Source organism: Arthrobacter sp. AL12 (assembly GCF_029960645.1).
Lineage (GTDB): Bacteria > Actinomycetota > Actinomycetes > Actinomycetales > Micrococcaceae > Arthrobacter.
In genome coordinates, this window is sequence record NZ_JASBQY010000016.1 from 57,334 (window position 1) to 103,439 (window position 46,106).

General features: G+C 67.0%; 44 protein-coding genes, 1 pseudogene and 1 riboswitch (1 of these 46 running past the window's edge). Of the genes and pseudogenes, 17 read left to right on the forward strand and 28 right to left on the reverse strand.

The features are described from left to right. From QK291_RS15450 to QK291_RS15465, 4 genes are all read left to right on the forward strand, one after another. A protein-coding gene (locus tag QK291_RS15450) for a glutamine amidotransferase (protein WP_282383521.1) crosses the window boundary here: on the forward strand, positions 1-442 show its 3' portion. It extends 374 nt beyond the left edge of the window; 442 of the gene's 816 nt are visible here — the last part of the coding sequence; its start codon lies off the left edge, out of view; it ends in the stop codon at positions 440-442. Positions 443-735: 293 nt separating this feature from the next. Continuing rightward, positions 736-3,183 carry a hypothetical protein gene (locus QK291_RS15455; protein WP_282383523.1) on the forward strand — a complete coding sequence of 816 codons (2,448 nt, stop codon included), beginning with the start codon at positions 736-738 and terminating at the stop codon, positions 3,181-3,183. 297 nt (positions 3,184-3,480) lie between these two features. After that, positions 3,481-4,581: a glycosyltransferase family 4 protein gene (locus QK291_RS15460; RefSeq protein ID WP_282383524.1), complete on the forward strand. Its 1,101-nt coding sequence runs from the start codon at positions 3,481-3,483 to the stop codon at positions 4,579-4,581. Beyond that, positions 4,578-5,423, forward strand: coding sequence for a class I SAM-dependent methyltransferase (locus QK291_RS15465; protein WP_282383527.1), 846 nt, complete (start codon positions 4,578-4,580; stop codon positions 5,421-5,423). Before QK291_RS15460 ends, QK291_RS15465 begins: the two co-directional genes overlap by 4 nt. A 96-nt stretch (positions 5,424-5,519) precedes the next feature. Here QK291_RS15465 and QK291_RS15470 read toward each other — a convergent pair whose 3' ends face one another. Next, on the reverse strand, positions 5,520-6,806 hold the full coding sequence (locus QK291_RS15470; protein WP_282383530.1) for a CapA family protein: 1,287 nt from the start codon (positions 6,804-6,806) through the stop codon (positions 5,520-5,522). Positions 6,807-6,887: 81 nt separating this feature from the next. Here QK291_RS15470 and QK291_RS15475 point away from each other — a divergent pair, with 81 nt between their 5' ends. After that, positions 6,888-8,900, forward strand: coding sequence for a M3 family metallopeptidase (locus QK291_RS15475; RefSeq protein ID WP_282383532.1), 2,013 nt, complete (start codon positions 6,888-6,890; stop codon positions 8,898-8,900). Positions 8,901-9,052: 152 nt separating this feature from the next. On the opposite strand, the gene pdxS is transcribed toward QK291_RS15475, so the two are convergent. The 6 genes from pdxS to QK291_RS15505 form a co-directional block, all read right to left on the reverse strand. Next, a complete protein-coding gene (gene pdxS, locus QK291_RS15480) occupies positions 9,053-9,979 on the reverse strand; it encodes a pyridoxal 5'-phosphate synthase lyase subunit PdxS (RefSeq protein WP_282383535.1) in 927 nt (308 codons plus the stop codon). A 170-nt stretch (positions 9,980-10,149) separates the two neighbouring features. After that, positions 10,150-10,788, reverse strand: a complete 639-nt coding sequence (pgsA, locus tag QK291_RS15485; protein ID WP_282383537.1) for a phosphatidylinositol phosphate synthase — start codon at positions 10,786-10,788, stop codon at positions 10,150-10,152. Then, positions 10,778-11,401 carry an HIT domain-containing protein gene (locus QK291_RS15490; protein WP_282383540.1) on the reverse strand — a complete coding sequence of 208 codons (624 nt, stop codon included), beginning with the start codon at positions 11,399-11,401 and terminating at the stop codon, positions 10,778-10,780. The genes pgsA and QK291_RS15490 overlap by 11 nt, the downstream gene beginning before the upstream one ends. A 20-nt stretch (positions 11,402-11,421) precedes the next feature. Next, complete coding sequence (gene thrS, locus QK291_RS15495; RefSeq protein ID WP_282383543.1) at positions 11,422-13,431, reverse strand: threonine--tRNA ligase; 2,010 nt, start codon at positions 13,429-13,431, stop codon at positions 11,422-11,424. Positions 13,432-13,538: 107 nt separating this feature from the next. Beyond that, positions 13,539-17,039 (reverse strand): DNA polymerase III subunit alpha, encoded by a 3,501-nt coding sequence (gene dnaE, locus QK291_RS15500; RefSeq protein ID WP_282383545.1) that lies wholly within the window; start codon positions 17,037-17,039, stop codon positions 13,539-13,541. After that, a complete protein-coding gene (locus QK291_RS15505; protein WP_282383547.1) occupies positions 17,036-17,368 on the reverse strand; it encodes a DUF6504 family protein in 333 nt (110 codons plus the stop codon). The genes dnaE and QK291_RS15505 overlap by 4 nt, the downstream gene beginning before the upstream one ends. Positions 17,369-17,512: 144 nt before the next feature. Here QK291_RS15505 and QK291_RS15510 point away from each other — a divergent pair, with 144 nt between their 5' ends. Continuing rightward, positions 17,513-17,899, forward strand: a complete 387-nt coding sequence (locus QK291_RS15510; protein ID WP_282383550.1) for a hypothetical protein — start codon at positions 17,513-17,515, stop codon at positions 17,897-17,899. Positions 17,900-17,909: 10 nt separating this feature from the next. Here the strand turns inward: QK291_RS15510 and QK291_RS15515 are convergent, their stop codons facing one another. Next, a complete protein-coding gene (locus QK291_RS15515) occupies positions 17,910-18,230 on the reverse strand; it encodes a chorismate mutase (RefSeq protein ID WP_282383552.1) in 321 nt (106 codons plus the stop codon). A gap of 708 nt (positions 18,231-18,938) precedes the next feature. On the opposite strand from QK291_RS15515, the gene QK291_RS15520 reads away from it, so the two are divergent. The 5 genes and pseudogenes from QK291_RS15520 to QK291_RS15540 all read left to right on the forward strand — a co-directional run bounded on the left by QK291_RS15520 (position 18,939) and on the right by QK291_RS15540 (position 24,724). Continuing rightward, positions 18,939-19,658: an SOS response-associated peptidase gene (locus tag QK291_RS15520; protein WP_282383554.1), complete on the forward strand. Its 720-nt coding sequence runs from the start codon at positions 18,939-18,941 to the stop codon at positions 19,656-19,658. A 432-nt stretch (positions 19,659-20,090) separates the two neighbouring features. Continuing rightward, on the forward strand, positions 20,091-22,382 hold the full coding sequence (locus tag QK291_RS15525; protein WP_282383555.1) for a phytase: 2,292 nt from the start codon (positions 20,091-20,093) through the stop codon (positions 22,380-22,382). A 178-nt stretch (positions 22,383-22,560) separates the two neighbouring features. Next, positions 22,561-22,827, forward strand: a pseudogene (locus QK291_RS15530) (mycoredoxin); the annotation flags it as partial. Between the two features lie 167 nt (positions 22,828-22,994). Then, positions 22,995-24,080 (forward strand): S-(hydroxymethyl)mycothiol dehydrogenase, encoded by a 1,086-nt coding sequence (locus QK291_RS15535; RefSeq protein WP_282383556.1) that lies wholly within the window; start codon positions 22,995-22,997, stop codon positions 24,078-24,080. An 11-nt stretch (positions 24,081-24,091) separates the two neighbouring features. Continuing rightward, the gene (locus tag QK291_RS15540; RefSeq protein WP_282383558.1) at positions 24,092-24,724 is read left to right on the forward strand and encodes an MBL fold metallo-hydrolase; all 633 of its coding nucleotides are present in this window, start codon (positions 24,092-24,094) and stop codon (positions 24,722-24,724) included. Between the two features lie 87 nt (positions 24,725-24,811). Here the strand turns inward: QK291_RS15540 and QK291_RS15545 are convergent, their stop codons facing one another. Further along, positions 24,812-25,561 (reverse strand): lipoate--protein ligase family protein, encoded by a 750-nt coding sequence (locus QK291_RS15545; RefSeq protein WP_282383585.1) that lies wholly within the window; start codon positions 25,559-25,561, stop codon positions 24,812-24,814. A 16-nt stretch (positions 25,562-25,577) separates the two neighbouring features. Between QK291_RS15545 and QK291_RS15550 the strand changes: the two genes are divergently transcribed. After that, positions 25,578-25,961 (forward strand): DUF2177 family protein, encoded by a 384-nt coding sequence (locus QK291_RS15550; RefSeq protein ID WP_282383559.1) that lies wholly within the window; start codon positions 25,578-25,580, stop codon positions 25,959-25,961. 140 nt (positions 25,962-26,101) lie between these two features. On the opposite strand, the gene QK291_RS15555 is transcribed toward QK291_RS15550, so the two are convergent. From QK291_RS15555 to QK291_RS15565, 3 genes are all read right to left on the reverse strand, one after another. Continuing rightward, positions 26,102-26,905 carry a thioesterase family protein gene (locus QK291_RS15555; RefSeq protein ID WP_282383560.1) on the reverse strand — a complete coding sequence of 268 codons (804 nt, stop codon included), beginning with the start codon at positions 26,903-26,905 and terminating at the stop codon, positions 26,102-26,104. Positions 26,906-27,137: 232 nt separating this feature from the next. Next, positions 27,138-27,914 carry a type 1 glutamine amidotransferase domain-containing protein gene (locus QK291_RS15560; protein WP_282383561.1) on the reverse strand — a complete coding sequence of 259 codons (777 nt, stop codon included), beginning with the start codon at positions 27,912-27,914 and terminating at the stop codon, positions 27,138-27,140. A gap of 191 nt (positions 27,915-28,105) precedes the next feature. Then, the gene (locus QK291_RS15565) at positions 28,106-28,390 is read right to left on the reverse strand and encodes a DUF427 domain-containing protein (protein ID WP_282383562.1); all 285 of its coding nucleotides are present in this window, start codon (positions 28,388-28,390) and stop codon (positions 28,106-28,108) included. A 203-nt stretch (positions 28,391-28,593) separates the two neighbouring features. Here QK291_RS15565 and QK291_RS15570 point away from each other — a divergent pair, with 203 nt between their 5' ends. Both QK291_RS15570 and QK291_RS15575 read left to right on the forward strand, forming a co-directional pair. Further along, positions 28,594-29,304, forward strand: coding sequence for an endonuclease/exonuclease/phosphatase family protein (locus tag QK291_RS15570; RefSeq protein ID WP_282383586.1), 711 nt, complete (start codon positions 28,594-28,596; stop codon positions 29,302-29,304). Between the two features lie 11 nt (positions 29,305-29,315). Continuing rightward, positions 29,316-31,010, forward strand: a complete 1,695-nt coding sequence (locus QK291_RS15575) for a SulP family inorganic anion transporter (protein WP_282383563.1) — start codon at positions 29,316-29,318, stop codon at positions 31,008-31,010. 18 nt (positions 31,011-31,028) lie between these two features. Here QK291_RS15575 and QK291_RS15580 read toward each other — a convergent pair whose 3' ends face one another. From QK291_RS15580 to QK291_RS15590, 3 genes are read right to left on the reverse strand one after another with little or no spacing between them, the layout of a single operon-like run. After that, the gene (locus QK291_RS15580) at positions 31,029-32,744 is read right to left on the reverse strand and encodes a DUF5671 domain-containing protein (RefSeq protein WP_348994587.1); all 1,716 of its coding nucleotides are present in this window, start codon (positions 32,742-32,744) and stop codon (positions 31,029-31,031) included. Continuing rightward, positions 32,705-33,337: a hypothetical protein gene (locus QK291_RS15585; RefSeq protein ID WP_348994588.1), complete on the reverse strand. Its 633-nt coding sequence runs from the start codon at positions 33,335-33,337 to the stop codon at positions 32,705-32,707. The genes QK291_RS15580 and QK291_RS15585 overlap by 40 nt, the downstream gene beginning before the upstream one ends. 42 nt (positions 33,338-33,379) lie before the next feature. After that, on the reverse strand, positions 33,380-34,036 hold the full coding sequence (locus tag QK291_RS15590) for a DedA family protein (protein WP_282383565.1): 657 nt from the start codon (positions 34,034-34,036) through the stop codon (positions 33,380-33,382). A 140-nt stretch (positions 34,037-34,176) separates the two neighbouring features. On the opposite strand from QK291_RS15590, the gene QK291_RS15595 reads away from it, so the two are divergent. After that, a complete protein-coding gene (locus QK291_RS15595; protein ID WP_282383566.1) occupies positions 34,177-35,634 on the forward strand; it encodes a DUF5129 domain-containing protein in 1,458 nt (485 codons plus the stop codon). Between the two features lie 5 nt (positions 35,635-35,639). Here the strand turns inward: QK291_RS15595 and QK291_RS15600 are convergent, their stop codons facing one another. The 4 genes from QK291_RS15600 to QK291_RS15615 all read right to left on the reverse strand — a co-directional run bounded on the left by QK291_RS15600 (position 35,640) and on the right by QK291_RS15615 (position 37,882). After that, positions 35,640-35,831 (reverse strand): DUF1918 domain-containing protein, encoded by a 192-nt coding sequence (locus tag QK291_RS15600; RefSeq protein WP_282383567.1) that lies wholly within the window; start codon positions 35,829-35,831, stop codon positions 35,640-35,642. A 61-nt stretch (positions 35,832-35,892) separates the two neighbouring features. Then, positions 35,893-36,894, reverse strand: coding sequence for a serine hydrolase (locus tag QK291_RS15605; protein WP_282383568.1), 1,002 nt, complete (start codon positions 36,892-36,894; stop codon positions 35,893-35,895). 440 nt (positions 36,895-37,334) lie between these two features. Then, complete coding sequence (locus QK291_RS15610; RefSeq protein WP_282383569.1) at positions 37,335-37,598, reverse strand: HipA domain-containing protein; 264 nt, start codon at positions 37,596-37,598, stop codon at positions 37,335-37,337. An 86-nt stretch (positions 37,599-37,684) separates the two neighbouring features. Beyond that, complete coding sequence (locus QK291_RS15615) at positions 37,685-37,882, reverse strand: helix-turn-helix domain-containing protein (RefSeq protein ID WP_282383570.1); 198 nt, start codon at positions 37,880-37,882, stop codon at positions 37,685-37,687. A gap of 242 nt (positions 37,883-38,124) precedes the next feature. Between QK291_RS15615 and QK291_RS15620 the strand changes: the two genes are divergently transcribed. Continuing rightward, positions 38,125-38,712 (forward strand): dihydrofolate reductase family protein, encoded by a 588-nt coding sequence (locus QK291_RS15620; RefSeq protein ID WP_282383571.1) that lies wholly within the window; start codon positions 38,125-38,127, stop codon positions 38,710-38,712. A 56-nt stretch (positions 38,713-38,768) separates the two neighbouring features. Here the strand turns inward: QK291_RS15620 and QK291_RS15625 are convergent, their stop codons facing one another. Beyond that, a complete protein-coding gene (locus tag QK291_RS15625; RefSeq protein WP_282383590.1) occupies positions 38,769-39,419 on the reverse strand; it encodes an NlpC/P60 family protein in 651 nt (216 codons plus the stop codon). A gap of 113 nt (positions 39,420-39,532) precedes the next feature. After that, a riboswitch (cyclic di-AMP (ydaO/yuaA leader) is annotated at positions 39,533-39,734 on the reverse strand. 171 nt (positions 39,735-39,905) lie between these two features. Between QK291_RS15625 and QK291_RS15630 the strand changes: the two genes are divergently transcribed. Further along, on the forward strand, positions 39,906-40,175 hold the full coding sequence (locus tag QK291_RS15630) for a hypothetical protein (protein WP_282383572.1): 270 nt from the start codon (positions 39,906-39,908) through the stop codon (positions 40,173-40,175). 287 nt (positions 40,176-40,462) lie between these two features. Here the strand turns inward: QK291_RS15630 and QK291_RS15635 are convergent, their stop codons facing one another. From QK291_RS15635 to QK291_RS15670, 8 genes are all read right to left on the reverse strand, one after another. Then, a complete protein-coding gene (locus QK291_RS15635; RefSeq protein ID WP_282383573.1) occupies positions 40,463-40,996 on the reverse strand; it encodes an NUDIX domain-containing protein in 534 nt (177 codons plus the stop codon). Between the two features lie 4 nt (positions 40,997-41,000). Beyond that, positions 41,001-41,435: an alpha/beta fold hydrolase gene (locus QK291_RS15640; RefSeq protein ID WP_282383574.1), complete on the reverse strand. Its 435-nt coding sequence runs from the start codon at positions 41,433-41,435 to the stop codon at positions 41,001-41,003. Positions 41,436-41,463: 28 nt separating this feature from the next. Continuing rightward, complete coding sequence (locus QK291_RS15645; RefSeq protein WP_282383575.1) at positions 41,464-42,357, reverse strand: aminoglycoside phosphotransferase family protein; 894 nt, start codon at positions 42,355-42,357, stop codon at positions 41,464-41,466. Then, positions 42,354-43,634, reverse strand: coding sequence for a hypothetical protein (locus QK291_RS15650; protein ID WP_282383576.1), 1,281 nt, complete (start codon positions 43,632-43,634; stop codon positions 42,354-42,356). Before QK291_RS15650 ends, QK291_RS15645 begins: the two co-directional genes overlap by 4 nt. Positions 43,635-43,711: 77 nt before the next feature. Further along, a complete protein-coding gene (locus QK291_RS15655; RefSeq protein ID WP_282383578.1) occupies positions 43,712-44,071 on the reverse strand; it encodes a helix-turn-helix transcriptional regulator in 360 nt (119 codons plus the stop codon). Positions 44,072-44,153: 82 nt separating this feature from the next. Continuing rightward, a complete protein-coding gene (locus QK291_RS15660; RefSeq protein ID WP_282383579.1) occupies positions 44,154-44,804 on the reverse strand; it encodes a DNA alkylation repair protein in 651 nt (216 codons plus the stop codon). Positions 44,805-44,859: 55 nt separating this feature from the next. Further along, positions 44,860-45,180: a GYD domain-containing protein gene (locus QK291_RS15665; RefSeq protein ID WP_282383580.1), complete on the reverse strand. Its 321-nt coding sequence runs from the start codon at positions 45,178-45,180 to the stop codon at positions 44,860-44,862. A gap of 192 nt (positions 45,181-45,372) precedes the next feature. After that, positions 45,373-45,753: a universal stress protein gene (locus QK291_RS15670; RefSeq protein WP_282383581.1), complete on the reverse strand. Its 381-nt coding sequence runs from the start codon at positions 45,751-45,753 to the stop codon at positions 45,373-45,375. Between the last annotated feature and the right edge of the window lie 353 nt (positions 45,754-46,106).

The window sequence follows — 46,106 nt, forward strand, 5'->3', positions numbered from 1 at the left end:
CTGCGGGCTCTACCAGCTGTTCGGAAAGTTCTTCAAGACCCGGACGGGGTCCGTGATCCCGGGGATCGGCGTCCTGGACGTGGAGACCCTCGGTACCGACCAGCGGCTGATCGGCAACGTGTCAGTGTCTTCCCCCGAGTTCGGCACCGTCCTGGGGTACGAGAACCACAGCGGCCAGACCACGCTGGGTCCGGGCGTGTCACCGCTGGGCGCCACGGCCAAGGGCACCGGGAACAACAGCACCGACGGGCAGGAAGGCGCCCGCTACCGGAACATCGTGGCGAGCTACCTCCACGGCTCCCTGCTGCCGAAGAACCCGGCGCTGGCGGACTTCCTCATCCGGACCGCCGTCGAACGCAAATACGGCAGCTTCTCCCCCGGCACCCCGGACGACTCCTACGCCGTCCTCGCCCGCGAGCACGCCGCCCGCCGCCCGCGCTGAGCCGGCGGTCAGTGCGCGATCATTTCGGCCCAGCGCCTCAGCGCCCAGCAACACGTTGCGGGGTCTGGACGCTTCCCCGGCGCGTAGGGCGCGAGTGGTGAAGAGCCGCCAAGACAGGTAGCCGCTACTCGTGACAGCCTCTCCGGCCCGACCCTAGGCTCGGCGGACCGGCCGGTGTCGAGGGCTATGGAAGCTGGGGCCAGAGACCACGACCGGATAGTAGTACTGCCGCGTCCTTCTCCTCCGTGGGCGCGGCTCCCACTGTTAGTCCGATCAGGCCCGGGAGTGTTGTGATGAAAATGAAGCGTGTCGTCAGTTGGCTGGCTCAAGCATTGGTGCTCGCCACCATCGTTGCGGGAAACATCCTTGCTGTTTCCAGCAGCGCGGTGGCCGAGAGCAGTTACGGTTCTCCGAGTATTAAATATTTCGGGGTGGACAACCCTCCGACGGCGGACAAGCCCCAGAGCAAGCTCTGGTGGAACGACGGTTCCTGGTGGGCGGACATGTGGACGTCCGGCAGCGGCTGGCACATCTACCGGCTGGACCGGAGCGTCGACAAGTGGGTTGACACCGGGGTGCTCATTGACAGCCGCCGCAGCACCCTGGCGGACACGCTCTGGGACGGCAGTCATCTGTTCATAGCCTCCCACGTCGTCACGACCAGTGAGGCAACCCCGGTGCCCTCCGTTTCCGGGCAACCCGCAAACCTGTACCGGTACAGCTACGCCAATGGCAACTACACCCTGGATAGCGGTTTCCCCACGGTTATCTCCGACACCAGCAGCGAGTCCATGACCATCGCCAAGGACAGCACCGGCGTCCTCTGGGCCACTTGGACACAGGTCAGCGGCAGTTCCGCCTCCGGGTTCACCAACGCGGTCTACGCGAACAACTCCGAACCCGACGGCACTAGTTGGGCGGCTCCTTTCGTCCTCCCCGTGTCCAACCCCAACCCGGCACCGGATGACATTTCGTCCATCGTCGCTTACGGCGGCAACAAGATCGGGGTGATGTGGAGCGACGAACTCACCGGGACTGTCTGGTGGGCGACGCGGACGGATGGAACGGACCCGGCGGCTTCGTCTTCGTGGAAGGAACAGTCGGCGGTCAAAGGTAAGGGATTGGCCGATGATCACATGAACCTCAAGTCGCTGCAGTCCGACGCCACCGGGCGGGTCTTCGCGGCAGTGAAGACCGGCCTCGACGACACGTCCGCCGATCCGACGCTTCCCCAGACGCTGTTGCTGGTCTTCAAACCGGGCACCGGGGCGTTCACACAGTCGACAATCTCCACCACCGGCGACTGCGTGACCCGCACGCAGGTTGTACTTGACTCCGAAAACGACCTCGTGCACGTGTTCCAAACCGCGCCGGCCACATCCACCAGTGGCTGCGCCTTCAGGGGCGTGGCAGGCAGCATCTACGAGAAAACCGCTTCCATGGACAATCCCGTCTTCGAGCCCGGCCGCGGCACCCCCATCATTCAGGACGGGGCCTCCCCCAACATGAACAACGTGACCACCAGCAAACAGCCGGTGGACACAACCACAGGCATTGTGGTGTTGGCAAGTGACCACGTCGCTAAGCGCTACTGGTTCTCCGACAGGCAACTTGGTACTTCGCCAGCTCCGACCGACCCCGGAGCTTTCGTGTCCGTGAGCCCGTCCAGGGTCCTGGACACCCGAAGGACCAACGCTGTCGGTGCGGACTCATCGGTATCGTTCCAGGTCGGCGGTGTCTCCGGAATCCCGGCGAACGTCTCAGCGGTCGTCTTCAACCTGACCGTCGTCGAGCCGAAGTCCTTCGGGTTCATCACCGCCTACGCCTCCGGAACCAACCGGCCCAACGCCTCGAACCAAAACTTCTCCAAGGGCCAGACGGCGGCGAACTCCGTCACAGTCCCGGTGGGGGCCGATGGAAAAGTCAACCTCTTCAACCGTTCCTCCGACACGACGCACCTGATCGCCGACGTCGCCGGCTACTACCTCGCCGGCACCCCGGTCGCCGCGGGAGCGTTCGCCCCGCTGGACCCGGCCCGGCTCCTGGACACCCGCAAAACCAATGCTGTCGGTGCTGACTCCTCGGTATCCTTCCAGGTCGGCGGTGCCCCCGGAATCCCGGCCTCGGTGTCCGCGGTCGTCTTCAACCTGACCGTGACTGAGCCGCAGTCCTTCGGGCTCATCACCGCCTACGCCTCCGGGGCAACCAAGCCCAACACCTCGAACCAAAACTTCTCCAAGGGCCAGACCGTTCCTAACTCCGTCACCGTCCCGGTAGGCGCCGACGGAAAAGTCACGCTCTTCAACCGTTCCTCCGGTACGACGCACCTGATCGCCGACGTCGCCGGCTACTACCTCGCCGGCACCCCGGTCGCCGCGGGAACGTTCGTCCCGCTGAACCCGTCCCGGATGTTGGACACCCGCAGCACCGCCCCTGTCGGTGCGGACTCCTCGGCATCCTTCCTGGTTGGCGGAGCCGCCGGAATCCCTGCCAGGGTGTCAGCGGCCGTCTTCAACATGACGGTGACCGAGCCGCAGTCCTTCGGGTTCATCACCGCCTACGCCTCCGGGAACACCACGCCCAACACCTCGAACCAAAACTTCTCCAAGGGCCAGACCGTGCCCAACTCCGTCACTTCCCCGGTAGGCACCGACAGGAAAGTCTCCCTCTTCAACCGCTCCTCCGGCACCACGCACCTGATCGCCGACGTCGCCGGCTACTACCTCGCCGGCACCCCCTAGCCGTATGAACCAGGTCAGGGAGCGAATCGGCGGTTTCTAAAGGTCGCTGCAACACCTGTTGATTGGGTGGTCAGTAGCAAAACACACAGACGCTCGGCCGGGGTATCCCGGCCGAGCGTCGTGCGTGGGCGACCGTTGACCTTCTGCGCACATCGGCGTCTTCAGAACTCCGGCGTTCGAGGCAGCTGCGGGCTGGACGCGGAGGCCAGGACGCCGTGAGAGGTATCCGGGTATCATGGGTCTCGCTGGCGGCACCGTGAGGTCCGTCGCTCAACCGGTGATCGAATGGAGGAAGCCATGGTTACGGATCCAGATCCCGAACTGGTTTTCGCCATCCCGGGCGACCTTTCAGCGCCCACCGGCGGATACGCCTATGACCGCAGCCTCCTGGCCAACCTGCCGGGCTCCGGCATCCGGGTACAACACCTCCAGCTCCCAGGCTCGTGGCCCTCGCCCGCGGCAACTGACGTTGAACAAACCAGGCGCCGGCTCGCATCACTTCGGGACCGGATCACGGTCATGGTGGACGGGCTCGCGTTCGGGGCGTTCCCGGACACGCTGCTTGAGACGTTGGACCATGGGACCGGCCATCCAGTCGTGGCCCTTGTTCACCATCCACTGGCACTGGAATCCGGTCTGGCGGAGGACGGACGCCGGATGCTCGCGAGAACCGAGCGCCACTCCCTGGCACGCGCTGCGCATGTGATTGCGACTAGCGCACTGACGGCCCGGACCCTGACTCGCGACTACGGCGTCCCGGCCGGGAAGATCACGATCGCCGTTCCAGGGACACCTCCAGCCTGCCGCGCAGGAGGCTCCGACGGCGCGCGCGGGGTGGAACTGCTCTGTGTGGGGTCGGTCTCGCCGCGCAAAGCCTATGGCGTCCTTGCCTTGGCACTTTCGCATCTGACTGATCGGCACTGGCACGTTACCATCGCCGGTGAGACTGACCGGGTGCCCGGCGAGCACGCCCGCGTGGCCAGACTCGTCGAGGCCCACGGCCTTGCCGGCAGGGTCACTTTTGCCGGTGTCCTGACGACAGATGAGCTTGAAACTGCCTTTCACTCCAGCGACCTCTTCGTCATGCCCTCCCTCTATGAGGGCTACGGCATGGCATTGGCGGAGGCCATGTCCCACGGCCTGCCGATCATCTGCACCACCGGCGGGGCCGCTGCCGAGACGGTGCCGGACGGCGCGGCTATCAAGGTCCCGCCGGGCGACGCGCTCGCCCTCGGCTACGCCGTCCGTTCACTCTTGACCTCTCCGCAGCGCCTGGCCGCCCTCGGGGAGCTCTCCTGGGCCGCCGGACGTAGTCTGCCGCCCTGGACTGCTACTGCCGATCGGGTCGCTGACGTCGTGCGGGCCCTGACCCGGTCGCTTCCGGAGCACGCGGCATGAGCGGCTTCAGCCCGGAGTGGCTGGACCTGCGCGAAACGGCCGACCACCGGGCTCGGGCTTCGGGTCCGGAACAGCAGCTGGCTGCCCACTTCGCGGCGCGCGCGCACGTCAGCGTGGTGGATCTGGGCTGCGGTTCCGGGTCCAACCTGCGGGGCACCGCGCAGTTCCTGCCGGACCACCAGTCCTGGCGGCTGGTGGACTACGACCCACAGCTGTTGACTTGGGCCAGGGCACGCCTGGCCGATTGGGCTGACGACAGCCGGTCCGACGGCGCCCTCCTTCGGCTGCGCAAGGACCACAAACGCATCGACGTCAGCTTCGCCCAGGCTGACCTCACACTCGAGCTCACGCAGGTGTTGACGCCGGCTCCGGATCTTGTCACGGCCGCCGCCCTTTTCGATCTGGTGTCGGAGCCGTGGTTGGAGCTCTTCACGGCCGCCCTCAGCGCGGCCGGGTTGCCGCTCTATACCGTCCTGATCTACGACGGCCAGCAGGAATGGCAGCCGATCCACCCGCAGGACGGGCGTGTGCTCCGCGCGTTCAACAGCCATCAGCAATGGGATAAGGGCTTCGGTCCGGCCACCGGTCCGCTGGCCCCGGCTGTGCTGGCCGGGCTGCTCGCGGCGCGCGGTTATGCCGTGCACACCGCAGCCTCACCCTGGCTGCTCGGACCGGAAGACTCGGGTCTCCAGCGCGAACTCGCCACCGGCATCGCCGCCGCCGCATCGGAGACCGGGGACGTTGCACCGGAGGAAGCCGCCGACTGGCTGGCCGCCCGCCGGGAGCCGGGTCGCGCCACGATCGGCCACTCCGACATTTTCGCCACGCCCTCGCCGTACTGAGCCCGGGCCGGCAACCCGCCATGCCCAAAAAGAAACCGCGGCTGCCCCGGACAAAAAGTCAGGACCGCCCGCGGACCCTGGGATTACGCCCAAGGGCTACGGTTCCTTGGTGATGAGCAGTTCGTGGGCGCCCGCGGCGGCTGCCCCCATCGACTCGACCGCGGTCTGGGTGCGCTGGCGTGTGGCCGCGTCCGCCGCGGCACCGGCGCAGGAACCCTGCGGGGCGTCGGAGGCAACCGAGCACCAGCGGTAGGGGCCGCGGACAATGACCGACGGCGCCCAGGCCAGGTCGGAGGCGGTCCAGGTGCCGGCGGCATCCTCGCTGAACTGGGCCCGGAGCAGCAGGCCCTCGTTGTTCACCACATAGTTCGGCGAGAGTTCGGTGATGGTGTTGCCCAGCCCGTAGGCAATCCAGGTGCCCTTGTACCGCTCGATCGGCAGCACCGAGTGCGAGTGGTGCCCATAGATCATGGTGAACTGGCCGCTGTCCGCGAGGGCATGGGCGACGCTCTTCTGCTCGGCGTTGGGCACGCTCGAATATTCTTCGCCGGCGTGCATAACACCCAGCACGATGTCGGCGCCCAGGTCCCGGGCCTTCTTCGCCTTGGCGATCATGACCTCGGGGTCGAGCATGTCCACCTGCCAGGCCGCCTCCGGGAGCTGTCCGTTCAGCCCGTAGGCCGCACTGATCACAGCGATTTTCGCCGCGGCGGTCTGCAGGATCAGGATGCCCTCGGCGTCGGCTGCGCTCCGGTAAGAACCCGTGTGCTGCAGTCCGGCGGCGTCGAGGGCATCCAGGGTGCGGACCAGCCCGGCAGTGCCGCGGTCGACGGTGTGGTTGCTCGCGGTAGTGCACGCCTGGTAGCCGACCTGCTGGACGGCCGGGAGGATCTGCGGCGGGACGTTGAACGATGGGTACGCGGAGAAGGGCCCGGCCGGTCCGGCGACCGGTGTCTCCAGGTGGCAGATGGCGAGGTCGCCGCTCTCGACGTACTTGCGCTGGCCCTCAAGCAGCGGCGCGAAGTCCAGGCCCTTGGCGCCGGCGGCCAGGGCATCGGCGCGGGCCTGCTCCCAGAGCTGGGCATGGACGAGCATGTCCCCCGTGACCACCACCGAGGCGCAGCGGACGGCGGCGCAGTCGGGCCCCTTGCCCGGCGTCGGCGTCGGTGAAGGGCTCGGGGTGCTCGACGGCGACGGGGCCGGCGCCGCACCCGGACTCTGTGCCGCGGACGAAGCGGCAGTGTTCCCCGCGGCCGACGGGGAGCCTGAGGCAGTGCTTTCGGTCCGGGCGCCGATGCCGCAGGAAGCCACCGAGGCCACCAGGGAGACCGCGGCGGCGGCGGCGAACAGACGGCCGCGCAACTGGGGGGAGATGGTACGCATGGCGCCATCCTACGGCGGCAACGGCGCCAACACGCGTAGCAGACCATTGAGACTCGCCCCTTTACATGAAAGAGTTATTTCATGACCAATCCCCTGATGAGCCCCAGCCCCCTGCCATTCGGCCTGCCGCCGTTCGCGGACATCACCGACGAGCACTACGCCGAAGCCGTGGAGGCCGGCCTCGCCGAGCACCTCGCAGAAATCCAGGCAATCGTGGACACCGCGGAGCCGGCCACCTTTGAGAACACCGCATTGGCCATGGAGCGGTCCGGGCGGCTCCTGCAGCGGGCGGCGGCCTCCTTCTTCACCCTTGTCTCGGCCGATGCCTCGGACCCCATCCGCGAACTCGAGACCGTCCTGTCCCCGCGGTTTTCCGCCCACCAGGACGCCGTCTACCTCAACCGGGGGCTGTTCGAACGTTTCGCCGCGGTCACCACGGACCAGCTCGACCCCGAATCCGCCCGGCTCGTGGATGAGTACCTCAAGGAGTTCCGCCAGTCCGGCATCCAGCTCGACGCCGCCGGCCAGGCACGCCTCAGGGCCGTCAATGCCGAACTCTCCCGGCTCGGAACCGAGTTCGGACAGCGGGTGAAGGAGGGGATGAAGTCCGCCTCGCTGCTGCTCGACGACGCCGCCGAACTCGCCGGCCTGCCCGCTGACGATGTTGCCAGCGCCGCGGAAGCCGCCCGCACCGCCGGGCACGAGGGCAAGTTCCTGCTGACCCTCATCCAGCCCAGCAACCAGCCCGCCCTTGCCGCCCTCGAAGACCGGAACGTCCGCAGGCGCCTGTATGAGGCCTCCATCGGCCGCGGCAGCGACGGCGGCGCCCTCGATGTCTTGGACCTGGTCAAGGACATGGTGAGGCTGCGTGCCGAGAAGGCGGCGCTGCTGGGCTTCGCCAACTACGCCGAACTCGTGGTGGACCAGCAGACCGCTCCGGACTTCGCCGCCGTGCAGACCATGATGAACCGGCTCGCGCCGGCCGCCGTCCGGAATGCCGACGCCGAGGCAGAGGCACTGGCGGAAGTCGCCGGCCACCCCCTCGAGGCCTGGGACTGGGCCTTCTACTCCGCGAAGGTCAAGCGAGAACGCTACGCCGTGGACGAGCAGGCCCTTCGCCCCTACTTCGAGCTGGACCGCGTCCTGGTAGACGGCGTGTTCTTCGCTGCCAGCGCCCTCTATGGCATCACGTTCCACGAACGCGCCGACCTCGCCGGCTACCACCCGGACGTGCGCGTCTGGGAAGTCCGGAACGCCGACGGGACCGAACTGGGCCTGTTCCTGGGCGATTACTACACGCGCGAATCCAAGCGCGGCGGGGCCTGGATGAATTCCCTCGTGGAACAGTCGGGACTGCTCGACACCCGGCCAGTGGTGATCAACAACCTCAACATCTCCAAGCCGCCGGCCGGGGAACCCACGCTCCTGACCCTGGATGAGCTCCGGACGACCTTCCACGAGTTCGGCCATGCCCTGCACGGGTTGTTCTCCGCGGTCACCTATCCACGGTTCTCCGGCACCTCCGTGCCGCGGGACTTCGTGGAATACCCCTCGCAGGTGAACGAAATGTGGATCATGTGGCCGGAGGTACTGGCCAACTACGCCCGCCACCACGCCACCGGAGAGGCCCTTCCGCAGGAGGTTGTGGACAAGCTCGACGCCGCGCAGCTCTGGGGCGAGGGCTTCGGCACCACCGAATACCTGGGCGCGGCCCTGCTGGACCTCGCCTGGCATGTGCTGGACAGTTCCGAGGTGCCCGAGGATGTCCTGGAGTTCGAGGCCAAGGCGCTGGCCGCGGCCGGCGTGGCGCACCACCTGATCCCGCCGCGCTACCGCACCGGCTACTTCCAGCACATCTTCGCCGGCGCGGGCTATGCCGCGGGCTACTACTCCTACATCTGGAGCGAGGTGCTGGACGCCGAAACGGTGGAATGGTTCAGGGAACACGGCGGCCTCACCCGGGCCAACGGGGACTTCTTCCGCGCCGAACTGCTCGGCCGGGGCAACAGCCGCGACCCGCTGGATTCCTTCCGCGCCGTCCGCCGCCGCGACGCCGGGCTCGAACCCCTCCTCAAGCGCCGCGGCCTCGACTGACCCGCACCCCACCCCCCATCGACTGCTCCGCAACGGCCCTTTTGGAGCCCCATAAGGGCCGTTGCGGAGCAGTCGATGGGGAAACAGACGACGACGGCGGCGAGCCACCAGAAAGGTGACTCGCCGCCGTCGTCGGTGGTCCTTTGGTGCAGTTACCAGCCGCGCTGGGCGAGGCGGTGCGGCTCGGGGATCTCGTCCACGTTGATGCCGACCATGGCCTCGCCCAGGCCGCGGGAGGCCTTGGCGATCTCGTCCGGGTCATCGAAGAAGGTGGTGGCCTTCACGACGGCGGCGGCACGCTGGGCCGGGTTGCCGGACTTGAAGATGCCGGAGCCGACGAACACACCGTCGGCGCCGAGCTGCATCATCATCGCGGCGTCGGCCGGGGTGGCGATGCCGCCGGCGGTGAACAGGACCACGGGGAGCTTGCCGGTGGCGGCAACTTCCCTGACCAGTTCGTACGGTGCCTGCAGCTCCTTGGCGGCGACGTAGAGCTCGTCCTCGGCCATGCCGGCCAGCCGCTTGATCTCCGCACGGATCTGGCGCATGTGCGTGGTGGCGTTGGAGACGTCGCCGGTGCCGGCCTCACCCTTGGAACGGATCATCGCCGCGCCCTCGTTGATCCGGCGCAGGGCCTCACCGAGGTTGGTGGCGCCGCAGACGAAGGGAATCGTGAAGTTCCACTTGTCGATGTGGTGGGCGTAGTCGGCCGGGGTCAGGACCTCGGACTCGTCGATGTAGTCCACACCGAGGGTCTGAATGACCTGGGCCTCGACGAAGTGGCCGATCCGGACCTTCGCCATGACCGGGATCGAGACGGCCGCGATGATCGCCTCGATCATATCCGGATCGGACATGCGGGACACGCCGCCCTGGGCGCGGATGTCGGCGGGAACGCGTTCCAGCGCCATGACTGCCACGGCTCCGGCATCCTCAGCGATGCGGGCCTGCTCGACGTTGACGACGTCCATGATGACGCCGCCCTTGAGCATCTCCGCCATGCCGCGCTTGACGCGGTTGCTGCCCGTCACGCTCTTCGTGGACGCGCCGGCTTCGCTGCTTACATCAGGTGTAGACACAAAAACCCCTATGGGTAGATAGATTTCCTCGCCGGGGCGCGGACGGCACGCAAATGCCGCTTCGCACACACCGGATTACCGGATCCATTGGCCGGTAATGCTAATACTAGTCCCCCGCCGCGCCCGGCTGAATTCCGGTTACAGCCGCTGGCAGGGCCGGAGCTGCGCGCTCAGGCGGCCTGTCCGGTCGCGGTGCCCTCGGTCTCCTCAAGCGACTGGCGGCGCACGGTCATGATCCGTTGGATGATCGTCACCAGGCTCGCGGCGGCGAGGAGGCACAGCGTTCCAAAAAGCACGACGGTGGGCAGTCCGATACCCGTGAGGCCGGTGACCACCAGAACCGAGACCAGCCGCTCGGCACGCTCGGCAAGGCCCACATTTGCCTGGAAACCCAGGGACTCGGCCTTCGCCCGGGCGTAGGAGACCACCATTCCCAGGACCAGGCAGATGACGGCGGCGATCGCGATGGGGGTGTCCGCTCCTCCGGTGAAGAACCAGACCGCGACGCCGGCGAACAGGGCACCGTCCGCTATCCGGTCCAGGGTGGAATCCAGGAAGTTGCCCCAGCGGCCTCCGCCCTTGTGCATCCGTGCCATGATGCCGTCGATGACGTCGGAGAAGATGAACGCGGTGATGAAGAGTGTGCCCCACAGGAGCTCGCCCAGCGGGTAGAACACCAGGGCGCCGATCACCACGCCGAGCGTCCCGACGATGGTGACGGCGTCCGGGGAGACGCCGATCCGCAGCAGCCAGCGGGCAAGCGGGGAGAACAGCGCGGTGAAGAAACCGCGCGCGTGCCTATTCAGCATCCGTCGCCCCGGCAGAGTCCGTCCCCGCGTCGTTGGCCTGGGGCCAGGCCTCCGCCACCTGCTGGCGGACCTCGCCGAGGGTCTGGGTGATGGCCTTGGTCTGGGCGATGATCGGGAAGAAGTTCCCGTCCCCGCCCCAGCGCGGCACCACATGCTGGTGCAGGTGCCCGGCGATCCCGGCGCCGCCGGTCACCCCCTGGTTCATCCCGAGGTTGAAGCCGGTGGGGTTGGCGACCTTGCGCAGCACGCGCATGGCCGTCTGCGTCAGCTCGGCGAATTCGGCGGTTTCCTCCACGGTCAGGTCCGTGTAGTCGGGGATGTGCCGGTACGGGCAGACCAGCAGGTGGCCCGGGTTGTACGGGAAGAGGTTCAGCACGACGTAGCTGGTCCGTCCGCGGTGGACAATCAGGGAATCGTCATCCTCGCGTTCCGGCGCCACGCAGAACGGGCAGTCGTCCACATTCTTGAACTGGTGCTGCCCGCCCTTGATGTACGCCATCCGGTGCGGGGTCCACAGGCGCTGGAACGCGTCCGGCACCCCGGCCAGGCCAAAGTCGTCGGTCACGCCGGCGTCCCCCGGATACTCCGGAGCGGCCCCTGTGGTTTCCTGCATGCCTGGTTCTTCCCTGTCCGCTAGCTGGTCCGGTTGCGGACGGCGTCGACGATCCGCTGCACGGCCTCGGCCACCGGCACGCCGTTGTCCTGGCTGCCGTCACGGAAGCGGAAGGACACGGCGCCGGCTTCGGCGTCGTCCCCGCCGGCGATCAGCACGAACGGGATCTTGTCCTTGCTGGCGGTGCGGATCTTCTTCGGGAAACGGTCCGAGGACATGTCCACCTCGGCGCGGATGCCCGCGGCCTTGAGCTGGTCCACGACGTCGAACATGTAGTCGTTGAAGGCCTCGGCCACCGGGATGCCGGCCACCTGCACGGGAGCCAGCCAGGCCGGGAAGGCGCCGGCGTAGTGCTCGGTGAGGACACCCATGAACCGTTCGACGGAGCCGAACAGGGCGCGGTGGATCATCACCGGGCGCTGGCGGGTGCCGTCGGCGGCCTGGAACTCGAGTTCGAAGCGCTCGGGCAGGTTGAAATCCAGCTGGATCGTGGACATCTGCCAGGTCCGGCCGAGGGCGTCCTTGGCCTGGACGGAGATCTTGGGGCCGTAGAACGCCGCTCCGCCCGGATCCGGAATGAGCTCCAGGCCTGAGGCTTCGGCCACCTCGGCGAGGGTGCGGGTGGCTTCGTCCCAGGCGGCGTCGTCGCCCACGAACTTGTCCGGGTTCTTGGTGGAGAGTTCCAGGTAGAAGTCGTCCAGGCCGTAGTCCTTGAGCAGGCCCAGCACGAAGTTCAGCGTGGAGGTGAGCTCGTCCTTCATCTGCTCCCGGGTGCAGTAGATGTGGGCGTCGTCCTGGGTCATGCCGCGCACCCGGGTGAGGCCGTGCACGACGCCGGACTTCTCGTAGCGGTAGACGGAGCCGAACTCGAAGAGCCGCAGCGGCAGTTCACGGTAGGACCGTCCGCGGGAGCGGAAGATCAGGTTGTGCATGGGGCAGTTCATCGGCTTCAGGTAGTAGTCCTGGCCGGGCTTGCGCACGGTGCCGTCCTCGTTCAGTTCCGCGTCGATGTGCATCGCCGGGAACATGCCCTCCTTGTACCAGTCCAGGTGGCCGGAGACCTCGTAGAGGTGGCCTTTGGTGATGTGCGGGGTGTAGACGAAGTCGTAGCCGGCGTCGACGTGGCGCTGGCGGGAGTAGTCCTCCATGGCCTTGCGGATGATGCCGCCCTTGGGGTGGAACACCGGGAGGCCGGAGCCCAGCTCGTCCGGGAAGGAAAACAGGTCCAGCTCGGCGCCGAGCTTGCGGTGGTCGCGGCGTTCGGCCTCGGCGATGCGCTCCTGGTAGGCCTTCAGGGCGTCCTTCGTGGGCCAGGCGGTGCCGTAAATGCGCTGCAGCTGCTGGTTGTTCTGGTTGCCGAGCCAGTAGGCGGCCGAGGACCGGGTCAGGGCGAAGGCGTTGGAGATCAGCTTCGTGTTGGGCAGGTGCGGGCCGCGGCACAGGTCGCACCAGATGCTGTCCCCGCCCTTGCGGTCCACGTTCTCGTAGATGGTGATGTCGCCGGCGCCGACCTCGACGCTGACGCCTTCGCCCGCGTCGGCGGCGTTGTTTTTCTTGCCCAGCAGTTCGAGCTTGTACGGCTCGTCCTTCATCGCCTCGCGGGCCTCATCCTCGGTGACCACGCGGCGGACGAACTTCTGGTTCTGGTTGATGATCTTCTGCATCATCTTTTCCAGGGTCTTCAGGTCTTCCGGCGTGAACGGCTCCTCGACGTCGAAGTCGAAGTAAAAGCCGTCGGTGATGTAGGGGCCGATGCCCAGCTTGGCGTCGGGGCGCAGCTGCTGCACAGCCTGGGCCATGACGTGGGCGGCGGAGTGGCGCAGGACGTTGAGCCCGTCCGGGGAGTCGATGGTGACGCCCTCGATCGTGGCATCCTCGGGCAGCGGCTGGTCCAGGTCCTTCAGCTCGCCGTTGATGCGGGCCACAACGACGTCGCGGCGCTCAAAAAAGAGTTCCGCGCCGGTGGTCCCGGTAGTCACCTTGGTCTCTTCGCCATCGACGAGAAGGGTGATCTGCTGGACATCTGACACGGGTGTCTCCTATTCAAAGTTTTAGGCTTCGTAGCTTGTGGCGTACGGGGACCACAGCCAGCCTCGTCCATGCTATCGGTTTCTGAACAGGCCAACCAACGCGCCACTCAGCCTCCCAGCCCGGTAATGGCAAGGTTCCGGCTGATGCCGTCCAGCGGGCCGGGCGGCTCGGGTTCCCGGTGCTCCGGGATCCCGGAAGCCGGGACCGGGAACGGCAGGGTCTCGGTGCGGCTCAGGTCCCAGGCCATGCTGGCGCTGATGCTGATCCCCCTCGGCCCGGTCCGCCGGGTGGTTCCCCGGATCAGCAGCAGCCGGGTGCCGAACAGCAGCGGCCCGGCCAGCTCCTGGGCTTCATGGAAGAAGACGGAGTCCACGCAGCCCGTGCCGTCGTCGATGCTGATGAACACCACGCGGCGCCCTCCACGCATGGGCGGGGTCTGGGTGGCGACGCGGACCCCGGCGACCAGCACCTCGGTGCCGTTGCGCAGTCCCAGCAGCTGGTCCGCGGTGGTGACGCCGAGCCTGTTCAGCAGCGGCCGGTGGCTGGCCATCAGGTGGTCGCTGACATCCACCGCCATCAGATCCAGCTCGGCCCGGACAGTATCCACCAGTGTGGGCGCTGGCAGGCCGGCCTTGAGGTTTTTCAGCTCGACATCCCCCAGCGGCAGCGAAAGCTGCCCCTCGATCACGTCGATGCCTTTGCGCTGGGGCCTGCTTTGAAGGGTCTGCAGATGCTGCACCAGGTCCGCGCGGTTGGCCGTCCCGCCGGCGGCCCGGTGCAGGGAGTCGAAGGCCCCCAACTGGGCCAGCCGCTGGATGCTGGGTTTGCTCAGGCGGGACCTGGCCCGCAGGTCCGCGAGCGAGTCATAGGGCTGTCCCGCGACAATCCTTTTCAGCTCGGTTCCGGAGAGACCGTAGATGCCGTTCAGGCTCAGCCGGATGCCCAGCTTGCCGCGGTCCGGGCCGGTGGCCACGCGTTCCACCCGGTATTCCGCCTGGCTGCGGTTGATGTCCAGGGGCAGGATGGGGATCCCCAGCCGGCGGGCCTCGGCCACCAGGAGCCGCTTGGGGTACATGCCCGGATCGTGTTCCCACAACCCGGCGAGGAAGGCCTCCGGGTGATGGGTCTTGAGCCAGGCTGACTGGTAGGTGGGCACGGCAAAGGCGGCGCCGTGGGCTTTGCAGAAGCCGAAGCTGCCGAAGGCCTTGAGCGTCCCCCAGACCTTGTCCACCACTTGGGGGCTGTACCCCCGCGAGCGGGCCTCCTTCCGGAAGAATTCCTCCACCTTGCCTTCCAGGACCTCGTTGCCGAGGGCGCGGCGGAATTCGTCGGCCCGCGCCAGCCCGCAGCCGGTCATGACATCAAAAGTTTTCAGGATCTGCTCATGGAACACCGTGACGCCGTGCGTTTCCTTCAGGACCGGCTTGAGGTCCGGGTGCGGATAGACCTCTGGCGCGAAGCCGTGCCGGTGTTCCAGGAAGGGCCGGACCATGTCCGATTTCATCGGGCCGGGCCGGAACAGGGAGATGTCGATGATGAGGTCGTTGAACTCCCGGGGGGCGAGTTTGCCGATGAGCTCCCGCTGTCCGGGCGATTCGATCTGGAAGCAGCCCAGGGTGTGGGTGCTGCGGATCAGCTCATAGGTGGGTTCGTCGTCGAGCGGCACGGCGTTGAGGTTGATCTTCCCGTCCGGGGAGATGTAGTCCGGGCCGGTCCCGTCCGGCCCCGGCGGGTGGGCGCCGGCGGCCACCACCTCGGCCTTGGAGGGATGCAGGCGGATCACCTCGCGGACGGCGAAGGCCATGGCGCTTTGCATCCGGACGCCGAGGACATCGAGCTTGAGCATGCCCATCGGGTCCATGTCGTGCTTGTCGAACTGGCTCATCGGCAGGCCCAGTCCGCTGGGCTGCACGGGCGTACGGTCCAGCAGGGTGGCATCCCCCAGGATCACCCCGCAGGGGTGCATGGAGATGTGGCGCGGCAGCCGGTCCAGCCGTTCGGTGAGGTCAACCAGCAGGTCCAACTGCTGGTTCTCGCTGAAATCGCGCTGCCCCACACGGCCGGCGAATTCCTTCAGCTCGGGCTTCTCCTCGAGGGCCTCGCGGAAGTTCCGGGCCGAGAAACGCCACAGCTGCTTGGCGATGTCCCCGATCTCGCCCTCCTCCATGCCCAGGGCCAGGCCGGCGTCGCGCACGGCACCGCGGGCGCGGTAGCCGTTTTGCATGCTCATCAGCGTGACGCGTTCGGAGCCGAAGCGCTCAAAAATCCTCCGGTACACGTTGTGCCGTTCGGCGCTTTCGACGTCGATGTCGATGTCCGGCAGGGTGGCGCGGTCCCGGGAGAGGAAGCGTTCGAAGATCAGGTCGTGCTCCAGCGGGTTTACCTGGCTGACGTCGATCAGGTAGTTGACCAGGCTGGAGGCCCCCGAGCCGCGGGCCGCCGCCCGGACTCCCATGTCCAGGATCATCCGGGAAACCTCGGCCACGGTCAGGAAATAGGCGGCGAAGCCCAGGCTGTCAATGATCCGCAGCTCGTGCCCCAGCCGCGAGCGCAGTTCCTCGGCGGGTTTGCCGGTGATCCCCGGGAACCGCTTGCTGATCCCTGCCTCACAGCGCTGGGTGAGCTCCACCAGGGCGTCCCCGGCGATTCCGATGACCGAGGCTTCCGGCACCACGGGCTGTTTCCATCCCATGTCCGCCACCGGATCGATCCGGCAGCGGTCCGCGAGCGCCTCTGTCTGGGCCATCAGGTTCTTGAGGTCCGCGGCGCCGTACCCGGCGGCGTGCATGATCTCCTTGCCCAACTGGAGCATCTGTGCCGCGGATTTGAGCCAGCCCTGCCCGTTGGGCTGGAGTTGCGGGGCGGCGGAGAGTTCGGGCAGCGATTTGAGGGTCCGGGCGGAGTCCAGCACGTCGGCGGTGGCCGCCCCGTCCTCGGCGACATACCGCACGGCGTTGCTCAGCACGGCCGGAACGCCGTGTTCGGCGGCGAGCTTGAGCATCCGCACTGCGTGCGCGGTGCTGAACGGTTCCCCGGGCGGGCTGAGCTGGCTGACCACCTCGGCGGCGACGGTTCCGGGCGGCATGGCATCGAGCCAGCGTTTGAACAGGGTACGGGGGCGCAGGTAGCGCCTGCCCCCCATGGCGCGTCCGACGTCGGAGTCCGGGCCGATCAGAACGGTCAGCACCGGCTTGAGGGTTTCCGGGTGCAAGGTGCGGGAAGCCAGCTCGGCCCGGGTCACGGCGACGGGCACCGCTCCCCCGGCCTTGCCCGTGGTGCGGGCATGGCCATCGGAGATCAGCCGGCAGAGCGCGCGGTAGCCGGCGCCGTTGTTGTTCCCGTGGGCCAGCACGATGACTCGGCCCCCCACCTGGGTGCGGAGGTCGCCGTCGTCGTCAAAGACCGCAAGGTCCACCCCGACGATCGGATCCAGCCCCGCGGCCATGCAGGCCAACAGGTGTTTGACCGTCCCGTAGAGGCCGTCGCGGTCCGTGCAGGCGAGCGCCGTCGCCCCGTCCCCGGCCGCGGCGGCGGCCAGCTCCTCCGGCCAGGAGACCCCGTAGTGGGCGCTAAAGGCGGTGGAGACATGGAGATGGGTGAAGCTCATGCCGATTCTGGCTTCCGGACGGGGAGCAGGCCATCGTGGATCCGCAGCAGGCGCCAGCGTCCGCTGCCCACGTGCCGGGTCAGGTCAAGGGTGAGGCTGTCCGGCTCGGCGGAATCTGTCCGGCGCACCTGGACCCGCCAAATCTCATGATCCACCAGGCCGGGACCGCTGCCCAAGGGTGCGCGCTGCTCTTCCGCCCACCACTGGCGCCGCCCGTACCAGCGCACCGGTTCCGCGCAGACGGTGTAGTGGCGGCCTGCCCAGTCAAGTTCCAGGGGCTGGCCGGAGGGTGCGCAGACGACATCCACCGACTCGCTGAACATGCCCATCGCCCCTCCCGGACCACACCGGCTGTACTAAACCAGCCAGTAACTATTCGAACACATATTCGAACAACTCCAGTCTACGACGGTGCCGGGGCAAAACCTAGATCAGGGGTGGACGGACGCAGGCACAGGTAGCAGGATTGAGCCATGAGCTCCCATAACGCACTTCTCAAGCAGGTAAGCATCGCCGCCGAGGACAAGTCCTTGGTGGCGAAGTTCGATATAGACGGAAATATCCCCGGTCAGGGCGCGTACGTTGTGGGGCTGGTGGCAGCAACCCCGGATCACTCCCATCAGCGACGAATGGGGATCGAGTTCATGAACGGGGAGGCCGTGTCCTTCTACTGCTTCAGCCACGACGGCACGGAAGAGAACTTTGACCTCATGGGTGTGGAGCACTCCGGCAACACCATTACCGGGCACTTTCCGATCAGCACCATCATGGGCCTGGCCAAGGGCCACCTCATGACGGCGTTCAGCGACTGCGACGGCCGCGACTACCAGGCGAACGTCCCGGTGGAGGAATCCCTCTAGGCTCCCGGGCCTAGGAGCTGGCTTTGTAGACTTCCAGTTCGAGCGTGATGAAGGCGTCGATCATGGCCCGGTAGGTCTTTTCAACGAGTTCGACGTCGATGTCCTTCTGTTCCGCCGTGGCGCGGACGTGTTCGATTACCCGTTCCACGCGGCCGGGGGCACGGACCTCGGCGCTATCGGACTTGAGGGTTCCGGCGATCCGGATCAGGCGCTCGCGGCGTCCGATCAGCGACACGATCTGCTCGTCCACCTCGTCAACAGCCACCCGCACGGCGGCGAGCTGTTCCCGGTCGGCCTTGGCAGCTTTATCGTTTTCGTGAAGTGTGGACATGTCAATGACAGTATCCGAAAGATGCAGCCACGAGTCGATTTATTTTCACAGGGTGTACGCCCTGCTGACGCCTCCCGTCGCTTCCATGTCGACGCCCTGGGCTGGCCCGTGCCCGGGAATCCGGGGCGACGCCCTCTCCATCCAGGCAACAACACCCCTGCACGGAAGGGCTTCAGCCGAAGGCGCCAATTGTGACCTAGGGCACTATGACCCTATTGGGCTGATCGACTGCGCCGCTACCGTGGCTTGGAGCACACGGCGGCACGCTTTTCGAGCCGGTGTGCGGTGGGCTACGAACTGGAGGGGTGCCGCGTCTCTTCGGCGGCACCCCGCAGCTTCCTCACCATCCGTCCTGCCACGACGTGCTGTCCGGCCTGCTGGCGGTTTGGCACTGCGCCAGCCGGGTCCAGGGCACGCCACTACGGCGGGCGGCTCAGCTGGAGAGCAGAGCGGTCGAGGTCGCGTCCGCCAGGTGCGGTATCAGAGTCGCGGCATCGAGAGTTGCGGCATCGTCCGCCGTGGAAGCCGTGAACGCCGCCCGCGGCGAGCTGCTGCGGTTGTGCGGCGTCCATTCGGCGTCCGGCGCAGGCCGATGCCCGGATCGACTCGTTTCCGCCGGCAGGGGCTCCAAGGCATCGCAGGCATGTTGTCCACATCAGCTTCGGCCCGGGACCGGAATCACCGGCCGGCAGCGGGCATAATGGGCATATGTGCGGCAGATACGTCATGAGCAGAGCCGTCGGTGATCTTCTCGCGGCATTCGACGTCCAGGAATCCTACGTCGATGAACTCCAGCCTTCCTACAACGTTGCCCCCACCGACACCGTCCCCTTGATTCTGGACCGGAGCTCAGGAGACGGCGCACCAGTGACGAGGAAGCTGGTCACTGCTCGATGGGGCCTGGTTCCGTCCTGGGCCAAGGACCCCAAAGGCGGCGCGAGACTCATCAACGCCAGAATGGAAACCGTCACCGAAAAACCCTCCTTCAGGAAGGCCGCATCAGCCAGACGCGGATTACTCGCAGGCGACGGATATTTTGAGTGGGAAAAGACCCCAGACGGCGGGAAGATCCCCACCTACCTATTCGGGACGAACAACCAGATCCTCGCCTTCGCCGCCCTCTTTGAAAATTGGCCCGATCCTTCCCTGCCCAACGACCACCCGGACAAATGGCTGCGGACTGCCACGATCATCACCACCGAGGCCTCCGATGCCCTCGGCCACATCCACGACCGCACCCCGATGATCGTGCCTCCGGAGATGTATTCGGACTGGCTCGACCCCGGCACAACCTCCGAGGCCGACGTCCGCGCCCTGCTGGACTCGATGCCCGAACCGCACCTGGTGCCACGGGTCGTCAGCGACCGTGTCAACAGCGTCCGCCACAACGGGCCGGAGCTCATAGAACCAGCCCCCGCCGGCAGCTGACAGCTAACAGCCCCCAATTGCCGGCCCGGCGCCAGCGCTGTCGTCATCACCGCGATTGTCCGCTCCCCACCGTGCGTCCTCATCCGCGCCTCCGCCGCCGTGGAGGTGGGCGGTCGCCGGTCGCAGGATATTCCGGCCTCGGGCCCGCAACCAAGAGCTAGTAGTCCGGGGCTGAAAGACGGGTAGCGCCTGCGAAAAGCGAGTACGGGAATGCCCGTTGCCCCGCTGGTCGGTCTCTTGTCCCGGACATACACTGGCCGGGTCTTGGCCTTAATATCATCGGAACATCTCACGGTTCGTCGCCGGCAAGCCCGCGACTGGCAGAACGTAGGACGCCATGTCTGTACGCAGTCTCCCGAATCGACATAGTTCGCGCGGGCCGGGCACGGAGGTTCCCCGGAATTCCCGGCATCAGGCGTTGGGAGGCCGGAAGTGACACGCAAATCGAAGTTTGCTGCCATGCTGACGGTGGCTGGGCTACTCGCTGGACTGCATGTGGGGCTCGCTGCTCCGGTCGCGAGTGCGGCGGTGGCGCCGGTGAGCGCAACGGTCGAAACGGCCCCGATTCACGGATCAGGGGATGCCGCGGACGACCCGGCCATCTGGATCCACCCCACCGACCCGTCCAAGAGCACCATCATAGGCACGGACAAGAGCACGGATGGGCGGGGTCTTGTCGTTTACGACCTGTCCGGACGGGAGTTGTTCTATTACCCTGACGGACGGATGAACAATGTTGATGTCCGCTACAACTTTCCCCTCGGCAGCAGCCGCGTCGGCTTGGTCGGCGTCTCGAACCGGGTCAGGAGCCTTGACTTCTACAAGGTCAACGAGTCTGACCGCTCCCTGACGAAGGTCGGCAGCTTCGCGCCCACCGCCAACATCGGCACGCCCCGCGGGTTCTCCTTCTACCATTCCCCGGACACCGGTAAGTATTTCGCTTATGTCACCGATGTCGGCAAGGTCGAGCAGTGGGAACTTGACGGCTCCACCGGATCAGTTACGGGACGTCTCGTGCGCAGCTGGACCGTAAGCGGTCCCGCCCACACCGAGGGCCTGGTGGCCGATGATGAGATGAAGCGGCTCTACATTGCGCAGGAGGACATCGGCGGGATCTGGCGCTACGGCGCCGAGCCCGGGGACTCGACCGCGGGGACGAAAGTTGTCAGCACCACTGAGAATGGCGGCGACATCGTTCAGGACATCAAGGGCATCAGCATCTACTACGGTAGCGGTGGCGCCGGTTACCTGCTGGCCGCGAGCCAGGGCTCCAACCGCTTCCACGCCTACGCCCGCGACGACAACCGTCCGCTGGGAGCCTTCGCTATCCCGGCCGGGAACGGGATCGACGCTGTGACCGGGATGGACGGGATTGACGTCACCAACTTCGGCGTCGGCGGGCCCTTTCCCCAGGGCTTCTTCGTCACGCAGGACACCGCCAACGACAACGGGCAGCGCCAGAACTTCAAGGCGGTGCCATGGCAGTCCATCGCGGCCGCCTATACGCCGGCTTTACTCGTCGATGCTTCCTATGACCCGCGCAAAATCGGGGCTGGGACCCCGACTGCCCAACCACCGGACACTACGATCACGAGCAGGCCGGCCAACCCGACGAGCTCCACATCGGCTCAGTTCAGCTTCACCTCGACGTCGACCAGCGCGACCTTCGCCTGCTCGCTCGACGCGGCAGCATTCGCCGACTGCAACAGTCCGGTGTCGTACACGGGACTGACCGACGGCGGGCATACCTTCCAGGTTCGTGCCGCTGACCAGAACGGCCCTGACCCGACACCCGCCAGCTATGCGTGGACCGTGGACACGACGACTCCGGCAGGGGACACTACGCCCCCGGAAACGACGATCACGTCGGGACCATCTGCGACGTCGACGTCGACCAGCGCTTCCTTCGCACTCGCCTCAAGTGAAGCCAATTCGACGTTCCAGTGCAGCCTGGATGGTGCACCGCCTGTCGCGTGCACCTCGCCGCAGACCTACACCGGGTTGTCGACCGGGTCCCACACGTTCGGTGCGTGGGCCACCGACGCAGCCGGCAACACCGATGCGACAGCAGCGACGCAGACCTGGACCGTCAGCCCCAGCGACCCGGGCGGCGGCAGGGGCATCATCCGGGAGTCGGTGAGCCAAGCCACGAACACCGCAGCGAGCACCACGCTTTCGATCCCCAAGCCGGCCAACGTCGCCCAGGGAGATCTCCTCGTCAGCTGTCTCGCCCTGAACGGCGGCAGCATCACCGCGACAGGTGTCCCGGCCGGGTGGACACGGCTGGCCGCCGTGACCACCATCGCAAACCCGAAAGTCTACGGCTACTACAAGGTGGCCACCGCGTCCGAGTCGGCGAGTTATTCCTGGAGGACAACTTCGACGACAAGCGGAGGGGGTATGGCGAGGTATTCCGGTGCCTCGGGGCTTGACACCGCCGCCACGTCCGCATCCGGCGCGGCAACATCCTCGGGAACCGTCCCGGCAGTGACAACGACGGCCGCGAACGCGATGCTCGTCGGATGTATGAGCGTCAACTCCGGCTCGGTCACCCTCACGACACCGACCGGGATGGCCCAGGCAGTCGAGACCGGCGCCCGCCGCTTCGAGGTTGCCGATGGCATTAGCGCGGTCGCTGGACCAAGCGGGGCGAAGACGTGGACGTTCAGTGCCGCCCGGGAGTGGGCCGGTTGGCTGGTTGCCCTTCGACCAAAGACGCCGTAACTCCGCATGTACCGGCTCCCAGGTCAACGCCGGGTGGTTTCTTTGTAGTTGATGCCGGCGTGGCCGGCAACGGCCGCCCTGCGGGAATACCCGTCCCCGGGTTACGGTTAATGGGAGTAATGTACGACTTTTTGTCGGCACCCGGCGCTGCCACCGCGCGCCGCCAGCGAACTTTGAGGAGATCTTCGTGGACTTCACCCCCGAATCCGGCACCGTCACCATGTTTTCGACCACCTGGTGCGGCTACTGCAACCGCCTGAAGAAGCAGCTGGACGCCCAGGGCATCGGGTACACCGAGATCAACATCGAAGAAGTGGACGGCACCGCAGATCTCGTGGAGAAGCTCAACGGAGGCAACCGCACCGTTCCCACCGTGCTGTTCCCGGACGGCACCGCCGCCACCAACCCCTCCGCTGCCGAGGTCAAGAGCCGACTCGCGGCCTAAGGCACACCCCCTGAACAAATAGCGACGACGGCGCGGCCACCCACGGGTGGCCGCGCCGCACCGCGTTGTGCGGCACGAGTCCTGCGCGAGCGAAGTCTTGCGTGACAGAAGTCTTGAGACACGAGTATTTGCGGCCAGAACCGCGACCGAGCAGAGGAGCTATTTCCATGGTCCATAAAGTCAAAGGCGCAGTAGTCCGCTCCAAGGGAGCACCCGTCACCCTGGAGACCATCCTGGTCCCGGATCCCGGACCCGGCGAGGCCCTGGTGGACCTCCTCACCTGCGGCGTCTGCCACACCGACCTGCACTACAAGCAGGGCGCCATCAACGACGACTTCCCGTTCCTGCTCGGACACGAGGCCACCGGTGTCGTCAGCGCCGTGGGCCCTGACGTCACCGAGGTGGCCCCCGGCGACCGCGTGGTGCTGAACTGGCGTGCCGTCTGCGGCGAATGCCGCGCCTGTGCCAAGGGCCAGCCGCAGTACTGCTTCAACACGCACAACGCCACCCAGAAGATGACGCTCGAGGACGGCACCGAACTCACTGCGGCGCTCGGCATCGGCGCCTTCGCCGAGAAGACCCTCGTCGCCGCCGGTCAGTGCACCAAGGTGGAACCCGAGGCTGACCCGGCCGCCGTCGGCCTGCTCGGCTGCGGCGTGATGGCAGGCATCGGCGCGGCTATCAACACCGGAAACGTCAGGCGCGGCGATTCCGTCGCCGTCATCGGTTGCGGCGGCGTGGGTGTGGCGGCCGTTGCCGGCGCCGCGCTCGCCGGCGCCACCACGGTGATCGCCGTCGACATCGACCCGAAGAAGCTCGAACGCGCCAAGGACCTCGGGGCAACACACACCGTGGACTCCTCCGCCGCCGACCCGGTCGAGGCGATCCGCGAACTGACCGGCGGCTTCGGCGCCGACGTCGTGATCGACGCCGTCGGACGTCCCGAGACGTACAAGCAGGCGTTCTACGCCCGCGACCTCGCCGGCACCGTGGTCCTCGTCGGCGTTCCCAGCCCCGAAATGACCCTGGAACTGCCGCTGCTGGACGTGTTCGGCCGCGGCGGCTCGCTCAAGTCCTCGTGGTACGGCGACTGCCTCCCCTCGCGCGACTTCCCTATGCTGATCGACCTCTACCAGCAGGGCAAGCTGGACCTGGACGCCTTCGTCACTGAGCGGATCACGATCGACCAGATCGAGGAAGCGTTCGACAAGATGCACTCCGGCTCGGTGCTGCGCTCGGTCGTGGAACTGTGAGCGGCGGCCCCGTGAAAGGTCTCCGGATCGACCGGCTGGTCACCTCGGGCACGTTCTCGCTCGACGGAGGCACCTGGGATGTCGACAACAACGTCTGGATCGTGGGCAACGACACGGAATGCGTCGTGATCGACCCGGCGCACGACCCCGACGCCGTCGAGGCTGCCGTCGCCGGCCGCAAGGTCACCGCGATCCTCCTGACGCACGGCCACGATGACCACATCGCCGCCGTCGGCGAGGTCCGCGGGCGCGTCAACGCCCCGGTGCACCTCAACCGCGAGGACTGGATGCTCTGGGAGAAGGTGTTCCCGGGAACCGAACCGGACCACGCGATCGAGGACGGGGACACCTTCGACGTCGCCGGCGCACGGCTCGTAGCGCTGCACACGCCGGGACATTCCCCCGGGTCCATGTGCTTCTCCCTCGCGCGCGAGGGCACCGTGTTCAGCGGCGACACCTTGTTCCAGGGCGGGCCGGGCGCCACCGGCCGGTCCTACAGCGACTTCCCCACCATCATCGAGTCCATCAAGGCCCGGCTGCTGACCCTGCCGGCGGACACCGTGGTGCTCACCGGCCACGGCGATCCGACGACGGTCGGCGCCGAGGCGCCGCAGCTTCAGGAATGGATCGCCCGGGGCCACTAACTGACTCGCAGCAAGGGCCGTTCTGAGCGCTGGGAAGGTCCCCTGCCGCCAGTTAGATGGATCCGCCGGTCACATCCTGCGCAGGTCTCAGCCGAGCAGGCTGCCGAAGTCGCCGTAGGCCAGGGTGGCGTAGCGGGCGTACGTACCGATCACGGCCGCCTCGATGGCGTCCACGTCCAGGTGCGGGACGAGGTCATTGACGGCGCCCGCGGTGGCCGGATCCCAGTCCAGGCCGAGGGCGGCGTAACTGGCCTCCAGCACCGCGCGGATCGGGGCCGAGTTCTCCACCACGATGACGGAGCTGAACAGCCAGCCGCCGGCCACCACCCGCTGGGCCGTGCCGATCAGCTTGAGCTGGTGCTGCGGAAACTCCCGGTCCTGGCCGTGGACGCTGAATTCCCCGGGACAGTACTCCCCGGGGATCTCCCCCACCGCGGCGTCGACCCCGGCGCTGCGCAGCGCACTGGCCAGCATCTCGCCGAAGAAGGAAAACCGCCGCTTGGCCCCGGCGATCGCGTCCGTGTCCGGCTCCAGGTGGTCGATCACGAGGGTCCCCTGATGGTACGCGGCGGCGCGTCCCCCGGCCTTGCGGACCAGCGGTTCGAAGCCCAGTTCGCGGCAGGCCTGCGCGGCGGCCTCAAAACCCGGCAGGTGCGTGTCCCGCTGCCCGAAGGCCACGGTGGGCGCCGGCCGGTACAGCCGGATCATGGGGCCCACACCGCCGGTTTTGACCTTCCGCAGCAGTTCCAGAACGAGGTCCAGGTCCGCGGCGGCGCCCAGTGATTCCTCCTGCCGGAAAATCGTCAGCGTCCGCGCTGCGTCTGCGGCCTCCGGCATCTTGTTATGCTCCCCTATGGTCATTTTGCAGTTCCTCGTCGTAGCCGCCGCGTTCGCCGTCATCGATTCCGTCTGGCTCAAGTCAATGAGCAAGTTCTACCGGCGCCATCTGGGGCACCTCATGGCGGACAAACCCCATCTAGGGTACGCCGTCGCCTTCTATGTCCTGTACATCGCCGGGATCGTCTTCTTCGCCCTCCGGCCGGCGCTCGACGGCGGCAGCTGGCTCACGGCGCTCGGTTACGGCGCTGCGCTGGGCACCTTCGCCTACGCCACCTATGACCTCACCAACGCCGCCACCCTGAAGAACTGGCCGCTCATCATCGTCGTCGCGGACATCGCCTGGGGTGCCGTGCTGACCGGCCTGGCCACCGTGGTCGGCTGGCTGGTCTTCCACTAGGCTTCAGCCGGCACCAGCACCGGCACCGGCACCGACAACAGGACCGGCACGGACAACAGGACCAGCACCGGTACCGGCCCGCTGCAGCCGGTTGCCCGGCTGCCCGGCCGCCGCGGAACTGCCGGCGGGCCGGCTCAGCCCTACGACTTACGGAGCGTCAGAATCTGCTCGGCGCGGCCGAACGGGCCGGTGAGGTCGTGGAGCACGGTCGAGGTCAGGCCGATCCCGTCCGTGCCGAACGACACCTCGTTGTCCAGCCCCAGCCACTCCCCTTCGGGGCGCCGGTACATGTGAATCTGGAGGTCCAGGTTGGGGAAGGAGTAGCTGCCCTTGCCCGGGGGAACGCGGGCGGCGATGCCGTTGGCAGTGTCCACCAGGCCGACCAGCCGGGCAAGGTCGCTGCTGTCCTTCCGGTCCGTCAGCGGGTGCCCGGTGTGCAGCCAGACCGTGCCCGACCCGGCGCGGTGCCCGTCGGCGATCCGCATTTCCAGGGACGCGATGTAGCCGCCCGGCCAGATGCTCGCGGCGTCGTACGGTTCGCAGTCCTCCGGCGCGGGAATCCCGGGATCCTCAAACGCTGCGATGGCGCTGGTGTCGGAGGTGATCATGCGCCACGCCGTGGCGCGGATCGCGGTGCGGCCGGCTGCGGTCAGCTCGGCCTGCACCAGTTCAATGGTCCGGCCAGGGCGGAGCGTCGTGGTGACGACCTCGAACTCCCCGCCCGGAATCAGGCCAAGGATCTCGTAGCTCAGGCGCGCCATCCGCATGTCATCGCGCGGCTCATGGCGGTCCAGGCAGTCCGCCATGATGCCGGAGGCAGGAGCCATGTGCTGCTCGTGCTCATTCCAGGCGCCCTGGGCGTGGATGGTGGAGCGGAAACGCCCGCCGCCCAGTACCTCATAGTAGAAATCGCCTTCGGCTAGCACCGGTAGTTCAGCAGTCAATGTCTGCCCTTTCGCGTGGCTGGTAATCCCAGAACACACTATCGCTTCCGCGCCAGCGGCAGGCCCGCCGCACGGCAGTCGACGGGATGCTCGTTGAGGGCAACATTGGCTGCTACAAGCAGGGCAACACGGTTCCGGACTTGCCTGACCCGTGCCGGGAACAGCGCAGACATTGCGCAACTGACGGCCACCCCGTGGTCGGGTTGGCCGTCAGTTCACTGCGCTGCTGGTGTTAGTGCTCCGCTTCCGCGGCAGCCTTCTTGGCGTTCTTCTCGGCGTCCTTCTCGGCGCGCAGAGCCTCGGTGTCGTGCTGTTCCATGGCTTTTTCCTGGTGGATGACCTCTGCGAAGAGCTTCTCCATTTCCTTGGCCACGCCGGCGGCTGAGGCCGGGTTCTGGCCGGTCACGAGCCGCTCGTCAACCACGACTTTCTCCTCAAAAACATCAGCGGCGACGTGGGTGGCGCCCTGTTCCTCAAGGCGGTCTGCCAGGAAGAACGGGATCACTTTGTCCTTCCCCGCGGCAACCTCCTCGTCGTTGGTGAAGGCGGCCACCTTCCGGCCCTCGACGAGGCGGAACCCGTTGTCCAATTCCACATTCAGCAGACCGGCCGGTCCGTGGCAGACCGCACCCACCAAGCCGCCGGCGTTGTAGACGCTGGCCACCAGATTGTGCAGGCCTTTGCTGTCCGGGAAGTCCCACATGGTGCCGTGGCCGCCCACGAGGAAGACGGCGTCGTACTGGTCGGGATCAACGACGTCGACGCGGGCCGTGTTGTAGAGGCCGGCGCGGGTGGTCTCGTCCTCCGTGAAGGCGACCTGGATGGGATCGTCCGTGTCCACCTCGTCGCGCGGGGGCTGGCCGCCCTGGATGGACGCGAAGTCGACGAAATGCCCGGAATCCTTGAAGACCTTCCAGGGATGTGCAGCTTCGGCCACGTTGTAGCCGGTCTTCTCTCCCGTGTCGCCGATCTCGGAAACGCTGGTCAATACCATGAGGATTTTCTTCATGAAGTGCTCCTATCTGCTGGATTCCAGCCTACGCCCAGCCCATCCCAGTTCCTTGGAACCGGGGGCACTGGAACGGGCACACCCGGCGTCGCGGCGGGCCTGGGCGACGGGACCTCGTGAGCCACACACGAAGGGCGCCGCGCGCACGGCGCCCTTCGTGCCAAGGGGTTGAGCATGTTTGTGCCTGCGTGTCAGGCCTCGACGCGGACGCCCCGCCAGAAGGCCACGTGGTCCTTGATGTGCCCGGCGTCGGACTTCGGCTCGGCGTAGAACCAGGCGGCATCCTGGTTCCGCTGGCCGTCCACCACCAGGCTGTAGTAGCCGGCCTGGCCCTTCCAGGGGCAGGAACTGCTGTGACTGCTGTCCTCCAGGTACGCCGGGTTGACCGAGGAGCGCGGGAAATAGTGGTTTCCCTCCACCATGACCGTGTTGTCGCTCTCCGCGATGACCGCGCCGTTCCACATTGCCTTTGCCATGGTGTTGTCTCCTGCTCGTGTCCGGGAAGTGCATGACGGCGGGCAGCCGTGGCCGCCCGTCACCGGCTCAACGACCGGGCCAGCTCATTGATTCCGCCGTCTTCCCGCCCGGACCCGCGGCCGCAGGTCCCACTCGATTGGCTGGACTGGGTAGACTCGGAATCAGACCTTCCACGACTATCCTCCGAAGAGGTGCTCCCCTGATTCGAGTCATCAGCTACAACCTGCGTAAGCACCATGCCATCGGTGAGCTGGTTGATCTGGCCCGCAATTTTGAGATTGATGCCTTGTGTCTCCAGGAGTGCGACACGAACGACCTCCCGGACACCATTGGTGACCTGCACCTTGCCGACGCCACCAAGGGCAACCGGCTGGGCCTGGCGATCTACTACCGCATGGACCGGTTCACCGCGTATGAGACGAAGACCTTCGCCCTGAAGAAATCGCTGCACGACCGCGTCCTGTCCCCCGCGCACGAGCGGCTGATCGGCACCCGGGTGATCGACAATGAGACGGATCACGACCTCGTCATCGCATCGTTCCACGCGGCCCCCCTGACGGCGTCGAACTCGCTGCGGCGGAACCAGATCCACGCCGCACACGCCGAACTGCTCAGCATGGGTGGCGGCCTGATGTCGCTGATGGTGGGCGACTTCAACTACCCCTTCTTCACCAAGAACCTCACGGCCAAGATGAAGGATGCCGGCTACGACCTGACCCTCAGTGACCGGCGGACGTACACGCGCTACAAGGTCTTCAAGGGCCACTTCGATTTCGCCACCTCCCAGGGGCTGAACATCGAGAGTGTCGAAACCCTGCCGCGTGGGGCATCGGACCACCTCCCCATCCTCATCTCGGCGGAGTACGGCCAGGACGCGCCGGTCGTCGGCGACTCCGCGGCCCCTGCCGCGTAGCCAGGGCCACCGTGCGCGGCGCCAGGGCACTGAAACTCCCGCCCGGCCTGAGAATGATGCGGGACTATGAACGACCCTGGCTGAAATCTGACCTTGCCTCCGGCGCCGCCCTCAGCGCGTTCCTCATTCCGGCCGGCATGGCGTACGCCGAGGCCGCCGGGCTGCCGGCCGTCACGGGCCTCTACGCCTCGATCATCCCCCTGCTCGCCTATGCGTTCTTCGGGCCCTCCCGGGTCCTGATCATCGGCCCGGATTCCAGCCTGGCACCGATGATCGCCGCCGCCATCCTGCCTCTGGCCGGCAAGGATCCGGACCAGGCGGTGGCCCTCGCCGGCCTTCTGGCCCTGCTGATCGGAGCCCTGCTGCTGGCCGGCAGGGTCTTCAGGCTGGGGTTCGTCACCGGGCTGCTGTCCAAGCCCATCCGCGTCGGCTACCTCAACGGAATCGCCGTTGTCATCATGCTGAGCCAGCTGCCCAAGCTGCTCGGCATGTCGGGCACCGGCGGCTCACTGGTCAACAGCGCCGCCGGGACGGCGCAGGCGGTGGCCCAGGGCGGCGTCAATCCGTTGGCGTTGCTGTTCGGAGCCGGCACCATCGCCGTCATCGTCGGATGCCGTTTCCTGCCGGGGAAGCTCCCCGGTGTGCTGCTCGCCGTCGTGGCAGCCACGGCGCTGACGGCTGCCTTTGACCTGACCACGGCGCTCCCCACCGTGGGGGCCCTGCCCCAAGGCCTGCCGGCTCCCGCCCTCGGCGGCCTCACCATGGAGGACGTCATCGCCCTGCTCGGCCCGGCGGCCGGCATCGCCCTGATCGCCTTTGCCGATACCACGGTGCTCTCCAAGAGCTTCGCGGCCCGGAGCGGTGTCCAGGTGGACGGGAACCAGGAAATGGGGGCGCTCGGCGTGGCGAACGTGGCCAGCGGCCTCTTTGGCGGGTTCCCGATCTCCGGCAGCGCTTCCCGCACCCCGATCGCCGTCGAGGCCGGCGCCAAGAGCCCCCTGAGCGGAGCCGTTGCCGCCGCCCTGGTGCTGCTGTTCATGATCCTGGCGCCCGGGCTGACGACGTTCCTCCCCTCCAGCGTGCTGGCCGGGGTCGTGATGGTCGCCGCGGCGTCGATCCTGGACGTGAAGACGCTCCTCCGGCTGCTCAGGATGAGCCGGACCGAGGCCGCATTGCTGGTCGCGACCTTCCTGGGTGTCGCCTTTGTGGGTGTGCTCGAAGGCATCGTGGTCGCGATCGGCCTGTCCCTGATCGCTTTCGTGCTCCGCGCCCTGGACCCCTACCGCACCGAACTGGGCAGTGTCGGAGACGTGCCCGGGTACCACGACCTGAACCGGCACCCCGAGGGCCAGCGCGTCCCCGGACTCGTGATTGCACGCTTCGACGCCCCGCTCTTCTTCGCCAACGGTGCCGTCTTCGCCGACCACATCCGGACGCTCGTGGCCAACGCCCCGGAACCGGTCCGGTGGGTGATCGTGGCCTCGGAGGCCATCACCGGTCTGGACACCACTGCCCTGGATGACCTCGTGGCCCTCGACGACGAGCTCGCGAAGCGCGGTATCAGCCTGGTCTTCGCCGAAATGAAAGGCCCCATCAAGGACCGCCTGATCCTGTTCGGCGTCAGCAGCCGGTTCGGCCCGGACCACTTCTTCCCCACCGTCAACAACGCGGTGCGGAGCTACAAGAAGGCGTTCGAGCTGGAATAGCGCCTGCGGCCCGGCACCTCAGCCCATCAGCGGGATCACGTCGATGCTGCCGTCCGGGCTGACCGTCACAAGCACCCGCCTTCCGCTCACACCCTCGAGTGCCCCGGCCAGCCGGCCGGCCAGCTGGCCGTCGCCGGCAGCGGCACCTGCACCGGCCGCGACGTCGGCCCGCCTCCAGACGGTCACCCCGGCCCCGGTGGCGGCCTCGATGGCCCGGTGCAGCGGTGCAGGATCAGCGCCGGTCACCAGGACGACGTGACCGATCGTCCGCTTCCGCGCGGTCCCCGCCGCCGCCAGGATGGCACGTTCGTGGCGCCACACCGCGAAGTGGTATCCGGCGACCAGACCGGCGGCCACCAGCAATCCGAGCGGGGCCCGGATCCTGTCCACCACACTGCCGCCGGAGACGTCGCCCAGGACGTACTCGAACATCCGGTAGCCGATGACCAGCAGGGTGATGACGGCGACCACGGCGCTGAGACCGAACACCACTATCAGGTAGATCCGGCGGGCGTTCTGCCAGTTCCCGGCATCGCCGGCCGGGCTGGGCGCCGCCGCCGGGGTCCTCTCCAGCGGCCTCCACATGAGCCACCAGACCACTCCGCCGACCAGGAGCGAACTGATGCCGCCGAGCAGGAGGGTTCGCGCCCCGGAGCCCGCCAGCGGGGCCGCCGCCATGGCCAGGGCGGCGTTCGCGATCACGCCGATCCCGGAAGCGGCGGCCACCAGGGCGACGCCGGACGTCACCAGCCGGCTCCCCTGCCGGATGGCTTCGGACCTGCAGCGGGCCAGCCCGCGGTGGTACACCCACACCACTGACCCGATCGCCGCGGCGGCGACGGCCGGCGCCAGCGGCTCAAGCAGCTGGTCCATCGGTTCGGTGCGGTCAAAGGCGAGCCGCAACAGGACGAACACCGTGACCCCCGCTCCGCCGAGGGTCAGCACCCCTGCGCCGAGGACCCCGACCGCGATCAGGCCAACACTGGCGAGATCGCCGCGCAGCCGCCGGCCGCCGTCGTGGTTCCAGTGCCACCACCAGACCAGCCCGCCACCCGCGGCCCAGACGAGGGACTGCAGCGCAGACACCCACCAGGGCTTGCCCACGGCCGCGGCCGCCGGCGCCCCCCGCAGAGCAGCATCCAGCAGGGCCGACAGGGCTGAGACGGCGCCGCTGACCCCAATCACCAGCCCGATGTAGCTGCCGAGAACCGTGGGGGCGCCGGCCAGGTCTACGGGCCGCTTGCGCGGATGCCGCCACATCCACCGGTGCCAGACCCAGACCGCAGCCCACACCAGCCCGGTGGCCAGGGACGGGCGCCACTGCAGGGACCGGCCGCCGATCAGCGTGGCCAGCGTGCTGAGCAGGTTGCTCGTCGCCAGCACCAGGGAAAGCACGTAGGCGCCGGTGACATACAGGCCCCAGCCGACGGACGCCCGCTCCGCCTCGTCGTCCAGGCGCCGCCAGACAACCCACCACAGGAGCGCGGCGAGCGGGCCGCCGATCAGGGCGAACGCCAGCGAGCGCGCCAGGCCGGCCACATCCCCGGTGGCCAGCACGGTGTCCGCGACGAGGAGCCGCCCCAGCAGTCCGCTGAGCCCGACGGCGGCGATCACCACGAGGGTGAAGAGCAGCAGGTAGGTGATGAGGCGGCGGACGGTCCGCTGTGCTCCGCCCACCGCGGAGTCGGTGCCCATCACTTCACCGCCGGCTTCTGGCACACCGTCAGTTGCCACGGGGCCCTGTCGATCAGCCACTTGTCCCCTGTCCTGACCAGGTCGAAGCCGTCCTCGACCTGGTATTCGGCACTTCCGAACGGCCCGCCGCCTTCGGAGACGGTAATCAACACCTTGACGTCCGCCGAGGCTGGCCGCTCGGTCGTTGAGACGAGGGTGACGCGGAGGTTGTCCCCCGGCATCCGTTCCATGTTCGTGCTGCAACGGTTCTTGGCGGTGTCCGTTAGGTAGGCGGCGGCGGCCGACTCGTCCCCGGCGATCACGGCGGCGGCATACCGCTGGACCACCCCGGCGGGGGTGGCCTCGTCCACCGGCGCCGGCTCGGCACGGGTGAACACGACAATCAGGGCGACCACCACGATCACGGCTATCGCGGCCAGAATGGCGAGCAGCGTACGGTCCGGCCGGCGCGGTTCTGCGGCTGGTCGTGCGGCCGGACCTGCAGCTGGTCCTGGGGCCGGTCCCGCCGCTGGTCCTGCAACCGGTCCTGCGGCTGGTTCCGTTGCCGGTCCCGCCGCCGGCGGCGGTGCGGCTGCTTCAGCCGCGGCCGGTTCTGGTTCGTCGGGTTCGGGTTCTTTCGCCGCTGGACTCATGCAGTCAGTTTGTAGCAGGCGGTGCCCGTCGTCACGGTGTCTTTAGGCCCCATTCGGCCCTGACCTGCGGTGTCGCCGCCGTCGGAAGCCCCTCACGATGAGCGCGCCGACGACGACGGCCAGTGCGGCATAGACGGCATAGTTGAGGAATCGGGAGTATTCGTCGATGAGCCGGTACTGGGTCCCGAGCAAAGCACCCAACCCGATCAGCAGCCCGTTCCAGATGCCGCTCCCCGCGACCGTGAACGCGCTGAACGTGCCAAGGTTCATCCGTTCGGCCCCGGCGGGCAGCGAGATCAGGCTGCGCACGCCCGGGAGCAACCTGCCGAAGAAGACCGCAGTCCTGCCGTGGCGGCTGAACCAGTCGGCGGCCTTTTCAAAGTCCTCGCGCTCCATGAGCGGGAGCCGCGATAACCACCGGATCGACCGCTCGAGCCCCAGCCACGCCCCGAGCCAATAGAGCAACAGCGCGCCCAGATAAGCACCCAGCGTGCTGGTGACCAGGACAAGAGCCATGTTCATGGTCCCCTGCCGAGTGAGAAACCCGGCCAGGGGAAGAATGACCTCGCTGGGAATCGGCGGGAAGACCGTCTCCGCGAGCGTGAAGAGCCCCACGCCCCACTCGCCGAACGCGTCAACGCCACGCGCGGCAAAACCGACCAGGCCGTCCATCTCGTCAACCGGGGTGGCGGGTGTCATGACTGACCCGGCCGTCCAGGACCCTGAAACACTGCCGCATTCCCCTTCCACGTCGGAGGCGGCAAGCCTAGCCGAAAAGAGGGGCACGGGGTCGGCGCGGGCACGTCGACGCCGCATGCGGCAGGCACTACGCTCGGAAAATGGGAATCGTACGGAAAGTCCTGGGCCTGCTCGCTCTGGTGATGATCGGGCTGGTGGGGCCCGGGCCGGCGGCGCAGGCCGTCACGCCGGTGGACATCGTCGTGGAGGACCGGGCCGGTGTGCTGGACCGGAACACCCTGCTGCCTGCGGTGCGGGCGATCGAGTTCTACCAGCCCACCAAGGTGGCTGTCTACACCTACAACGGTTCGGCATCGGACAACCTCAACGAGGAGGTGCTGCGCTTTGCCCGCTCCGAGCATCCGGAGTGGATCAGCGCGGACGGACAAAAGTGGGCGGACGGGCTCTTCATCTTCGCCCTGGACCCGGTGGGCCGGCACGTGGGGACTTACATGGGTGAGGACCGGAAGGTCTCGCCCGAACAGCGCGAGGACATCCAGAACGCTTCCAAGGAACTTCTTCGCGACGCCCAGTGGACGGACGGCACCATCGCCGGGATCCAGCGCGGCGCGGAGCTCATCAATCAGCCGTGGTATCGCTCCACGGCCTTCCTGGTCGTGGCGTGGACCAGCCTTGCGGCCGCCGTCGCGGGCGCCGGGACGTGGCTGATCGTGCGCTGGCGGACCCGGGTGGACAGCCGAAAGGAACTGGCCCGCGGCGAGGCCAGCTACTCCAACGTCAGCATGGACCTCCAGATCACGGAGCTCAACGCCGGCACTATCCCGGAGGCCTCCCGCTACGGCAGCACCGTCCTCGAGAAGCACCGGACCTTTATGGCCAAGTACAACACCGCCACCGGCCTCTCCAACCAGGTCCATGCCCTGTCGCCCAAGGACCTCAGCAAACGGGGGAACCTCAAACTGGTCCGCAGCTACGCCGACGCCGCCGCCGAGCTCGATGCGCTCGACGACGTGATCGCCGACACCAACGCCCTGCTGAACCGGGGCTCCGCCTGGGCCCCCGCCTGGGACCGGCAGCTGGCCCCGTTCCGCGCCGACCTTGCCGCGATCGAACAGATGCTCAGCAAGCGCAACGCCGAGGGCGACTCAGCGACGGCCGCAGCCCTGCGCTCCTTCCGCGATGAGACCCACCGGGAGATCGAACGGTGGACCACGGGACTCTCGGACGGAACCATCACACCCGAGACGGCCCTGGACCGGCTGCGGGACGCGCGCACCCACCTCTCCGAACTGCTCAAGAACCATGCCGACACCGTGATAGCCGGCTTCGCCAAGGACGAGAAGGAAGCCCGGCTGATGCACCAGGAGATGGAGGACGCGCAGGCCGGAAGCAAGGCCAAGTACGGGCGCACGTACGAACCCAGCATCCTGGGAACCGTGTACCCCTCCTACTACTTCCTGTCCGTGCCGACGTTCAACTCCGGCTTCTCCAGCGGTGTCAGCAGCGTCAGCAGCGCCCGGGGCGGCGGCGGCGGCACCACCGGCTACGGAAGCAGCGGCGGAAGCTTCTCCGGCTCCGGCAGTTCGTCGAGTTTCTAGCGCGGTCAGGCGCCCTTGCTGCCTTCGACGACGAAATCGCCGCCGGGGAACAGGATGGTCTCGTGGCCGTCGTCGAACCTGACGTGATACGGCGGGGCCCCGTCCGCCCCCTTGACCTCCAGGATTTCGCCGTGCCGGTCCGATGACTCGACCGTCGTGCCACGGATGATGATGCGGTCTCCCTGGGCTGCTTTCATGTCAATCACCTCCCTTCTCCAGCGTGCGGTGGTGTGTCCTTCCCGGGAACAGCCGCTGTCCTCAAAAGAGTCCGGCGGCGACTGCGGTGGTGAGTTCCTGGAAGACGCGCGCCCGGGCAGTCTCCCCGTCCCGGCCCAGCGTGTAGACGACAAACACATACGCCCGGTCCCCCTTCACCAGGATGCTCGCGTCGTGCAGATTGCCGTTAAGCAGCCCGTACTTGTGGAACACGCTGACCCCAACAGGCGCGGCGGCCGGGATCAGTGATTCGTAATTGGTCTGCTGCATGTAGGACAGCAGCTGGGCGGTGTTGGCCGAGTTGAGCAGCCGGCCGCCGTACAGCTCGGACAGAATCGTTGCCATCTCGGCGGGCGTCAGGCTGTTCACGGTCCGGTCGTAGGCAATGCCCATCGAGGTGGCATAGTTGATCAGTCCCTTGTGGCCCACGGCGGCGAGGATCAACGCCCACGAGTCGTTGTTGCTTTGCTGGACCATTTGCCGGATCTGCTGACCGGCTGTGGACGCCCCCATCGGGGTCCCCAGAGATGCCTTGCCGGTTTCCACCAGATGGTAGTACGCGGCGGCTGCGAGGATTTTCCCGGTGCTCGCGGCCACGAACTTGGTCTTGACCCCGTATTCGTGCACTTCCCCGTCAGCCACATCGATCAGGGCAACGCCCACCTGGTAGCCGCTGTTGGCCGCGATCACGGCGTCGATTTCCGCGTCCAGCGCCGGTCCGATGGCGGACGCGGGGGGCGTGACGGCCGGCGTCGGCGGCGCCTCCGACGGCGTTCCTCCGCCGGCGGCGGACAGCGGATCGGCGGCACCAGCCGGGGCGGACGCCGACGCGGCCGGCGCAGCCCCGGCGTCGAGACGATCCCTGGCCTGGATGGTGCCGTAAACCGCCCCGGCAGTGATCAGGACGAGGACGGTCACCAGCGCAATCAGGAACTGCGGGCGGATCCCGCCCGTGAACCGCAGCAGGCGCGGCCCGGTACGCCGGGCTGCCTCTTGTGTGTGCCGGCCGCTGCTGTAGTGCCGGCCGGGTCCCCAGGATTCCACCGGTCTCAACCCCGGAACATCAACGGGGGCGCGACGTCAGCTGACGCCACAGGCAGGCTCGTGGGCATGCTAATCCTCCGAAAGTAACGAACCGCGGCGCGGCTCCAAATTTCCTGCATTCTTCTACCGGCGGGGCCGGAGCGCAAGTAGCCTCTCCCGCGGGCCGGATCAGCCGGCCAGCTCCCGTCGACGGAACCGGAGTTCCCGCAGGGCCCCGTTCAGAGGCGACCCCGCGAAAGGCAACTCCTCCAGTCTAATCCCGGCGGCCGCGGCAAGCGCGGTCCGGTTCGCTGCGACGGCTGCCCGCGCCGGTAGGCCCAGTGAACCGGCCAGCTCCGCCCAGTGTCTGGCCCTGAAGTGGCGGGTCTTACCGAAGACCGGCAGCGCGAGCGTTTCATCCCCATAAAGCAGGGTGCACGGAACATAGAAGACCGGGGCCATCACGAATCCTCGCGGGCTGCCCAGGACCGCGAGGTTTTTGGCGTGCAGGTCCCGGCCGGGCCTTTGACCCGGTCGAACCGTTCCACCAGGAGTCCCCGTACGCCGTTCCGGTCCTGGCTAACCGAGTACCTGGCGACCGGGATCTTCAGCGCCCGGGCCCCTTGCAGGTGCGCCGCATCGTTCTCCACCAGGTGGGGATGTTCCGGCGGGTCCAGTTTGAGCAGGTAGCGGTGGCCCCTGACCGCAAAGGGCGTTGTCAGCATCGAGGCACTGGTCTTTCGCTGGACTCCCGGCAGCCCGTGGAGGTCCACGGTGTTGACCAGGAGGGAGAAGTCAAGCGTCTCCGGCTTCAGCGCACTGTCAGCTGCAGGCCAAGGACATCGCTCAGGGCCACCACAGCCCGAAGCGAGGGGTTGCCCGTCCCTGTCTCGATGGTCCGTACGGTGCGCACCGAGGTCCCGGCCAGGTGGGCCTGGTCCTCCTGCGTGATCCCGGCATCCTTGCGGGCGCTCCGGATGCTGGCTCCAATCGACGACACATCACCCATGGGGCCACTCCATTCGGCAGGATGCTGCCGGTCTCGGCCATCCAGTCCTCCGATCGTGGCCAGGACCTCCATTTTCGGCAAGATGCTGCCGGTACTTAGCTCCTTGCGCCGTTCGCCGGCGGCGGGAACGGCGGAACGGCAACAAGCTGCCGCCCGGCGTCGGACGATCCCTCCCCTGCCGCGTCTGCAGTGCGCGGCGTACGCTGAAATCCCCGGCCGGCAGTGAACCGAAGGAGCCCGTCATGCGCAAGGTCATCTTTATGATGCAGGTATCCCTGGACGGATTCTTTGAGGGTCCGGAGCAGGATCTGAGCTGGCACCTGGTCGATGATGAACTGCACCGCCACTTCAACGACGAACTCCGGACCATGGGCGCTTTCCTGGACGGCCGCGTGACCTATGAGTTGATGGCCGACTTCTGGCCGACGGCTGACCAGGACCCCTCCAGCCCCGCCCCGATGGTCGAGTTCGCGGGCATTTGGCGGGACATGCCCAAAATGGTGTACTCCAGAACCCTGACATCGGCCGGCCGGAATACCGAGGTGGTGCGCGACGTGGTCGCCGAGGAGGTGTCGAGACTCAAGGAAGAACCCGGCGGTGATCTGGCGCTGGGCGGCGCCAATCTGGCGGCGTCGTTCCGTCGGCTCGGGCTGATCGATGAATATCGAATCTATGTGCACCCGGTCCTGATCGGACGGGGCAAGGCCCTGTTCCAGGAGACGGATTCGGTGACGCCGCTCCGGCTGCTGGAGAGCCGCACCTTCGGCAACGGCGTGGTGCTGCTGCGGTACTCAGTGGAGCCGGACGCAGGGCACGCCGAAGGCCGGTGATCCGCTGCCCCAAGGCAACCGATCGACCGGCCTTCGACGTGCCGTTAGCGGTGCTGCTAGCCGGCGCGGACGAACGTCACGGAGCCGGTGGCGGTCAGCCAGGACAGCGGGTGCGTCATGGTGGCGTTGACGCCGTTCATGCCGCCGCTGATGGCCTGGCCGTTGCCGGCGTAGATGGCGACGTGGCCGGACTGGACGATGATGTCGCCGGGCAGGGGTGACGCGACGACCTTGCCGTAGTTCAGGAAGGCCTGCGGGCCGATGTTGCCCACCGGGATACCGGCAGAGTTCAGGGCCTTCTCCACTACCGCGGTGCAGTCCTGGGTGATGCCGATCTGGCCGTATGCCACGGCCAGCAGGGTGGCGTTCACTCCCCCGGCTGCCGGGGCAGCGGCGGGGGCAGGCGCGGGTGCGGCCTGGACCTTCACGGTCGCCTTGGCAGCGGGGGCGGGTGCCGGTGCCGCCGGGGCCGGGGCTGCCGGGGCCTTCGGAGCGGCCACGGGCTTGGGCGCCTCGACCACGGGCGCCTCGACCACGGGCGCCGGCGTCGTCGCGACGGCCGGGCGCTCGAAGGTGATCTGGACGGCCGAGTCCGCCAGGACCGGCGCGGAGACCTGGCCCTTGACGTCAACGGACGACGCCGGTGCGGAGTCGCGCTCGGTCGGTGCATCGGCTGCATTCGCGGCCATGGCGCCGCTAAGCACCATTCCGGAAGCGGCTACAAGTACTGCGGCCTGGCGGCCAACGGTGCCGGCGGTGCGGCGTTTGCTGCGAAAATCGTCGCGTTTGGGCGCACGGGTATTGTCAAAAGTCATTAGAAAGAGCCTCTCCCAATGCCTGCGAGGTGAGCTGTCGGATTCGGATGGGAGGCACCCGGCCGCACGCTGGCCCGAACATGACGGGCCGTGCGGCTTCACCCCAAGACCCCTGGAGAACAGCGGGTCAAAATTGGTTTCCCCGTCTCTGCCGGACGTTGCTGCGAGTTGTCCCCAGGCCGCGGCAGAGTTAGGCAATCGGCTGGGAAGAGCCCGTCTCGGAAACAACAGGCACCTAACAACGGTAACGGAATGATTACGGACTGTCACATCGGGCTCAGGTCGGCCAGTGGTCGCCGTCTGTACGACGCCCGCCGCCGGAACCGGCCCCGGGCATAGGATGATGCCATCATCGTTCCCCCGAAGCGGAGGCCCGAAATGAACAGTCCCGACGTCGCCAGGCACTGTGTCGCCATCTGCCAGCTGAGCAGTCAGCCGCCGGAGGACTTCAATGTCAACACCGAACTGCTGGTGCTGGAAAACGGCGAGGTCCACGTCTCCACCTGGGACGCTGAGCCCCGCGACGGAGGCTTCGACGTGCATGTCCTGAATGACCGCGTCGACGCCCTCGGCTTTATGGTGATTACCGACTGGGAGTTCTTCGACGAAAAGGCCTATGCCGTGGTGGAACGCCGGCCGGGAAGCTAGGTCCTCATCCCGTTCCGGCAGCGCGGTACTCATGCCGGATTTCCCCGGGACAGGTCTTCGTCCCAGGGACGTCTCGGGTTTGGACCAAAGCCTTCACCGACCCCGGGGTCTGCGCCGCGATCGTGGACCGACTCACCTCACAACGGCACCTGAAGCCTAAGAGTCGTTCTTTGCCGGAGCGCCTCTTCCACTTACCCAGCAGGATTCGTTCTCCCCTGGCTGCTGACTGCTCGTGCAGCCATAAACGCCCAAGATTGGAAATGCGATGGTCAACTTCGGAATTCGAGTCACGATGACATGGCCGTGCGCCGGACGCGTTCCAACCGCGCGCAGAAGCCTGCCGGCACCTGGGCTGGCAGTTCGTTGATCGGGAACCAGCGGACGTCCTCGCTTTCATCACTCACGGAAATCTCGACACCTGGTGTGATGGCCGCGGCGAACCCCACATCCCAATGCGCGGTACACGAGAATCCCGCATGCAGCTCGTGCCGGTCAAGATCCATGATCGCGGGAGACAGCAGGACAAGCTCGCCATTTCCTGACTCCTCCCGTGCCTCCCGCTGTGCGGCCTCCGCCACCGACGCGTCCTTCGACTCGATGTGACCCCCGAACTGCACCCAGAACTGCCCTTTGCGATGGAAACACAGGAGAACATGATCGAATTCAGGCGAAAACACGAAGCAAGACCCGGTGACATGCTCCGGGCCGCCATTTCGACGCAACGCGGCGTCACCCGCTGAGTCAAGGAACCGCAGATACGCGTCTCGCGTTGCTGATTCAGGAAGTTCCCTGAGGCTAGTGAGCAGATTGTCGAGTGGCATCCTGTCATCTTTCCGCACGCTCAGACCTCGGTGCCGTATTGGCCGCCTCTGAGAAGTCAGTCCATTCTTCGGGGAAGATGCGCCCGACGTCGTCTGTGATCCATTGAATTTCTTCCCGGCTGCTTGTTGTCACCGCTACCAATGCGATACCGAGAACCCGATTGGGATGTTCTAGGGCATAGGCGAGGGCAAGCGTGCTGCCCCGGGAAACGCCGATGACAATCCACTTCTCTATCCCTGGGTGCTCTCTGACGGCCTCGATGTCTTCGATCAAGGCTTGGGTCGTGTTCTCCGAGAGCCGGTCAAGGTTGTCCTGGACGAGGGGAGTGCTCTTCCCGCAGCCTCGCTGGTCCAGTTCAACGCGTTCCGGAACCGGAAACCTTGAGCCTAGCGTGACGCAGAGAACTGGCAGCTGCAGGGCCTCAGTCGTAATGGCCACTGGCTAACTGATGGTTTTGGGCACTCGTTCAGCGGGTGTTGGCGAGGGTGCGCATGAGGGTGACGTCCCCGGGCCTGGCGTCGCGGCGGGCGAGTGAGACCGCCATGATTGGGGCGAAGTTGCAGCACCAGAGCCACAGCCGGTCGGCCTCGATTGCGTCAGCAAAATCACTGAGCTGAAGGCACCGGTGGCGGATGTCCGCTTCGCTACCCGCTCCAGTCATGGCAAGGTCTGTGAGGTCCATCGCCGGATCGCCGATACAGGGGCGCGGGTCGATCGCGACAATCCGGCCGCCGTTACCCGTCCGCAGAATGTTGCCGGGATGAAGGTCGCCGTGAAGCACCGAATCCCCCTCGTCCGCCATATCCACCGCAGCCTCGCGACACCGGCGCCAGGCTGCAGTATCGATCGGGGAGTCCCGGAGAGTCCGCCGGCGTCGATCCCACAACTCGAACACGAACTCCACGCGCTCACGGGCACGGGGAACATCAGCGGGCAGTGTCCCGCGCGGCAAGTAGAGGTCGCCGATGAGGCCGGCAACGTCCTTGATGCCCGGAGCATCGACGGTCAGCTCGGTGGACTCCGGAACCCATTCGAGCAGGATCGCACTGCCGGTGGCGTCCACGTCCACCAGGTCGACGACGCTGCGAGCGTCCGTCCAGTACCTCAGCGCAGCCGCCTCTTGCTCCGTGACCGCCCTGTCAGGTGAAAGCTTGAGTGCGTACAGGGTTTCCCTCGTCGTCGACACACACTCGACAACGGCGCCTGTCCCGCCCGCGCGGAGAGATTGAGGCTCGATCGCCCACTTCTCACAGAGCTCCCCAACAAGCATTGCGAAGTCGTCTATCCAGGCCGCAGCCGAGGGGCCGAATCGATCGAGAAGCCGGTCACGTCCAGCGGTAGGCAGCGCGACCTGTGTCATGTAGTCATGGTAGTTGCTGCGGCGCCGCCGTTGCGAAGCCTCAATGACCAGGCGAAGAGTGCGGTGGCGGCAAGTGGTGCGATGAAGGCGGCCATCGTCACCAGGCTGAGTCCGACAATTGAACCGGCGAAACCGAGCATCCCTGTCACGCCCATGCGGAGCGCGCGGCCTCCGGGGATGAGCCGTCCAAAAGGCAAGGCAACCGCGAAGCCCATCAGTGTTGCGGCGGCAAGGACCAGCGGCCACTGCAGGGGATGCCCTGCCCCAACGAATTGGGCGGCCGCCACCACGATGAGACTTGCGGAGCACAGGAGGGCCGACCACCGGATGACGCCGCCGAAACGCGGTATCAGCACTGTCCCGGCAGCGATGGTCGCCGGGATGGCTGCCAGTGCGCCGACCGCCAGGCCGAGGTTCATCGCGTGGGTGGCATCGCGGACCATTGGTGCCCAGGTGCTGCCGGTGAGGGCAAACAGTGCACACCCAAGTCCGGCAGTTATAGTCACCAGCGCGGCTGCCCGTGCTGCAGCGGGCCCCTGCCGCGCCACGGTCGCCGCCGCAAGCGGCGGGGACGATCGCACCGCTACCCGAACGGTGTCACGCGGTGCTGACGGGTAGTTCGCACTGCTCAGTCGCAGCGCGATGACCAACAGCACGACAGCACCCAGTGCGCCGAATAGTGGCGCCATCAACGTCAACGCGCCCAGGATAAGCGCCAACGGTGCTGCCAGAACGGTACTCTGCACGAGGCGGATGGGCGCAGAGCGTCGATTGCCCAGCACCGATTCGACCGGTGCCACGAGGCAGATCGTGCCAGCAATCCACGCGAGCAAAAGGAAGAGCAGGGTCGACGATCCAAACCAGCTGCGGCCCAAGCCGGCATCCGCTTCCTCAAAACCGACCCACCAGCTTGCTGCCGTCAACGCCGCGAAGCCGCAGGCCGGTATGGCACCAGCCGCGGACGACATTGCTGCCGGGGCGGAGAGCCGCCCAGCTCGATGCAGAAGAACGACGGCGGAGAGGGCTAACGCGAGTGGTCCGATGAACACGGCCAAGACGAGCCGGGAAAAGCCTGCTCCAGGGAGCAGGCTTGTCGCGTTGCCCAACAACAGTGCGGCGGCACCGATATACCCGATCACAGCTGTCGCAGCGATACCGGCGGCCCAGCGGGGCGTTGCCCGCTCCCCCAGTCCATGGGCCCGGAGGGACCACGCTTCCGGAACAGAAGGGCGCGCCACGCCCCGGTCGCTGGCGTGCTGTTCGAGACTGTCGAGCATGATTCTGCTGTGCTCCTCCCGCCAGGCCCGCGGATACCACCGCAGCAGCCGGGCATACCGACTCCGTCGCCGGTCGCTCACCGAGCGAAGCCCCATGACATCGTTGCCGGCGCGGAACAGCTGGGGGCAACGGGAGGCGCCGTTAACCGGCTTTCCGCCGGCCGAAGCCTGGCTGCGAGTCGTTCCGTCTCCAAGGCCAGGGCTTGATGCCCAGCCTTTGTCAGTTCGTAGTAGCGGCGTGCGCGCCCGTCGACCGTTTCTTCGCCCGCTCTGCGAACGTGCCCATCTCGTTCAAGACGCTCGAGCGTGGCATAGAGCGTCGTAACCCGCAACGAAACGGCGGCCGCCGAGAGCTGTTCAACGTCACCAAGGACGGCGTATCCGTGCTGACGTCCGCCGGCGAGGGAGGTGAGGATCCAGAAGGCGACTTCAGTCATGCTCGGCAATATACCCAAAATGGGAATATATGGACAGGCAGAACTCTGAGGTTTCCGCTGCCTGGGCGCAGGATTCGCCGGGTCAGAATGCCAGGTCGGGGCGGCGCATCGCCGTCTCGGCGAGCACGAGGGCGACCGCCCCGGCGGCGATTCCGCCGTCGTCGTCCTCGGGGTTCTGCCGGGTCGGTGTGGGCAGCACCAGACGGGCGTGGCGCACGAACCCGGGCCAGTCCCCCGCGCCGGCCCGGAGCGCGCGCAGCGGGGACAGCAGGGCCGCCCGGCCCAGCCAGACGTCAGGATCCCGCGCCCACCGGTCCAGGACACTGTCCGCGCGCACCCGGCCGACGTCGTCGAGCCCCTCGACCAGGGGGCCAACAACGTCGATGGCCAGCGGATCGACGAGGGCCGCCAGCCGTGCGCTCCGCACGAAGCCCTCGATCCGGGTCAGGTCCGTGTTCGTCAGCAGGCTGACGCGCGATTGCAGGAGCACGACGGCCGCGAGGCGGCGTTCGTAGACGGGCACCTCCCACAGCTCGGAGCTGAGGGCGGTGACGTCGTCGCGCGTCAGTTCCGGGTGGCGGCGGAAAGCATCGCGGACCGTTCCCCGCACCGCCCCGACGGACGCGCCGTAGTACCGGTGGCCGCCGCCGTGACGCGCCGCGGACTCCTCCGCGCGGCTCCACGACGACTCACGCTGAAGCGCCAGATCTATGAAGTCACCGGCATCGCTCATGGGGACATTCTCCCGCACGCCGCGGCGCCGGGAATTGCCGGCCGGGCTCGGCGCCCTACTGACCGGGCGCCCGGTAGCTCGGTGTTTTCTTTGACGCGTCGTCAAGGTCCTCCGGCGTCATGAGCGGTTTCAGACGCACATTCACCGATCCCGTTGCATTGATCATGAGCGACAGCGCGGCGGCGTCGGAGGGCGCCGGGACCTCGAAGACGCCCAGCACGTCGGTCTCCCCGAAGGCGTAGTAGAAGCACTCGAGCGAGCCTCCGACGGATTTGAGGGCGTCGACGAGCGCATCCCGGCGCTTCGTTCCCCCTTCGCGCATGAGACCTTTGATGCCCTCGCCGACGTAGTTCGCTTCGAACAGATACTTGGCCATGGTCTTTCCCGTCCCGTGATGTCCAGGACTCGGTCATCCGCGGGTGTGTCCAGAGCATTTTGCGGGTGGGTCCCGGAGTTGGTCCCCCAGAGTGGGGCTGTGGCCACATCGTAGGCCCTCCCGTCATGCCCTTACAACGGGGTGCGGGTGAGTTGCCGCCCCAAGCAACAGGGTTGGGCCGCTGCCCGCAGCCTAGGAAGCTGTGGGCCGGACGACGAGGACGGGACAGGGTGCATGGGTGATGATCTGGGTGGCCGCCGATCCCAGATCCAGGCCGGGAAATCCGCCGTGCCCCCGGGCGCCAACGACGACCAGGTCCGCGTCCCCGGCGGCCTTGATGATGGCGGCCGCCGCGGAATCACTGTGAACGATCTCCGCGGTGGCGGCCACCCCCTCACTTTCAGCCGTCGTCAGGGCTTCAGCCTGGACCGACTCGGCTATATGTTGTGGGGAATCCTCGGCCACGATCTCGCCGGCGGCCGTTTCGAGCACTGCCGGAAACCAGGACAGCGGCGGTTTGCTCCAGACCGTGACCAGACGGATCTGGCCGTTGCGCAGCTTGGCTTCGTCCATGGCCCACCTCAGGGCATTTTGGGAATTTTTGGAACCGTCAAAACCAACCACAATCACGAACGAGCCTGTACTGGTCATTGTCTTTCCAATCCCTAGCCTCGGGGGCAGCCTGGATCATTCAGTCTCGATGACCGCGAAAGTCAGTGTCAAGGTCCGCGCATCGCTGTGGACGCTCCTGGTTTCCTGGCAAAGACGAACCAAAAACCCTATGACAAACCGACCGGAGCCTCTAGTCTCTTGCCATGAGAGTTGGGGGCGGATGTCGGCGGCGTAATTCCCGCCGTCTTAGGCGGGATGGGCGGTAGTGCCCATTAGCGTGGTGTAACGGCCCGGACCCGGGCGTGTTGCTCCCG

Bases quoted from the DNA above. Each gene is read 5' to 3' on its own strand.
- QK291_RS15490 (WP_282383540.1), bottom strand. From the start codon at position 11,401: ATGCAGGAAACCACAGGGGCCGCTCCGGAGTATCCGGGGGACGCCGGC.
- QK291_RS15560 (WP_282383561.1), bottom strand. From the start codon at position 27,914: ATGAAGAAAATCCTCATGGTATTGACCAGCGTTTCCGAGATCGGCGAC.
- QK291_RS15520 (WP_282383554.1), top strand. From the start codon at position 18,939: ATGTGCGGCAGATACGTCATGAGCAGAGCCGTCGGTGATCTTCTCGCG.
- QK291_RS15635 (WP_282383573.1), bottom strand. From the start codon at position 40,996: ATGCCACTCGACAATCTGCTCACTAGCCTCAGGGAACTTCCTGAATCA.
- QK291_RS15610 (WP_282383569.1), bottom strand. From the start codon at position 37,598: ATGCTGACAACGCCCTTTGCGGTCAGGGGCCACCGCTACCTGCTCAAA.
- QK291_RS15510 (WP_282383550.1), top strand. From the start codon at position 17,513: ATGAGCTCCCATAACGCACTTCTCAAGCAGGTAAGCATCGCCGCCGAG.
- QK291_RS15665 (WP_282383580.1), bottom strand. From the start codon at position 45,180: ATGGCCAAGTATCTGTTCGAAGCGAACTACGTCGGCGAGGGCATCAAA.
- QK291_RS15600 (WP_282383567.1), bottom strand. From the start codon at position 35,831: ATGAAAGCAGCCCAGGGAGACCGCATCATCATCCGTGGCACGACGGTC.
- QK291_RS15630 (WP_282383572.1), top strand. From the start codon at position 39,906: ATGAACAGTCCCGACGTCGCCAGGCACTGTGTCGCCATCTGCCAGCTG.
- dnaE (WP_282383545.1), bottom strand. From the start codon at position 17,039: ATGAGCTTCACCCATCTCCATGTCTCCACCGCCTTTAGCGCCCACTAC.
- QK291_RS15590 (WP_282383565.1), bottom strand. From the start codon at position 34,036: ATGACACCCGCCACCCCGGTTGACGAGATGGACGGCCTGGTCGGTTTT.
- QK291_RS15585 (WP_348994588.1), bottom strand. From the start codon at position 33,337: ATGAGTCCAGCGGCGAAAGAACCCGAACCCGACGAACCAGAACCGGCC.
- QK291_RS15460 (WP_282383524.1), top strand. From the start codon at position 3,481: ATGGTTACGGATCCAGATCCCGAACTGGTTTTCGCCATCCCGGGCGAC.
- QK291_RS15545 (WP_282383585.1), bottom strand. From the start codon at position 25,561: ATGCCGGAGGCCGCAGACGCAGCGCGGACGCTGACGATTTTCCGGCAG.
- QK291_RS15455 (WP_282383523.1), top strand. From the start codon at position 736: ATGAAAATGAAGCGTGTCGTCAGTTGGCTGGCTCAAGCATTGGTGCTC.
- QK291_RS15670 (WP_282383581.1), bottom strand. From the start codon at position 45,753: ATGGACGAAGCCAAGCTGCGCAACGGCCAGATCCGTCTGGTCACGGTC.
- QK291_RS15465 (WP_282383527.1), top strand. From the start codon at position 4,578: ATGAGCGGCTTCAGCCCGGAGTGGCTGGACCTGCGCGAAACGGCCGAC.
- QK291_RS15550 (WP_282383559.1), top strand. From the start codon at position 25,578: ATGGTCATTTTGCAGTTCCTCGTCGTAGCCGCCGCGTTCGCCGTCATC.
- QK291_RS15615 (WP_282383570.1), bottom strand. From the start codon at position 37,882: ATGGGTGATGTGTCGTCGATTGGAGCCAGCATCCGGAGCGCCCGCAAG.
- QK291_RS15535 (WP_282383556.1), top strand. From the start codon at position 22,995: ATGGTCCATAAAGTCAAAGGCGCAGTAGTCCGCTCCAAGGGAGCACCC.
- QK291_RS15515 (WP_282383552.1), bottom strand. From the start codon at position 18,230: ATGTCCACACTTCACGAAAACGATAAAGCTGCCAAGGCCGACCGGGAA.
- QK291_RS15660 (WP_282383579.1), bottom strand. From the start codon at position 44,804: ATGAGCGATGCCGGTGACTTCATAGATCTGGCGCTTCAGCGTGAGTCG.
- QK291_RS15625 (WP_282383590.1), bottom strand. From the start codon at position 39,419: ATGGTGCTTAGCGGCGCCATGGCCGCGAATGCAGCCGATGCACCGACC.
- QK291_RS15565 (WP_282383562.1), bottom strand. From the start codon at position 28,390: ATGGCAAAGGCAATGTGGAACGGCGCGGTCATCGCGGAGAGCGACAAC.
- QK291_RS15470 (WP_282383530.1), bottom strand. From the start codon at position 6,806: ATGCGTACCATCTCCCCCCAGTTGCGCGGCCGTCTGTTCGCCGCCGCC.
- QK291_RS15650 (WP_282383576.1), bottom strand. From the start codon at position 43,634: ATGCTCGACAGTCTCGAACAGCACGCCAGCGACCGGGGCGTGGCGCGC.
- pgsA (WP_282383537.1), bottom strand. From the start codon at position 10,788: ATGCTGAATAGGCACGCGCGCGGTTTCTTCACCGCGCTGTTCTCCCCG.
- QK291_RS15595 (WP_282383566.1), top strand. From the start codon at position 34,177: ATGGGAATCGTACGGAAAGTCCTGGGCCTGCTCGCTCTGGTGATGATC.
- QK291_RS15655 (WP_282383578.1), bottom strand. From the start codon at position 44,071: ATGACTGAAGTCGCCTTCTGGATCCTCACCTCCCTCGCCGGCGGACGT.
- QK291_RS15475 (WP_282383532.1), top strand. From the start codon at position 6,888: ATGACCAATCCCCTGATGAGCCCCAGCCCCCTGCCATTCGGCCTGCCG.
- QK291_RS15645 (WP_282383575.1), bottom strand. From the start codon at position 42,357: ATGACACAGGTCGCGCTGCCTACCGCTGGACGTGACCGGCTTCTCGAT.
- QK291_RS15505 (WP_282383547.1), bottom strand. From the start codon at position 17,368: ATGGGCATGTTCAGCGAGTCGGTGGATGTCGTCTGCGCACCCTCCGGC.
- QK291_RS15620 (WP_282383571.1), top strand. From the start codon at position 38,125: ATGCGCAAGGTCATCTTTATGATGCAGGTATCCCTGGACGGATTCTTT.